Genomic DNA, 46,372 nt, shown 5'->3' on the forward strand with positions numbered 1-46,372 from the left:
AGCGTCACCGTACACCTGAGCGTCACCGGACACCTGAGCGTTACCGGACACCTGAGCGTTACCGTACACCTGAGCGTTACCGTACACCCAAGCGTCACCGTACACCTGAGCGTCACCGGACACCTGAGCGTTACCGGACACCTGAGCGTTACCGTACACCTGAGCGTCACCGGACACCTGAGCGTTACCGTACACCCAAGCGTTACCGGACAATGACTGATCTAAATTTTTTTCTGACTCAACAAACCCACCAAGCTGTCCAGCCATAACAAAACCAAATGCAACAAGCGCTCTAATTCGGTATAGTTTTTTGCCACTCCAGTGTTCTATAAACTCATCGGTTAGCTCATATTTCTTTTGTTGCTCTTTCATTTTTTATCCTTTGTTCATAATTTACCTAAAAGAAAACCGCCTTATTTGGCGGTCTCAATCATTTTTAATATTCGGCTTTTGCTTTCTTTCACGAATAAACTCTTTCCGTCTGTTGTTGATACGAAAGAGTTATCGCCAACTGGCTTAATGTAAAAAATACTATCAGCACAAACCTGTGCCTTTTTAAGCCCCTCGAGAAGGGTAAGTGTTATTTCTTTACCCATAACTCACCCCTAGAACGGAATTCCATCGCTAAATCCATCATCTTGTTCAGCCATTGCACTTAATGGCTCTGGTTTCGATTGTTTAGGCCAATCTTGGCGGCCACCTAACATCTGTAAGTTATCGCCTTGAATTTCTGTTGTGTAACGGTCTTGTCCGTTGTTATCTTGCCATTTACGGGTTTTTAATCGCCCCTCAATGTAAACTTGTGAGCCTTTATGTAGATATTGGCCAGCGATTTCGGCTAATCTTCGGTAGAGTACAATGCGAACGTACTCAACATTTTCTACAACGTTTCCATCTTTCGCTTTGTATCGCTCGTTAAGTGCGATAGAGAAGTTAGCCACTTGCTCACCGTTAGGCATTGTTCTGATTTCAGGGTCTGCGGTTAGGTTGCCGATAAAAAGGCATTTATTCACGCTCATTTTGTTTCCTTATAGTAAATTTCCTAAGAAGTCGTTAAACATCAAGTTATATTCATCAATCAAATCAGGGTTATTTTCTTTCAACCAATTGATTGATTTATCGTAAAGCTGTTCGCTTTCAATTTGTTCTTTTGTCTTGCCAAGAAGTCTCTTTCTTAAATTCTCAACATCATCGTGATAATGCTCACTTGGAGTAGAATTCACATTCTGCTGGGTTGATTTGTTGGAGTTGTTTGGCCGCTCAGACTTGGGGGACGATGGCTGCTCACGCTTTCCCACGCTTGCCGCATCATCATCTTCTTGCGCCATAAATAACATTGCAGTTAAAGCGTAACGCCGTGCATAAGTAATGGCTGCACCAACTTGCTGAGCATCGTTAGCTTGCTTAACTCCAGCCTTAACCAATGGATAACAACTCCGTAAAAACTGCCCACTTTTATGAAATAGCGTTGTCACTAGTGTTGGCTCGTCATTTAGGACAGTAACAAGTTGCGTGATAACTAAATTATGTTCCGCGAGAATTGGGCGACAGGTATCAAGCACTTTGCTTAGTTCTGCGTATTTATAACCATAACCTTGTTTATCTTTGCTTAGATTGCCAAGCTGGCTAATCGCTTGAATAAGTTCAGGCATAAGCTCACTTAAATTTGCACTTTGCAGTTCCATTTCTCTTTCCTTATCTAATTGTCAGAACTTGACTATCAACCAATTTTGCACCAGGAATTTCTTCCCCTGCTTTTAATCGTGCTTTAATTTCGGTTTTATTTGCTGTGATTTTTACATTAACAAGGGTTTCATCGCAGTTGTTGGCGAGAAATAAATCTTCGTCTAATTGCACCGCACTTTGCTTACTTTCACGGTAAGAAATGGTAAACAAGGGACAGTTAATTTTTGCTGTGCCTGTTGCTTCCATATTGTGTTTGAGATAGTTTTTAATCTGCTCAATACCGTTTTGGCGCTGCTTTTTCATTGCCTGTAAGCGTTTAATTTCAGCGTCAATCACTTCAATATCACCCTCTGTATTTTTAATGACATAGACGACATTCTCCGCTTTTTTGTCAAAATCTTGCTGCACCGCATCTAATGCTTTGGCAATATCAGCGTTATCTGCAAATTCAGGATTTTCGAGCAATTCTTTGATGTTTTCGAGTTGTTCGGTGATTTCATAAAGTTTCATAGTAACTCCTTAAAATGGTAGTGGGTTTCGCTGGATATATTCAATTTCAGCTTGTAATTCTTCTGTCGTAATTCGTTCTTGCCATAACCAATCTCGAATGGCATTTAACAATTCCGCCTTACTTTCTAGGCGTTCAGGTGGTGTTTCTTCCATTTTTAACCTCTCCCATAACAATTGGATTGCCAATATTCACAATCAGCATCTTCAGGTTCACGCCAATCTTCTTCGGGTTCGTCTTGCTCATAGTTAGGCTCTTCAAATTGTGCGTAGTAGTCGTGGTCACTATCGCATAGCCAAGGAGATAGCGTTGTGCGTTTCATTGTTTTTCCCCTAAAGTGCGGTTAATTTCTGCTTGTTTTTGTTCTGTATAAGCTAAGGCCTCTTCTTTAGCTGGTTCCGTTAGATTCGGCTGATATTGCCCGTGTTCAGCAATCCATTGCACTCTTGCTTTTTCTCGTTCGAGTGCGGTTGGCTCACTTGCAAAACAATAGGAGATTCCGCCAATTAAAAAAGCGATAAACATCGCACAAGCAATCTTTGCTAAAGGGCGTGTGATTTCTGCGAATACATCAGTAAACTTTTCCATTTTTTTGTTTCCTTTTTAGTCGATTTAGTGAATTTTGGGTGCAAAAATCCGCCACACGATTTTCTAAGGCGAAAAGTGTGGTCGGATTTTGTGGTGTTTTTAGAAGTCGATTTTTACGGACTTAGGATTAAAGCCTCGCAAGTGTTGCAGTACACGCCAGTTTGTCATCTGGTCGATATCAAAATCACTTGTGATGCGGTTTAAGATTTGATTGGTAGAACGTAACACGCTTAAATATTCGTAAGCCTGTCCGTAGATATCTCCGCTCATGCTTGAGCCTAGCGCCTTAAAGGCTTTTTCGATATGTTGGAATGTGCCTACGCCACGCATGAAAGCGAACCACAACCACACAAGCTGTTGAAGTTCGTACTCAGTGAATTCAAAACTGAATTTCTTTTCTGGTTCAGGCAAGGCAAGTTGTTGCGGTTGATTGCGGTGCATTGCTAAAAACGCACGTAATACGATCAAGTGGAATTTTGGACTAATCCACATTGCGTAGGAAAGCACTAATTCTTCGCAAGCCCACGTACCTTGCTTTGAAATATCAGAACCGCCACGAATTGTTTTTAAAGCGAAGATCGTTTTTGTGCTTCGGTCATTTTCAATCTCTTTTATCAGTTCTTTAGTTTGTTCATTACGAGCAAATAAACTTGGACGATGTTTTTCTAATCCGCCACTTGCGATATGAAGGTCATTTAATGAAAAGAGATTTTCGTATGAACGAATTGAAGTTTTGAGAATTGTTAAGTTTGACATTTTATGCTCCGAATGTTTTGTTTGTTATTCGATCACTTTTGTAGGGTGATCGGGCTTCAACAACCGCATTCGGGCGGCGGAACTTATTTCCGTGAGGTATTGTATTAGGTTCTCTCGACCCGATCTTTGATCTATTTTCGTTCCTCAGATGTGAGGATCGGAAATTTAGGCATAAAAAAACCGCTATGCTGTCGGGTGCGGATACCGCCGAATGTTTTGTTGTGCGGTTATCTTATCCGTTGATGGCGGTTTTTGTCAAATTAAATTGTAAAAGTTTTCATTACAAGCTGTTTATAGGCTTCAACAACTTGAGCAAACTTACTTTGCTCATCGTCATCAATATTCACGCCAAAAGAAGGCGTTCCGTCAATGTTAGGAAAAACAAATCTTACGCAATTTTCTGAAATATAGTAAGCCGTGATAACAAGGCGAACCGGTTTTTTAGGGTAGGTTGTTGGGCCATCTTCCAGCGCTAGCGTTAGCCCAAACGTGATATTCGGGTTGTGTAAACAGTCATATTCGGCTTTAAGTTGGTGCGCGTCACTTGGCGCGCCATTGCTGTCAGTTATTTTCACATAAAGTTCTGTCGGGGCAGGGTCATTAAGTTGTTTTTTGTAGGTTCTCTCGAGTAGTCCCAAATCCATTGCCAGCGCTACTCTAAGCTGTCTGATTTGCTCTCTTAATGTTGCTCTGCGTCCAATTAGAATGTCATTGTATTGTTGCTGTTGTTTACATAAGTCTTGGTATGTGAGTGATGCCATTTTGTTCTCCTGTGAATTTTAGGTACAAAAAAAGCCGTTTTTGACGGCTTGGAAGTGCAGTTATCTTAATCCGAAGTGGGGGCGGTGTCAAATGTTCATTCTTTAAAAAAGCCCTCGTTTTACGGAGGGCAAACCTAAGGAACCAATTTTATAGGTTGCATAAGTTTTAAGCCATCATGCTCGGCTAATTGTAAGATGTTAAAATCAAATCCGGGAAAGTGACTATTTCTTCTAACAATTCTTTAATGGTTTTTTCTATTGCAATAGAGCTTGAGTCTTCCTTTACTGGGTATTTTTGGTTTAAATCAACCTGTCCATAAAGGTTATCTCTTAAAATTTCCTCGCGCTCTTTTTCTGAATAAAACGCATGAAGAATTTCCTCAATGGTTCTGCCCGCGTAAATTTCAGTTTCTTCGTAAACCCAAAATGCTTTTTGCATTTCTCTCACGTCCTTAATTGCGTGATCAATGCACTCAATATCCCTGCTGTATCGCAAGGTATCAATGATACCCATAGTATCTACAGAGATTGAGTATTCTCCTGTATCAGCTTCTTTTGCCATGGTTGGTCTGTAATGATTAATGAATTTGATCCTCTTGGCTTGAGTAACCAAGTAATCATATTCGGATTTGGAAATCGTCACATATTCCATTTTTAACCTCGTTTGTTTTATGTTTGCCATTTCAAAGCACACTCAAGAACATTCCCTTCACCGTGCGCACTCATTAGATCGGTCTGTGTAGAATGCGCTTTGAATTGGTGCTGCGGGAGAGATTCGAACTCAACTATCCTCCGGTTATGAGCCGGTCGCTTTTACCTATTAAGCTACCGCGGCAGTTTACCGTCTCTCCGATATGTCACGCCTAAGCCGCGTTTGCTCGTCTTTAAAATTCGCCTAATATTGCGGATTCATTGCCCGCGGCATATTTAAGCTAAACACACTAACCGATTCGGGCTTTCTTCCGTTTTGTTGCAGTGTCGGGTCTATCTGCCGTCCGAGCTTTGACTAACTGCTCACCATTAGGCGATCAATGTGTTTTGGATTTAATTGTTAAAGAGCATTGCCTTTCGGCTTGGTTGTAAAACCTTTATTCAAGCCCTCACCACAAGGGCTTAGTAAAGATTCTTATTGTTTTGTTAGTTGTTCCGCTTTTACTGGGAACCAGTAACTATCGCTGTTTAAGTAAACAAATCTTCCGCCTGAAATATCTTCTTTCTTTTCAAATCCGATAACTTCGAATGGCCCAAATTTGATTCCAAAGTCGTTTTTATAAATAACTCGGTCGCCAACTTTTAAACCGCACTCAATCGGTGCGACTGAGTTAAGCTGTTTTTTAAAATCCTGAAGAGTTATCATTTTGGCTCCTTGTTTTATGTGTATCTCGTTTTGATGGGTTTATTATGTACCTCTAGTTCATAATAGTCAAGAACAAAAAGTACATCATTTTAATAAAATGTACTTATTGTTCATATTTAATTGATTTTCAAGGAAATAAATTTTAAAGAAATGTGTTTAATTGCTTGTTTTTTAAGCTACAACAAAGTAAAGCTTGCGTTTGGAAGTGTATTTTTGTGATTTTTGCGATGCTGATCGCAAATTTTGGTAGCAATAGTTGGTTTAAATTGAAGTTTGTTTATTATGTCCCTGCCGATAAGGAGGGCGAATTATGAAAAAAGAGTTTAAAAAATGGCTAATCTCGCTGAATTGCGAAGGCATCAATAGCCTAGGGATTAATGAGATAGTGTCGCGCGTAGATGATGAATTGAGGATTGTGCGTGCTAATGAGCAGGAGAGGATTGTGCTAGAGGAGTTGATTGCGGAGTTTAAATGTTAATAAAAAACCGCCAGTGAGGCGGTTTCAGGTTATTGTAACTTATATTGGAATGGGTCTATAACTAGTTGATCTCCCATTCTGATATTCGAATGTTCTAATGCATTATCAACAATTTGATTTGCAGCTCTATTCACAAATTTGATGAAGTCATTGATTTCTTTATTAACTAATTTTTGTAACTTATTTTCATCAGTAATATCTTTATTGATTATTTCAAACCCCATAACGAACTCAGTATTTAGTTTTATTTCATCTGTTTCAAGTTCTATTCTAAAAGGGAATACTGCTATGGGGCTATCTTTTTCTAAAACAATTACAGGGGGAGCTATGCCGAAGCCTAGTGACACATTCGTATCTTTCACTCTATACTCTTTAATCTCTCCAGCTGTTAAATCAACGGATAATTTTCTGATAAAGAAATTTCTATAATCTAATGAATCTTTTATTGTCATAGTCATCACCATTAATTTGTTCTAGAAGTTGATTGATATTGAAAATCAATAGTCTGATATTTTTTAGATATATCAATATCAATACTTTTATTATTTTGTTGTATTGTTGTTTCGACTCTCTTCTGCATAAATTCGTAAACAATCGATATTTCTCTCTCTTTAGATAATATCTCATTTTGGATTGCTTGAGATACAAAAGCATTAAGACTCATACCTTGCTTGATAGATTGTATTGCGGCTTTTTTATGTAATTCAGATGGTATTCTTACATTAAATTTGCCATCGTAAGATTTATGCGCATCGATACCATTTTCTTGGCAATATTCAATATAGTCATCGACAGCTAATTTAAATTCCTCTCTTAGCTCGTCTAATGTTGCACCTTCATAGGTAACCAATCCATTGACATGAAGAATCTTCCCAAATAATAAATTATCTTCTAACGAAAATTCTACACTACCAATAAAGTTTTTGTACTCAAGTACTTTTGACATAATCAACTCTTATCTAATCAATATTAAGCTCATCAAGAGCGCTTTTCAGTTGCTCAATAACGTATAATTTTAATTCATTTCCTGGGTGAGGTTTATGTAAGCTTATCGGATAATAGAGGTCTGGGTGAAAAAATTTTACCCGAGAGCCATTCCCTTGTTTTTCAATAAACCCCAAGCTATTTAGTAGAGACCTTAGATCATTCCATGTGAAGTCTTTTGGCGGTGGTTCCTTTCTTAGCTTTTCTAAAAGTTTTTCTGCTTTGCTCATTACTTGCCACTAAGTTTTAGTTACGGAATGTTATCACGAATATTAATATTGTAAACACTCAAGTAGGAATAATTCACAATATTTCTCTTTTCTCCACGGCAACACCAATAATACGGATTTCTTGATTTAGTGAGCTTAACGTCGGAAACATGGGATTAAGTGGCACAAGTTCAAAATGAGCTATCCCATATTCATTGCGTGTGCCAAGCTCTTTGTATTGTTTAAATGTCGCCTCGTTATTGCCATTGATTGCGGCCACAAATTTTCCCGGAGTTGGCGCAATATCAGGGTCGATTAAAACCAGATCGCCCTCATTGAATCGGGGGAGCATTGATTTCCCTTCAATTCGGAGATAAAAGGAATTTTCAGAGGCTATGACTGTGCTTGGGATTATCTCGTAACCGTCAAACCCATCAAGGGATCTAATATCTGTCCATAGCCCTGCTTGGATTGGGCTTAGCAAAGGGTAGGATATTTGCTTTTCGATTTTCTCAATAGAGGCATTCTTATCGCCATAAGTTAGCCATTCTTTTGTTACACCCAAAAAATCAGCTAATACATAAATATTTGCTTGAGTTGGCAATGTCTCCGCATTGAACCATTTACTCACGGCTTTTGGCGTGATTTTCAGTATATCTGCAATGACTTTTCCTCTGCCTTTTTCTGGCAAGTTCTTTCTTTTGCACGCAATGTCTAGCCGTGCAGCAAAGTCCTGTTTAATTTTTTCTTCAGTAATCATTTTTTCACCTTTGAACTAACGGTTCAATTATAAATAAAACTTGAAGTACTTTCAGTTCTGTTTTAAGATGTACTTAAAGTTCATTTAAAGAGATTATATATGGGAAATTTAAAACATATTATTGACTCTTTGGGTGCAGCTAAAGTGGCAGATTTATGTGGGCTTTCTGTTCGAGCTGTTTACAAATGGCGCACATCAAATTCTCTACCAAGAACTGAATATACAGGTGAAACCAGATATTCCGAGATTCTATCTCAAGCCTTGGGCGGTTCTGTCTCTGCGGAAGAAATTCGACACTTTAGCAAACCTATTAAGTCAGGCTCTGCGATTATCGCATGACTGTAATTTACCAACACAAACTGAAAAGAAAACCATAAAAATAAGGCAAAAATTATGGAAATGAAGAAAGTTATTATCGAAATGATTGATCGGATTCCTGGGGGGAGAAGTGCGGTAGCAGGATTCCTAGGTTTTACCGAAAGTGAATTAAAGAATCGCCTTTATCAAATAAAAGGCCAACGATTCAAAAACGAAGAATTGATCGCACTTCAGCTTGAGTATAGATGCACTGATTTTATCGATGAGCTTTGCCGTACCGCTGGTGGTCGTTTTGTACCTGATGTGGCAGAGAATGAATTAGACAAGGTTGAGCTTGCCAATTTACAACTGCACGAGCTTTCGGCTCGAGGCTTGTTATTTGCTGCATTAGAAACAGCGTTAGAAGACGGTGAAATCACCTCGAAAGAAGAAGACAAAATCCGTCAAGCATTGAGTAAGCATTTATCGGCAACTCAGCATTCTGTTGAGTTGGCTATTTCTTTGTATAAGCCGCAATAAAGAAAGCCACGAGGAGATTTCGTGGCTTTAACTAACTCTCTTTAATTGTTATTCACAGAGGTTATCTGCATGGAAAATATTAATCCAAACGAAAAAACAAGTCAAACGCAAAACGGCAAGATTCTCAAGGCTTTGTTGAATGGGGAGCGATTGACTCAGCTTGATGCTTATACCCGATTTAGTTGCACTCGTCTAGGAGCAAGAATTTACGACATAAAAAATATGAACGAGGAATACAAGAACAAGGTTGTTGATAGATGGGTTGTTCTTCCAAGTGGTAAGAGAGTTAAAGAATACCGATTCGAGGCTTGATATGGAAAGACTATTCGACCCCGAATTTGTAGCCAAATTAAGTGATAGAGAAAAATTCATAGCTTATGAAGGCATAAAACAACAATTAATAGAGCAGGGCGTAAGTAAAGAAATATACGACAGTATAACAGAACAAGCGATTGAGGAATTAGAGATATGAACCCATCAACAATGCTTAAAAATACAGGAAGAGCGATTGCTTATCGTCCTAATCTTGCTCGTTTATTTGGTGGTGTTATTGCTGAAATCTTCTTTGAGCAAATTTTCTATTGGCAAGATAAAGCCGATCCTGTTCTTGGTGTTTATAAAACCCAAGAAGAGTTAGAAATTGAAACTGGATTATCGAGAAAAGAGCAAGAAACTGCTCGCAAATTACTGCGTGAAAAAGGCGTGCTAATCGAAACTCATAAACGCCTAGAACATCGTATGTATTACAAAATTGACTGTGACAAATTAGACGAATTATTAGCCACATTAGCGAATGATACAAACGAACATTCCCGAATGCCCGAAAGTGACATTCGGGAGGGTAACAAAGTCGCATTCGTTAATACAAGAGATTACAACACTAGATTACATACAAATACCCCCCTTACCCCCCAAGGGGAGAATTTGCCTGCCGGCAAATCCAAGGCAAAACGCCTTGTTGAAAAAATTGATTATCAGGCGATCGCTGACGCATGGAATCAAGCGAATGAAAATTCAGGCTCGCGCTTGCCGTTTGTTGAAAAGGTCAACGACGGGCGGAAGAGTACGATTAAAAAATTCCTTGGTGAGATCAAAGAACCGACGGTGTCTTGCGCCGAAAATTATTTCAGAGCGTTTTTCAATTCCGCCACTCCTCACCACTTTGGCGAAAACGATCGAGGTTGGCGAGCAAATTTTGATTTTGCTATTCGCCCTGACGTTGTGTTGCGAGTTCGCGAGGGGGCGTTGTGATGACTAACCAAAATTTAAAAATAGTCCCATATAACTTGAGCGCAGAGCAAAGCGTACTCGGAGCCTTGATGTTTGGCAGTCTCACGAAAGACGTATTGGCAGTATTGGATTTTTTAAAGCCTGAAAGTTTTTACCGATTTGAACATCAGCTCATTTACACCGAAATTCAAGCCTTGGCAAAAACCAATCAACCAATCGATCTAATGACCGTTGAGGCTAAATTAAATACAAAAGGCGTGACCGAACAAGTTGGTGGATTCGCTTACTTGGCGGAGTTATCCAACAACACTCCAAGCGTTGCAAACATCAGAGCTTATGCCGAAATCGTGCGGGAAGATGCCATCAAACGATTTACGCTTGGCAAGCTACAAGACTGCGAGGCTTTGATTTTAGGCAAAAGCGATATGAGTGCTGCCGACCGAATTGAATCAATCAGTCGCTTGATGTCGGAAATCTCCGACTACAGCCGCACCGGTAAATCTAAAGGCTTACGCGCTGGGCGTGATGTTGGTTTAGATTGGTTAGATAAATACCAATTACGTCTTGAGCAGCCTGAAAGCGTGCGTGGAATTTTAACCGGCATTAAAGCGCTTGATGAAGTGATCGGACTGAAAGGTTTGGTTAAGCAATCCCTTGTTGCGGTAGGCGCGCGTCCGAAGTGCGGTAAAACGGCGTTTTATTCACTCATGGCGGAGAACTGTTTGCTCAACGAGAAAAAGCCTGTGTTGCTGTTCAGTTTGGAAATGTCAGCCGATCAGATTTTTGAGCGTATGTTGGTTAAGCGCGCAAACATCAACGCAAATGCACTTTACGACACAGGGTTAAATGACGATGAGTTTTATCTCAAATACCACTTACACAAAGACACTGTAATGACGCGTGTAACGCAATCTGTTGGAGAGTTGGTAAATGATGACTTGTTGTATGTTGATGACACTCCGAATGTCTCTATGGCACACATACGCAGCGAATGCCGCCGAATTAAACGTGAGCGAGGAGATATCGGGTTTATTGGCATTGACTACTTAACGCTGATGAAAGCCGAAAAAGCCGAACGGAATGATTTGGCTTACGGGCAGGTAACCAAAGAACTGAAAAATCTTGCTCGTGAAATGGATTGCGTAGTGTTGCTACTGACACAGTTAAATCGTGGCCTCGAAAGTCGATCAGATAAACGCCCAATGCCAAGCGATAGCCGAGATACAGGACAAATTGAACAAGAGTGTGATTACTGGTTGGGGTTGTATAAAGAATCCGTTTACAACGAAAACGCTGATCCAAGTTTAACGGAAATTATCGTGCGATTAAATCGCCATGGTGGAACCGGTAAAGCCTACTGCGATCAGAAATTTGGTGCAATGTTTGAATGCGATCAATTAGACGCAGAAAGACGATCGCAAATCGGCAAAAAAGAAACAAAACAAGAAACAGCAAGATTTTCAAAAGGGAATAAGGGATTTTAAGCATGACAGAGCAACAATTTGACCGCAACGCATGGCAAACGCCGAAGTATTGCAGAAATTATTTAGAGATTCGGTTTGGTTGGTTTGATGTTGACGGAGCGGCAGATAGTAAAAATAAATTATTCCCCAAATGGATCGGAATCGGTCCAGCATGGGGAGACCCTGACAATATCGCTTTAGATTTTCTTGGTGATGATGTGATCGGAAAGATAAACGAATTGGCGGAATGTAACGGATATCCAACGCATATCTATGTAAATCCGCCGTACTCTGATGTAACGCCGTTTTTAGTTCGGGCAAAAGAATTAAGAGATGCCGGACATTTAATCGTGATGTTACTCAATAACGACAAATCTACACAGTGGTATCAAAACCATATTCACAACGTCGCAAATGAGGTAATCGATATTACAGGCGGTCGAATCGCGTTTATTCATCCAGTAACGGGAAAGGAAATCAAGGGAAATAGCAAAGGACAAATGGTCGTAGTGTTTGATCCGGCAATGGATGATTTTATACAACGGTCGGTAAGTTTGGATTTTGTGAAGAAGGTAGGTGGTTATGAGCAATAACAGAAACATTGAGCTAGTTAAGCAATTATTACAGAAAGCGGGCGTGGTCATTCATCCAAAATCAGAAGGGGTTATAGTCTATGCCTACCGAAATGGTAAGCAGTATGAAAGTTTTGTTTGCAGTTGGCTGGGGTCACATTTGACAGTGTCAATCTCGATTGATGGTAAGGCGGATTTAAAGAAAAGTAGCAAGATTACAAAATCAATTTTCGGGAAGAAATTTGCGGTAAGTCATTTGGCGGATTGTCCATTTGATGGCAAACAAGCGAATTATTTTAGCCTCCAGTTTTTACATTAGGGGTAATTATGACCAGTAATTACAAATGCCCTAAATGCGGCGCACCTCTTGAGGATTTAGATATGGAGTATAGCGAATGAGTTTTGAAGAACATAACAATCGAAAGAAAGCCAATCAATTTGCAGAGTACATTACAGGCGAGGCACTTCGCCGTTATTTAGCCGACAAAGTAAAGCATTATTGTGGCGAGAATGTAACCGTTTTTGACGGTGCTGCCGGAAGTGGACAGCTTGAGCAATTTATTCAGCCATTAGAATTTACTGCTGTGGAAATTCAAACAGAATCTTGTCAGGCATTGCAACATAACTACTCGCACGCCAGTGTGATTAATCAAAGTTTTTTTCTCTATCACGGTGGGGAGTTATCGGATTGCGCAGTAATGAACCCACCATTCTCGATGAAATTTAAAGACTTGAGCGAAGCTGAACAATATGCGATTCGATCTGAATTCCCCTGGAAAAAATCAGGTGTGGTTGACGATATTTTTATGCTCAAAGGGTTAAACCACAGCAAGCGTTACGGATTTTTTATTATGTTCCCCGGTATTGCCTACCGGAACACAGAAAAGAAACTGCGTGAGTTAATCGGCAATCAGCTTGTGGAATTAAACCTCATTCAAAACGCCTTTGAAGATACGCCTATTTCAGTGCTTTTTCTGGTGATTGATAAAACCAAAGCGGGTAACACAACATATCGTGAATTATATGACTGCAACACAAAACAAATTATCAATTCGGACGAATGGGTAATTAATCCTGATAAATGGGACACCGTATCGCCACCTGAGCCGCCAAAAGAAAAAGTAGATCCTATGAAATTAGAGTTGATGTCGCAAGCTCAATTAAAAGAGCAAGTGAGAACTCAAATTCAGTTTAGCCGTTTGGTATTTGATTTGGAGCGCTGGCCACGTGAAGAATTTGAAAAATTCTGCGATGAAGTCTGTGTATTGATTCAGGAAGAGAAAAAATCAAATCGCTTTTTATTTGGCTGGGGTGAATGATGTTATGAGCCAATACAAACCTTTCTTTTTACGTAATCAACGCATTAAAAATAATTGCTTGGATTTAATCAAGGAGCTGCCAGCAGACGATAAAAAGCCGTTGGTGGTAAAAATCCAACCAATGACACGCAACCTTGAGCAAAATGCCAAGTTTCACGCCATGTGCCAAGATGTTGCAAATCAGGCTGAATTTATGGGGCGTAAGCTCACAATGGAGCAGTGGAAAGTGTTGTTTATTTCTGGTCACGCAATCGCCACAAATCAAAAAGCAGATGTTGTGCCAGGTCTTGAGGGTGAATTTGTGAATATCCGTGAGAGCTCAGCAAAAATGAGCGTGTCACGAATGGCAAGCCTAATCGAATATGTCACGGCTTACGGCGTGGCTAACGGGGTTAAATTTAACGACAGATGGGGATTTTACGGAAGATGACAAAACCTAGAGCCCTCAAACCCAAAAAATGCAAGTCATGTGGCATGGAGTTTATCCCACAAAACTCCCTCCAAAAAGTCTGCTCACCTAAATGCGCACTTAATTTAACTCGTCAAAACGCACAAAAAGAGCGAGAAAAGGCAGAAAAGAAAAAGCTGAACGAACGTAAAGCCAAATTAAAAAGTCGTTCAGAATGGCTGAAAGAGGCGCAATCGGTATTTAATAAATTCATTCGTTTACGTGATAAAAATGAGCCTTGTATCAGTTGCGGTCGGTATCATCAAGGGCAATACCATGCAGGGCATTATCGGAGTGTAGGAGCGTGCCCTGAATTAAGATTTTGTGAGCTCAACGTACATAAACAATGCGCACCATGTAATGACCATAAGAGCGGAAATATCATTGAATATCGAATCAATCTTATCAATAAAATCGGTGTAGATAAGGTAGTGTGGTTAGAACGGCAAGATCACGAACCTAAGAAATACACCATTGAAGATTGCAAGGCGATTATTAAGTATTACAAGGCAAAAATTAAAGAGTTAGAGGAATAAATGCGTAAATTTAGCGAGTTATCAGAACTAACGATTGAACAAGAAGAATTTGTTGACCGGTATATGTATCAATGGGGTGCTTGGGTGCGCAGCGGTAGGCTTGATAAACCGCAATTAAATATTATTGCAAAACTAATGCAATCAGTCATTCCTGCAGAGCCAAATGAACCAATTTGCGATGACTCAACAGGAATGATGATTAGCGAAGTTATTGAGAGATTTTTCCTTAAAAACGACCGCACTTTACACTATATCGTATTTTCCTATTATGTTAATAAAAGCACTATTAATCATATAGCGGTTAAACTCCGTGAAAACTGCGGAGAGATAAAAATGCAGCCGTGCGCAGGCAAACCAGATATCCGCACTCCAAGCCTTAAAACGATGATACGGAATGTTGAAAAAGAGCTAAAATTAGCGAAGGCAATAATTCACGAACTTCTTATAACTGGGTTCGTTATTTTGCGAACTGGACGACAAAATGCAAGAAGTATCAAAATTACTTATTGACAAACCTTGTCATCTTGTCCTATCATTTAGATGTACGGTGGTCGCAATGTAAGTAGTGAACACCTAAATTGATTTTTACAGCCCTGATCGGAAACGGTCGGGGCTTTTTTATTGGTGGAATATGAACATTACACTAGGCGATACGATTAAGATTGATGGTGAGGAAGTGCCAGAGTATTTGCTCAAGGCACTTTATGAATGTTTGAAAAACAAATATGCATTTTTAGCTAACAATTCTATTTGCTCTGGTGTTACTCAAGCTGAGAGACTGTCAGTAAATGGTTTGAAAATCCCATTAGACGCGATTACTTATCCTTGGAATAAATAGGTTCATACTGTTCAGTATTTTCATTGTAATGAATGCCTTCATACATCCACGCCACCACCTTTTTAACTAAGATCTCATCGCTGATATTCATATAAGTATGTGCTAATTCTTCTAGGAAAGCCGCAATTTGTATTTCACGAGGGTATAAATTGGCTTTGGCGAGATCGTAAAATATGCAGCCGTTATAGTAAACGTGGACTGCTTCTGGGTGAATTTGATATTGGAGAGTTAAGCAATCTGAGGAAACGATACCGTTACTCTTTGATGATGTGAAGAATATATCAACCTTTTTGTTAATTTGTGCGTGCTTGCATAAGATATTAACGGCGTCAGTAAAGTTTTTGAAAAGCGGATATATGTCTTGGGCGATGTCTAAAATAACGATGTTGAAATAATGTCGATATTGTTCAGGAATGTTATTTAGAATTTGCTGACGAGATATTCTTGCTTCATTCATTTTAATTAAACCTCTGTTAAGTTTGGTGTGGTAACCTAGATCTTAACAGAACTTAACGCCCACTGTAACAGGTGGGCTTTTTTATTGCCTAAAATAATTAGGGGGAAATATGCCAATTAAAGAGCCTGATGTATGGGCGTTAATATGGTCTTGGTTACAAATTAATTTGAGTTCTAGCTCTATTCAAAGCGCCCTTTGGGCATTATTTATTTCTATTTTAAGACTTGGATTTATGCGTAAAAAACCAAGTTTCCGATATGTGTTCATTGATGCAGCTATGTGTGCATCTATTGCTGGCGTAGCAGTGCCTATCTGCACTCATATTTTTGGGCATAGTGAATATTCTTCATTTCTTGGCACGATGATTGGTTTTGTTGGTACTGAAAAAATTAGAGAGTTCTTGTTTAAATTCATTAATCGGAGAATTGAAAAAGATGACAATGATGATTTCCGAAGTGACGTTCAATAAAATTTTCCCTCATGCAGTTAAGGGCGTTTATCAAGCCATTTCAGAACAAATAGAAAAAGCAGGTTGTGTGACTAAGATGCAACAAGCTATGTTCTTAGCTCAATGCGGGCATGAAAGTGGAGGATTTACAAGATTTAAAGAAAACTTAAATTATTCTTGGTCTGGGCTTTCTCAAACTTTCCGTAAATATTTCCCCGATCCACTTACAGCCAAGAGATATGAGCGTAAACCTGAGCTCATAGCCAATCGTGTTTATGCTAATCGTTTAGGTAATGGAGATGAGAAAAGCGGAGATGGTTGGAAATATCGTGGTCGTGGACTGATTCAGATCACAGGTAAGGATAATTATGCCGCGTTTAGAAAATGGTTAGGTAGAGATATTGAGCCAGAAGATATAGCAAGTAATTTAGACTTATCAGTTAAAGCTGCTGTTTGGTATTGGAAACTCTGTGAATTAGCTGATCTTAATTCGGTAGAGAAAGTGACTCGAAGAATTAATGGTGGGCTAAATGGCATTGATGAGCGTTGCAAGCTATATCGAGCATTAATGGTAACTGATAATGACTAAGTACATTTACATAGCGTTAGGGGTTGTTGTAGTGGTTTTGTTTGGCGCATTGCGTTACCAATCAAGTGTTATAGATGAGTTGAACATAACCACAAAACAACAAGCCCAAACCATCCAGCAGCAAGAAGATGCGAACAAGGCATTGACCATTGCACTGCAACAAGAGCGTGATGCAGTCATTGAGCAACAGCAACGTAATGATGAAATAGAAAGGATAGCAACAGAAAATGCTGAATCAGTTAAAACAATCATTAAGACACAACCTTGTGCTCACACTCGTTTGCCTCAGTCTGCTCTTGACCGCTTGTACAAATAAGGTCACAACCAAGGCAGAATATATTTACCCGCCTCAAGCCTATACTGCACCTTGTGTTAAAACAGCATTTACCGGTGAGACATACGGTGATGTAGTCATACAGCTTGTTAAGGTAACCGCAGAGCGAGATAAGTGCGCAAGCCAAGTAGATAATCTCAATAAGTGGATTAATCAAGCAAAAGGCAGTAAATAATCACGACTAATGTCTAACATCTTTAAATTGGTAGAAACCAAGCCTTCTCGGTAGTTTTGTTAGGACTAAATAACCCGATCAGAAATGGTCGGGTTTTTTATTATCTAAAATTTAATGGGAGTCCAAAATGAATCTACAAAAAATTGAAAACTTTGAACAATTCTTAAAGGTAAATGACAAGCAACGTATTGTGACAAATTCTCGGCATATTGCCACGGTGTTTGGTAAACGTCACGATAACATCATCCGTGATATCAAAGCATTAGTTATTGAACAAGATTGCGGTGAGTTTGCTCTCCTCAATTTTGAGGAGACCTCATATATCGATGAATGGGGCAGAAAACAACCCATGTATCAGATGACTAAAAATGGATTTTTGCTTTTGGTAATGGGATATAGAACCAAAAAAGCAATGAAATTCAAAGTAGAGTTTATTAAAGCCTTTGATTTTATGCGTGAGAAATTACAGCAAGAAGGTTATAGCTTGATGCATAAATATAACGAATTGTGCATTGAGCATAAAGCGAAAAAAACATTTGCGAGTTTATGTGGTAAAGGATTAAGAGAATGGAAGGGCGATAAGCCTGTGCTAGAAGCAACTTTAAAACTTTTTGAAGATAAGATGCAGATTGAACTGCCGATTAAGTAAGGATTTCCTATGTCAGACGTGAAAGGAAAATCCACGTCTGGTCGTGGATTAACGCCTAAACAAGAAAAATTTTGTCAGCTTTATATTGAGCTGGGGAATGCGAGTGAAGCGTATCGGCAAGCATATGATTGCTCAAAAATGCAAACGAGCACCATCAATACAAAAGCAAAAGAATTATTAAAGAACGGTCCGATCACGGTCCGTATTGAAGAACTGCAACAAGAGCACAGACAACGCCATAATCTTACCGTAGATAACATCATTGCAGATTTGCAAGAGTATCGTGATATTTGTATGGGAAGAAAGCCGCTTACCATTACCACTGTAGTAAAAAACGCTCAAGAAGGAACGGCACAAAGCGTTAATACCGAATGTTTCGTTTTTGAACCGACAGGTGCAAACAAAGCACTTGAGCTACTAGGCAAACATCTTGGTATGTTTAAAGATAGAGTCGATGTTACCTCAGGCGGTAATGCGTTACCTGCAGTCATCAACATTAGTTTTAGCGATGAACCAGAAGAACCTTAAATTTCCTACGAAATTCCGACCGCTATTTGAATCTATTTGGCGTTTTATTATTTTCTATGGCGGACGTGGTTCTGGGAAAAGTTTCAGTATTGCCCGTGCGTTAGTGCTACGTGCTTATACTCAACCGATTCGGGTGTTGTGTTGTCGTGAAATTCAGAAATCGATTTCTGATTCTGTGATTCAGATGTTGGCAGATCAGATTGAAATGCTTGGCTTACAAGCCTTTTTTGATGTACAGAAAACGCAAATTATCGGGCAAAACGGTTCTCGTTTTACGTTTGCTGGTCTGAAAACCAACATCACTTCAATCAAGTCAATGACGGGTATTGATGTGGTTTGGGTGGAAGAAGGCGAGAATGTTTCAAAAGAAAGTTGGGATGTGTTGATTCCGACCATTCGTGAAGATGGCTCGCAGATTATTGTGAGTTTCAATCCGAAAAACATTCTGGACGATACTTATCAACGCTTTGTGATTCATCCGCCTGAACGGTGTAGATCGGTCTTAGTGAATTGGCAAGATAACCCCTATTTCCCTAAAGAGCTGTTAGAAGATTTGGAGCAAATGCGTGAGCGTGATTATGAGCTTTATCGTCACGTTTATGAGGGCGAACCTGTCGCTGATTCTGATTTGGCGATTATTAAGCCTGTTTGGATTGAATGTGCTGTTGATGCTCACAAACGATTGAACTTTACCGCAAGCGGTCGAAAAATTGTGGGCTTTGACGTTGCCGATGATGGGGCTGATGCGAATGCTATCTGTTTTGCACACGGTTCTGTAGTACTTGGTTTAGAGGAGTGGCGGGGCGAAGATGTGATTAAATCAGCATTACGCACCCATTCAAAAGCAGTGGAATGGCAAGCAGATGAGATCGTTTTCGACTCTATCGGTGTGGGGGCAGGTGTAAAAGCAAAATACCGAGAAATTGAGACGAATCAGATCAACTGTATCGGCTTTAATGCAGGTGCTGCAGTGTTTAATCCTGATTCCTTTTACACACAAGGCAAGAAAAACGGCGATATGTTCGCCAATATTAAAGCTCAAGCGTGGTGGCAATTACGAGACCGTTTTTATAAGACCTATCGTGCGATCAAATATGGTGATGTTTATCCCGTTGATGAAATGATTTCACTCAGTAGCGATATACCTGATTTAGACTATTTAAAAGCAGAACTCTCTCGCCCTCGTGTGGGTTACGATAATAACGGCAAAGTACGGGTAGAAAGTAAGAAAGATATGCGTAAGCGTGGCATTCCCTCGCCGAATAAAGCGGATGCACTCGTGATGTGCTTTGCCCCAATTAGACGCGATGTGCTCAAGCAAACCGCCCTCAAACTCTATTAAGGATTCACTATGTCAGTTCATCTTCCCACCGCTGAAATGGTGGAATTAAATAAGAAATCCAAAATCATTGATGATTTACTTGGTGGCACTGCAACAATGCGAAAAGCCGCACAAACCTACCTTTTCCAAATGGAAATGGAAGAGCCCGATAGTTACCGCAAACGCCTTGAGCGTTCGACCCTTTACCCCGCTTTGTCGGAAACGCTTTCCCAGATGACAGGGCGTGTGTTCTTTAATCCCATTGATGTCGCTAATGTAACAGAAACGGTGCAAGCCCTTTTTGATGATGTGGATTTAGCAGGCAATAACCTTGATGTGTTCGCCTCCCGTTGGTTTTATTCCGCCTTGGCGTATGGTTGCTCGTTCGCTCTGATTGATTTTACCCGCGTAGAAGTCGTGAAAAGTCGCGCAGAAGAGAAAGCCTTAAATGCCCGTCCTTATTGGATACATATTAAACCGCATCAAGTACTGGGCATTAAAACCGCACGAGTAAATGGTAAACAAGCGATTACTCAATTCCGCTATGTTGTAAATGAACAGGTTGAGGATGGCGAATTTGGCGTGAAAACTGTGAAACACGTTTATGTGTACGAAATCGGTAAAGTGCGGAAATTTAGCGAAGCGGAAGGCGAGTTTCGTCTTGAATCGGAATTGCTCCTCACTGCCCAAAATCGACCTCTTGATTTTGTACCTGTCGTGCCATTTATCACAAAGCGTAACGAACTCACCAATGCCATTGAGCCGCCTTTAATGGAGTTGGCGTATTTGAATGTAAAACACTGGCAATCTCAATCAGATCAGGACAACATTACTAACATCGCCCGCGTGCCATTGTTAGCGATTTATTCTAATGATGAAGTGAAACAGCTTGCTATTGGTGGTAGCGCGATTCATTTACCTGTTGATAGCTCAATGCAATTTGTCGAACATTCAGGGCAAGCGATTGCTTCAGGTGTTGAAAGCCTGAAAGATTTAGAAGAACAAATGAAAACCGCAGGGGCGAAGTTGCTTACCAAAACCGCCTTAGCAATGACTGACAGCCAAGCCCGTGATGAAGCAGGCAAAGAAATTTCCCAGCTACGTTTACTAGCAAACCGCTTTGAAGATGCTATTGATTTAGCCTTGGAATATACAGGGCATTGGCTTGGCATTGCCAAAGAGCTGGTGGGTAACGTGCAGATTTCGGGTAACATTGAAAACGATCTCGACCCGTCCGCTTCTATGGCAAGTGTGATTCAGTTGCGTAATGCTGGCGTGATTTCGAATCAATCCACCTTTGACGAAGCCAAACGTCGTGGTTTATTAGCCGACGGCTTAGAATGGAACACAGAGCAAGAACGCCTGCAATCTGAGGGAATGAGTTTTGGAAACGAAGAAACATCAGAAACCAACGCTTAGACAACGCATTGCCCACGCCTTAACCGACCGCAAAATCTTGCATTTTCGCTATGATGCTCACTTGCGACAACAGGTGTACAAGCGGTTAAATACATTGCAAAAATCGCTGATTAACCGCATCAGTGCTATCGGTGTAGAAGGCTTGTCCGCAAAGAAACTAGATAAACTGCTTACAGAACTGCAAACGGAAATTGCAAAAACTTACCAAGAAACAACCGCTTACACGCAAGACGAGTTAAGCTGTTTTTTATCGTTTGAAGCCAGCAAAATCAGCCAGCTTTATAACGATGAAATCGGCTTTGATTTGTTTAATGATGTGCCAAAAGAACGTATTAAAGCGATTAAAAACGTTGCTGTGATTGAAGGGCAACCGTTAGAAGCATGGTGGAATAAACAGCGTGCCGATTTAGCCTTTAAGTTTGAAGGAATTATCCGCTCTGGTGTAGCAGAAGGAAAGCAAAACGGACAGCTGACAACAGAAGTGCGAGAATTGATGAACATTAGCCGTCGCAATGCGGAAACATTAGTGATTACGGCGGTGGCAAAAGTGGCGGACACTGCTCACGAAGAACTTCGCGATGCAAATTTAGATATTCTCTCAGGTGAAGAGCACCTTTCTACGTTGGATATGCGGACTTCCGCAGTTTGCCAAGTACGAGATGGCAAACGATGGGATTTGGACAAAAAGCCAATCGGGCATAACATTCCCTACAAGCGCCCACCGCTGCACCCACGTTGTCGCAGCATTCTTCAGCTTGTCACCAAAAGCTGGGAGGAATTAGGCGTGCAAGGAATGGACGAAATGCCAACTAGCACCCGTGCTTCAATGAATGGACAGGTCGATGAGCGAATCAATTATGAATCGTGGTTACACAGCAAAACCCACGAAGAAAGAGAGCAAGTTCTCGGCAAAGGCAAGGCGGATTTATGGGAACGTGGTGTAATTACTTTCTCGGATATGTTAGATCAATCTGGCAGGGCGTTGACGTTGAGGGATTTACAAAAATCCTATACGCAATCTTGGATAGCGGAAGATATTTATCAACGTATTTCAGAAGAAGTAAAAAACAGCCTTAAAATTCAGGCATTTAAAGCCGCTTATAACATTACTCATCACGAGCTTGTTGCAATGAAAGCCTACACGAGTGAGCTTTATTGGGATTTAAATTACAATATGCGTAATGATAATCTTACACTGACCGATAAGCGGTTTATTGCTGTGGTAAATCAAGGGTTGGACAAAGTGCCTGCTTATAACGGTATGACTTATCGCGATACGACTTTGCCAGATGAGGTATTAGAAAAATATCAGATAGGTAAAATAGTCACAGAAAAAGCTTTTATGAGTTCAAGCATTGATAATAGTTTATCAACTTTTAAAGGTAATGTTCGATTTATTATTCAAAGTAAGAATGGTAAAATAATCGAAGATATTAGTGATTATCCTGATGAACGAGAAGTTTTATTTAAAGATAGAACTAAGTTCTTTATAAAAGATCGCTATATGAATGGTAATGTTACCGTAATTGAAGCGAGGGAATTATAAATGTCAGTGCTTGATTTACCTTTAGAGGAGCAAAAACGGATTGCGAAAGAGGTTTTTCAAATGCCTTTTGAAGAATGGATGGAAGATATGAAAACTTCCTTGAAAGAGGCAAAAGAGTTTCAAAAGAAACTTGAAAATTACAAACCGACCGAAGAAGAAAAGACTCGTAAAATAAAAGCACTTCGAGAAAATCCCAATGCTATTCATTTCTACCGTAGAGTAACTGATAATTACAATTTAACGGTGGAAGAAGCGATTGAAGCCATTAGACGTAGTTAATAACACATTATATTGAACCGCTTACAGCAATGTAGGCGGTTTTTTTACGCCTTGGAAAAGGCACAACCTTAACTAACTGGAAGGAAATCCAATATGAAATTAAAACTTGATGAAAATGGGCACGTGGTTGTTGAAAACGGGATGCCTGTGTATGTTCACGAAGACGGGAAGGAAATTCCGTTTGATGCCACAAAAGCCACAGCCAAAATCGCAGAGCTTAACAGTGAGGCGAAAAAACACCGTGAAGCCAAAGAGCATGCGGAAGCAAAACTTTTGGCATTTTCGGGGATTGACGATCCGAAAGCAGCAATCAAAGCCTTGGAAACGGTGAAAAATCTCGATGATAAGAAGTTGATTGATGCGGGCGAAGTGGAAAAGGTGAAAGCAGAAATGCGTAAAACCTTTGATGAACAACTGGCAGAATCCAAATCTCAAGCTGAAAAACTGCAATCGCAATTGCACGCAGAACTAATTGGTGGTTCGTTTGCTCGCTCTAAATATGCCGCAGAACATTTAAATTTACCTTCTGATGTGGTGCAAGCCTTCTTTGGTAAGCATTTCAGTATTTCAGATGAAGGTAAAGTGGTGGCGAAGTTCGCCGATGGCAATGAAATTTACAGCCGTTCACGCCCAGGTGAAAAAGCCGATTTTGAGGAAGCATTAGAGGCGTTAGTCGGTGCGTATCCAAATAAAGATGCGATTTTAAAACCATCAGGTACATCAGGTTCAGGTATTGGCGCGGGAACGGGCGGTAGCAATGCCCCTAAATCCTTAGCCGAATGTAAAACCGACGCAGAAAAAATTGCGTATATGCAACAACATTCATAATCGGGTGCAAGAGATTGCACCTTTTTTATTTACGGTGCAATCGCACCATAACATAGGAGCTTATTATGGCTTTTGACTTACAAGTCTTTAACAAACAAACACATTTAGCGTTAACTGAAACTGTCGATCAGGATATTGAAAAATTCAATCAAGCTTCAGGCGGAGTGATTACATTGCAAAATGCTCCAACACAAGGTGATTTTGATATTCGTGCGAGCTTTAAAGCGATTCAAGGCTTAGTGCGTCGTCGTAATGCTTATGGCAGTGGTACAGTGCAAGCGAAACGCCTAGAACAATTACTCAATGTAGCAGTAAAAGTGGCTGCAGGTACGCACCCGATTGAGTATGAACCGCAACAATATCGTTGGGTATTGCAAAACCCAGAATTGGCAGCCATTGAAATTGGTCAGCAATTAGCAAAAGCGCGCTTAGCGGATATGTTGAACACGGCAATTCTAGGTGCCGTTGCTGCGATTGGCGGGCAAACTACTGCAGTCTTAGACGACAAGAAAAACGCCCCGAATTTCCGCACGCTCAACAAAGCGGCAGCATTATTTGGCGACCGCTCCAGTGCATTAAAAGCGTGGATTGTTCATTCAACCACCTTACACACCTTGTACGACAATGCCTTAACTAATGCAGAACGTTTGTTTACTTACGACAACGTGAGTGTGATGCGCGATCCATTTGGTCGCTTGTTTGTGGTCACGGATAGTCCTGCGTTAGTTGATAGTACCGCTTCAGCCTATAACACTCTAGGCTTGCAAGAAGGGGCGATCGTGGTAAGTGGTAACAACGATTTCAATAGCGAAATGCAACCGAAATTAGGCGGTGAAAATATCGCAGCAGTTTATCAAGCAGAATGGACTTATAACTTAGGTATTCTCGGTTATGAATGGGATATGACTGCAGGCGGTAAATCCCCCGACGACACCAAGTTAGGGGCATCAGCCAACTGGCGTAAAACCGCAACTTCATTGAAAGACACCGCGGGCGTGTTGGTTAAAACCAAGTAGCCATATCGCTAAAAAAGCACCCCTAAGTAACGAATTACTCGGGGGTTCTTATTTCCCTTGCCCATTAATTGCAAAAGGAAATAACTGTGCGAAATTGTACCAAAACAAAATTGAAGATTCTTCTAAATAAGGAGAAAAAATGAGCGCTTATGTTTCTGTAGAAGAAGCTGATGCATATCATAATCTCAGAATGAGTGCAGAAATATGGGGGGCACTAAGTGCAACAGAAAAGGCTCGCCGATTAGTCAATGCATCGGATTATATTGATAGTGGCTATATCTATTTAGGAAAGCCATCCGATAAACATCAATTACGAGCGTTCCCACGTAATGGTGATACAGACGTACCAGTAAAAGTAAAAAATGCAGTCTGCGAATTAGCTTTGGAAGAAAATTTAACTCAAAATCCAACCGCACTTAAAAGTGCAGTGAAAGTTGGTGAACTTTCTGTAACGTATTCTTATCCTTCAGCTGCAAACGGTGTAGAGAATCAGCGATTTAGTTATGTGGCGCAGTTGTTGAGAGAGTTTGTTCGAGAGAAAGGAGCTATGCGTAGAGTATTGCTTGAACGGGGGTAAGAATGGGATTTTATGATGAGTTGGCTGATACTGCAAAGACCTTGTTAACCGAATTTGGGGTGCCATGTAGTATTGAACAAAACATTACCAGTGATTACAACGTTAATACAGGTGAGGCAACTCGACGCAAGCGTCGCTTATTGGGTGTTTGTATATTTAACCAATTGACCTATGACTTTCCTCAATTCCAAAGTTCTGGTGTTTTAAAAGATGAGGCAAGCTTAGTTCAACAAGGCGATGTGTCTATTACGTTAAGCCTATCATCTCCTCTTTCGAGAGAAGAGCTGCTTTTAAGTGTGCTCCTTGTTAATGGAGAGCGTTGGCAAATTGTGAATTGTCAGCCATTAAAACCATCTGGTATGACGATTTATTACAAGCTTCAGGCAAGGTTAGTAAATGGGTAGATTTGTAGCTGAAATTGAGGCTTTTAGAGAACGAACGATGCAACGTGCAGATATGTTGGTACGGAAAATCGCATTGGATACATTTAAAAAAGTGCAATCTAAAACGCCTGTCGATAGCGGGCAGTTGCGTCGGAGTTGGACAGTCTCGGTGGGAGAAGCACCATCTGTATTTAATGGTTCTAATGAAGTGATTAACAATGCAAAATTTGGTAATACGCTTTACATTGCGACGGATAAGCCTTATGCCTTGACGCTGGAATATGGTTTATACCCTAAACCAGGAGGGCGTAAAACAAACAATGGCTTTTCGATTCAGGCTCCAAAAGGCATGGTGAGGATTACTGTGCAAGAAATGGAAGCGTTATTAAAGAAAAGTAGGTGGTGATTTTAGATGAAACAAATTATTCGGTCTGTATTGCAAACACACTTAAACCAATTAGGACAATTTAATACCGCATGGGAAGGCGTTTTAAATACGCCCAAACTACCATATCAAACGCTCCACTTAACTATTTCATCTAGCGATACAGGTGCAATCTCTGATCGGCCACATGCTGAAGAATTAGGTTTTTTACAATTAACGTTATTTTATGAGGCAGGATTAGGCACGAAAGCCATTGAGGAGCGTGCGACAGTTATTCGACGGCATTTTTACGGTCAGTCCTTTATTAAGGATAACGTTCAAATCATCATCCATAAACCGCCACTTATTGGCGGTATTTTTTTAAACGATAATAAACTGGCGTTGCCAGTTACAATCAATTTTACTGCTTACGAATTATAGGAGAAACACTATGGCAAGCGCACAAGGCGTAAAACGTAAGGTCATTATTGCCAAAGAAACAGTATTTGGCACAAAAGCAACAGCAACGGACGGGAAAATCATCCCCCGAACTGAAAGCTCGCTAAATACCAACTTTGACTCATTCTCAAGTGATGAAATCAGAGCCAATATGCAACGCTCACCATCGATTGTTGGCTTTGAAAAAGTCGAAGGTGACTTAAAAGGCGAGCTTGCAGCGGGACAATGGTCGCAATTTTTAGCGTCTGCGTTGCGAGGGAATTGGACTGAGGCAAAAGATCCAATTATCAAAAAGACCGCCGGCACAGGAGAGAAAAAAGGGAAGATACTTATCGTCCCTGAAACTGCGCATACTACCGATTCATACACGATTGAAGATGTGTTTTCAGATATTAACGTTAGCCGAGTTTATACCGGTTGCCGAGTATCAAAAATCAGTATTGATGTTCAGCCAAATGGCATCGCTACGATGACCGTAACATTCCTTGGACAAAAAGGGGAAGAAAGTACGGCGCAATACTTTACCTCTCCTTCTGAAATCACCCAGTCGCCAAAACTTGCCGGTGTAAATGGGCAACTTCTTGTGAATAAACAAAAAGCGGCGTTAGTCACCGGTTGGAAAGTTGATATCGATCTGAATGCATCTAGCGAGCCTGTACTTGGTGCCAAGTATGCGCACGATGTGTTTATTGGGACGGTGGCTGTTAGCGGATCGTTTACGATGTATTTCCAAGATAAAAGCATGATTGAGGCAGTACGCAATGGTGCTAACCTTTCTCTTGCATTGAGAATGGATGCTGGCACAGAGAAAGACGCTGATTATATGACGTTTATTTTGCCAGGCATTAAAGCGACCAGCGTCACTATTGATGACGGTGCTAAAAACCTCATTCAGACATTAAATTTTGATGCGTTCCCAGCGGTTTACGACGCTCAAAGTACTATTGATGATGCTCTGAAAAAATCAACAACAATGATTATTCAGGACACTCTAGCATAATCTACAAACAACAAATGAATAAAGGGCTTACTTCCAAAGTAGGCCCTTTTTTATTCAAAAAAAATCAAAAGGAAATAAAGCATGGACTTTTCAAAATTAAGCATTTCGAAGTCAGAGAACGAAAAATTTAAATTCGAAGTATTGCACCCAATTTCAGGTGACGGCACAGGAACATTCCTTGAAGTGTTAGGCTCAGAAAATAGCGCAGTACGTAAACACCATACAGCCCTATTGCGAAAAGCGCAAAAGCAAGATTTTGAAAACTTGCGCACAAATAAACCTAAATTCGATGACTTGGAAGAGTTACGCGAACAAGCTATCGAAAATGCGTTAGTGCGCCTTGTTGGATGGGAAAATTTAGAATGGGATGGTAAAGAATTAGAATTTACCGTCGAAAACGCCCGTAAGGTACTAACCGCTTGCCCGTGGATGTGCGCTCAAATTGTTAAAGAATCTGACGACTTGGGAAACTTCTTAAAGGCCTAATTGATGAATTGTGCGACTACGCGCAAGCAGAATTTAGGCTTGATGTCACCCCGAAAGATTCAAAATCCACCATCAGGGAACACCTAACCACAATATGGGAACAAACCGGCTTTATGCCGAAAGAGTTGGATTTGACCAAACCATCTCCCACAATCTCTTATTTACTTCAATATTTCTACGAATTATGCCAGTCACGACAAATTGGGATGACTGTCAATCCACTGTCGTTTACTGAGATTGACGCATGGATGAGACTTAGTGAAAGACCGTTGGCGTGGTGGGAAATCGAAGTTATTAAGCGGTTAGATGTTATCTGGTTGAAAGTTCAAAACGAATAGCCCTTGGTTCGCCTTGGGCTTTTTTATTTAGTCTCGTTAAGGAATGGAAATGAAAGAGTTTACATGGCAGCCGGACTGGAAAATGAAACGTAAGAAAAAGCCAAGCGTTAACATGATTAAATTCGGCGATGGTTACGAACAGCGACAACAAAACGGCATAAACAATAACTTGCGAACTTATGATGTGACATTTACCGGCGTAGAGCAACGAGTTAGCGAGATTGAACGTTTTCTTAGCGAGCACCGTGGAGTCCATGCGTTCTTGTGGACGCCTTATGGAGATATTCAAGGTCGCTTTATTTGCCAAGAGTGGGAAGAAACCAAGGAAACCGGCTTTTCAACTTTGGCAACAACGTTTGTAGAAGTGGCGGCATAAATGACAGATTTCGCAACATTAGGCATCCAAATCACCTCAAGCGGTGCTGACAAAGCTAACAACGATATAAAATCTGTTGGCAACAACGCAAAATATACAGAACAGGCTATCCAGTCTTTTATGGGGACAATGGGTAAATTAAGAGCATTGATGGCTGCTGGCTTAGGGGTTCAAGGGTTTAATCAAATCGTGCAGATGGCCGATAAAATGAACACGCTAAACGCACAAGTTAAGCTAGTCAGTAAATCAACCCAAGAATTCACCACAGCACAAAGAAAACTGTTTGAAATTTCACAAAATACCCGAGGAAGCCTTGAAGCAACGACTACGCTTTATGTTAGATCTTCTCGCGCATTAAAAGATTTGGGTTATAGCCAGCAACGCGTGCTGAATTTTACTGAAACCCTAAACAAAGCGATGGCGGTCGGCGGCGTTGGTGCGCAAGAACAAGCAAGCGCACTTTTCCAGTTATCACAGGCTTTAGGATCTGGTCGATTACAAGGTGACGAATTCAGAACGATTGCCGAAGCTGCACCGATTATCCTTGATACGATTGCAGAGTATATGGGGAAATCCCGCGCCGAAGTCAAAGCGTTAGGCTCTGAGGGTAAAATTACCTCTGAAATCATCTTTAAAGCAATGGAAACCGCAAGCGGTAAAATTGCGAAAGAATTTGAGGGAATGCCATTAACTTTCGGGCAAGCGATGCAGCAAATGGAAAACTCAACGATGAAATTTGTCGATGAGTTTGCTAAAACGACTGGTGCATTTTCTGGCGCTGCGGAAATGGTTAGTTTTCTTGCCAAGAATTTCGATACGCTTTCCGTTGTTATTGGTGGTGTACTTGTTGGGCAATTAGCTAAATACACAGTATCTATGTCAACTGCAGCAATAGCCACATCAAGACAGGCGATTGCCAGCCAAGGTTTAGCCGGCGTGCTTAAAAATGGGTTAGGTGGCGCGCTTAGTTTGCTTGGTGGACCAGCTGGGGTGATTACGATTGCTGCCGGTGCGCTGTTCTATTTTCATGAAAAAGCCGAGCAAGCGCGAGCAAAATCCATTGATTTAGAGGGAGCAAACAGATTACTGGAGAAGTCCTACAAAGATCTAACGCTTTCATCGCTCGGTGTTGAGTTTTCTAAACAAATAAAAGAGCTGCAAGAGCAAAGAAAAGAAATTAAGCGATTTAAAGACCAGATTGCAACCAATGAATGGGAGATTGATAATAACTCAGTCAACCCACTTTTCAATTCAGACAAGATTAAAGCTGAAATTGCTGAGCTAAAACTTCAATTAAATGCCGCCTTGGAAGTGGAGGGAGTGCGCTCCTCTGCGCTAAATAATTTGCTTACCGAGTTCGCAAATAAAGCACTTTTATCCGGAAAATCATTGAAAGAATTCCGCGGTGAAATGTTGCTTGCCGGTGTTAGTGCCGATCAACTGAATAATGCTCTCTCTCCACTAAATACTGACCTATTAAGTATTACGGGGGAGTTTCAACGCTTATTCCCAAACATTGATACGTCTAAAATTAGCATGGACGGGTTAAATGTTTCTATTGGTGGGTTCAACGTGATTGCACCAAGTGCAGAAACGGGAGCTATTAATATCGCGAGCGGTATTTCAAAGATCGCAGCGGTTGCCGCGATCGCAAGCGGCAATTTGGATGTGTTGAAAAAAACGCTGCCAAACGCAAACGGAGGAATTAGCGAAAAAGGGCAAAGTATTATTGCCGGATTGAAACTCGACAAGCAAATTCGAGAAACAAAAGACCCGGCTGAGCGAGCAAAGCTGCAAACGCAAAAGAGCTTGGAAAACTACAAAGATAAAGTACCGGAAAGTGATTTATCGGCAATCCAAAGTGCGCTTTATGATGACTACCTTAGCCAAAATACGGTCAAAGGTAGAAAAGGCGGTGGCGTTGACTATGTGAAACAATACACCGAACAACTATCTAGAATGCAGGAGCAATTAGCGCAAATCAAAGCCAATTCGCAGGATTTAGATGTTTTCGGCGGTGTTTCACAATATCAAGAGGTGAACAAACTCACGCAAGATATTGCGGCCAATGCGGACAAGTACGCGCATTATGGCGCAGAGGGTATCGCAAACTTAAAACGCCTTGCCGGTGAAATTGATAGTGCCAACCAGCAATTTAATATTAAGCAGTTCGGCGTTACCAATTCAGACAAAATCAAAGAATTGGAATTCCAGCTTCAATTAATGGGTAAAACGCGCCAAGAGCAGGAGCAATTACAATTTAACCATCAACTAGAGCAAGAGGCCGCCAGACTAAAAATTGGAATGTCCAAGGGAAATATTGCTCTTTTAGATGAAGAAATTGCCAAGATTAAGCAACTTCATGAGGAATACCAAGCTAACGCCGAGAAAATGAAATCCGATCCAATGGCAGGTATAAGAGATGGTTTTAATCGTTTTGGTCAAGATGCCGAAAACATTATGGGGAACGTTTCAAACATCACTTTGAAAGCGTTTGACGGAATGTCTGGCGCGCTCACTGACTTAGTGATGACAGGGAAAGCTGATTTTGGGTCTTTGGCAAAATCTATCATTAAAGATATTATCCAAATGACGATCAAAATGATGATCTTTAAAGCGGTGTCATCTATGTTTGGAGGTAAATCTGACGGCGGCACTGTCGGTTCGATCGATGAGCGCTATGTCGGCGGACTTGTCGGGTTTGATGAGGGTGGGTTTACCGGTATTGGAGGCAAATACCAACCAGCCGGATTGGTACATAAAGGCGAATATGTAATGACAAAAGAGGCTACATCGCTTTTGGGTGTGGACTTTTTGAATTACCTTAACTACCAAACTAAAGCTAAACCAAAAGGATTTTCTGTTGGCGGTGCCGTTGGTGGTGGTTCGTCTTATGCTGCGCCTTTAATGACAAGTAACCAACCGAGCAATATCAAGGTGAACGTAATTAATAATGGTGCGCCTACACAAGCCGAGGTTGAATCAAAACAAACTGGCGATGGTTTAGAAATCACCATTAAATTGATAGATCAAATTGCGGATGAACGTTATAGCAAAAACATTCAACGTGATTTTGGTCGTAATGGCGGCGCCTACTATCGAGGATAATAACAAAAACCGATTAATTTCGGGTTTTGTGATATTGATCAACGATTTTTAAATTTTCTTAAATATAATTGGGCACTCGTTTATTTTATTTGTGAGTGTCATAATGAAGAAATTGTTATTAATCGCAGTTGTTTTGGTTTTGAGCGCTTGTGGAGAGGATGTTGTTCGCATTGATGACAGAGGCGTTTTCTTTTTCGGAAGTTTACAAATTAAAGAATTATCAAAAACTAAACCATTCACCTATGCCGGCATTATGTTATCAGATGCAAAAGGAAGTGGTGATTTTAGTTCAGTCACTTTAACAGTAAATAGAGAAAAAAATGAAAGTAAGTGCTTGCCCGATACAGCAATTTTTCTTAATGGCAATGAATTACGAACAATTTCGGTAAAGTCAGAAATAAATGACGAAAAAACTATCTCTTATAGCGCTAAATATTCGTTTGATGACTACCTTGAATTTTTTGCGAAAAATAACAAAGTTATGATTAGTAGTTGTGGAATTAATCATGTTTTAACCGAGGATGAAAAGGGCGGTCTAGCAAGAATTGCTAAAGCATGGATAAAATTTACAAATAAAGCCTCTTGACTACAAAGGGGCTTTTTCATGCGGTAAGATTTTATTTCTTTTTTAGTCATTGCAAGCAATTTCTTGTCAAGATAAAACTTTTCATCTATCATTCGATACAGTTTGAACTATTTCAATCACTGTTATTTAACCTTTAATAGCACATAAATTTACCCGTCCACTTCATTTTTGGTGAGTGTTTTTATGTTGATTAGAGAAATGTGTTAGATAAAAAGAAGGCTTATAATGTCTAATAAAAAGTGTAATGTATTCACCTCAAATTTTGGCACTCTCCCTTTACGGTTTACCCTTAAAGACGGTGAACTCTTTGTATCAAAATCAGATTTAACAAAGATTTTCTATGAATTTTACCCTTCAGATTATCGCTATATTGTTGAAGAACTGATGAATAAAGGCATTACACAAATTATCGGCGATAAATCCGACGTGGTTTCAGTGGTGATTGGAGAATCTAAAATTGGTGCGGCAATTCATTTTCACGCTGTTGGTAATTTGCTTCATTTTTGTAGTGAATTGATTGATGTCGATGATGAAATCCTGCGTAGTGCTGCATTCCAAGCTAGTACCTTTACAACGTGGTACATTGGAACTTTATCAAAAGCCAATAATTATTTCGACATAACCATTGAGGATACGCTCATGTCAGTGAAGAAACGCTTGGATAAAATCAATCCGCCTTATATCGTGGAAGTGATGTACGATGTAGAAGATAACATCCCCGCGTGGATTGGTACGTGCGATAAGTTGCATCTTGTCACTGAAGGCCGCACTTATGAAGAATTGCAACAACGCGTGTGGGAAATTGCACCTGAAATGCATGAGTTACAAGGTTATGGCAGTGAAAGCGATAATATCCGCCTTGCCTTTATCCAAACTTGATGGGAAAAGAGTAATTACTCAATCACCATACAAATAGAGGTGGTATAATTCTTAATTACTTACGGAAAGATGAGAATGAAAAAACGCTTATTTATTGGCTTAATAAGCCTTACTTTATCTGCATGCCATTCTGGATTTACACATAACAGCAGTAGCGGTTCAAAATGGGAGACAAGAGAAGTTTATTCAACTCCACAAATTGATAATATCACTGCTACAATGCCAGGGCAAAGCCGTATATTCCCTCAGCCAAAAGGAGAGAAATCGGTAGATAAGCAATCAAAAGCAAAAAAGAAAGCTGTTTCATCATATCCTACTAAGAAACGTTATAGACACTTGAGTAGTTGTGACTGCGGTTATGGCTATTGCTACGGACCAAGAGGTGGCAGATATTGCTATACATCTGGTGGTAACAAAAGCTATCGTTAAATTAACAAAGCCCTATTGCAATCAATGGGGCTTTATACTATTATTTGCCCCATAGGCGTCAGAAACCTTAACCAAAAAGCTTCCCAATGGAAGCTGTTTTTTTATGGGGTAAGATATGGGTCGAAAAGATAATATCAAAGCAAATTTAGCTAAGTTAAAAGAACGGTTTCCAAATGTCTTTTTCGATACTAAACCACTAGTTCCTACAATTATCGATGATATGCTTGCCGTACTTGGTGATGATGAATTATCAAAAGTGGTTCGAAGTGCTATGCGATATTATTTAGATTCACCTAGCTATTTAAAACGTTTTGTTCGTAGAAAATGGATCAGAGATGTTAATGGTTCAAAAGTGAGGTTAATTACTGCGGAAGAAAAGCAACTAGCGAGAGAAAGATTAAATCAAATTAACGAACATAATTCCAAAGCCAATGCTGAATATCGTTTTGCTATTGCACTCGCAAGAGAAACGAAGATTGAATATAAGAAAGTTGAATTGCTTGAGCAGAAAAATCCTGAAAAAAGTAAAGTAGTTGTAATCCATAGACGAACGCCCAAAATTAAAAGTGAATAATTACAAAAAGCCCCTTGACACCCAAGGGGCTTTTTCATTATGATTTTTATCAAGCAGATAGTTATCTGCTCAAGGTGTCGTAGCCTTAAATCCAAAGCGGTTAGTCCGCTCCCGATAGCATAGCGGTTTTTTTATGCGCGAAATTTAGTAACCTTGTTTGTTTATTGCCATTAAACATTCATTGCGCATAATCACATCTTATCTATGCCGAGAGGGCGAGGAATAAAAGACCTTCGGGGAATAACTCCAGCCGACTTTGGACGGTTTACGAACCTCTTGGCACCCTATTTAGGGTAAATCTTAATTTCGTAAAAAAATCCAAAGGAGACAGTTATGTCTAATCAAATTTCAACCCAAACAATTTCATTCAACAATCAGTCATTAATTACCATTGAACAAAATGGCGTGCATTATGTTGCTATGAAGCCTATTTGTGAAAATATCGGCATTGACTGGCGCGCGCAACGCCAAAGAATAGTGAGAGATGAAGTATTATGTTCAACTGTGGTTATCATAACCACGGTTGCAGAAGATGGGAAAAATCGTGAAATGCTATGTCTTCCTATTCAATACCTAAACGGTTGGCTATTTGGTATTGATATTAATCGTTGTAACCCAGAAATCCGTGACACATTAATCAAATACAAAAAAGAGTGTTATCAAGCGTTACATGATTATTGGTTTAATGGTAAGGCTGAACGTAAAACTACGGTAGATGATCGCACAGGCTTACGCAATGCCGTGAATATGTTAGTCAGCAAGAAAGGCTTGATTTATTCCGATGCTTATCATTTAGTCCATCAACGCTTTAATGTGGAATCAATCGAAGATTTAACATTAGAACAGTTACCGCAAGCAGTAGAGTATGTTCACAGAATCGTGCTTGAAGGTGAGCTTATCATTGAACAGAAAAAAGATGAGCTATTCATCCGTGAATTTACAGAGCATGACCTACAACAGCTTGTGTGGGCGTGGTTCGCTTTATTGCGTGGCACGGAACTTTGCCAAGTACTTCACCCAGCATTAAAACAAATTGGCTCGCACTATGCTGCTTCCGTTTATGGCGTGGCTTACGAATATCGCAGTACTCTCCGTCAGGCCCATAACGTATTGACACGTATTACAGAACAATTTAAATGCGAGCAAAGCAATAACTGGCGTGTCTTAAAATATCTTCGAGCCTACAACCCTAAAGCAACAGGCTTTCAGCTAGATATTCTATAAAACACCACAAAATCCGACCGAACTTTGGGAAAGAAGAAAAACAAAGGGGAGCCTAATGCTCCCCACTTCACGATTAAACTGGCTTGTTATCGCCTTTGTTTAATCGACCAACTGTTTTTCAAATTGGTTTTACAAGCCCCTCTCGGGTACGGGTAAGATTCTACCTTAGTTTTAAGGCTATTGCAGTACAATTTTTAATCAACTGAAAATCTTCGTCACACACAACAGGAACGATATAGGTTCTTTTATCAACCTTATATCGATCTAATCTAGATAGTGACACTGTGTAAACCATATCGCACTTTGCCCAACATTGAATATTTGCTTTGTCTGGTAGCGGATTTACAGGTAACGCATAATGATAATTTTCTAGGGGATTAGGTTCGGTTGTACTCAATGGGATAACAGTAACAAGCTCCCTGTTTCTCTTATGTCGAGCTATGACAACAACAGGGCGAACCTTTGTCATTTCTGGTGACTTGAATTGAGAAAAGTCACACATTAAAACCGATTTTTCCTTTGGTTGATATTTTAAAGTCATAAGATTTATTGATGTTTTTATTAGATCTTATATGACGCAATGACGGAGATCAACCATTAGATTTTCCTATAGAGTAGGGTTTACCTGCAACATGGAATAAACACAATAATACTAACAAACAACCGCTCTTATGGGCGGTTTTTTTATTGCCTGTAAGATAGCGATGTACACGTGACAAGCGGTGCTTCCTTTCTCCACTCACTGCTTCTTACAGGCCCCTTTTTGTGGAGAAAACAGGAAGAAATATGCAAACATTAACTGCAGAATTTTTAGGTAAAGAAGTTACTTTAGTGGATAACAACGGCGTGGCTTATGTGGCAATGCGTGAGATTGTGGAAGGAATTGGGCTGGATTGGAAGGTTCAACATAGAAAACTCACCTCTCATTACCAAAAATTCAGTTGTGGTCATATCACCACAACTGGTAAAGACGGCAAAAAATACGAAATGCTTTGTATGCCAATCAAAAAATTAAACGGCTGGTTGTTTAGCATTAACCCAAACAAAGTGCGCGCCGATTTAAAAGAACGCTTGGAAAATTACCAAGAGGAATGTTTCTTGGCGTTGTGGGACTATTGGACGGAAGGTGTCGCCCGCCGTGACGAAGTCAAAAACAAGTTGGCATTGTGGCAACAAAAGAAAGCCGAATACACGCAACGAGCTGGTGAACGGGGAAAATTATTGCAGCAATGCAAATCAGAAAAGCAAGCCCTTGAGCGTGAGCTTTTACAAATTAAACAGTTAGATCTTTTCGTGAACTTATAACCGCACAATCTTTTAGAAAGTGCGGTTTTTTATTGGAGTAAATAATGCCAGCCTTAATTAGTAACGCATTTAAACTCGACCTCGCCAAACTTGAACAAAATGCGCTCATTGAGTTGTTTGAGGTGGATTTACGAGGATTGAAAGATAATGACGGCATTAATGGTGAGTTATATCGCTTTTATGCTGGCACTAATGAAAAATCTCAATCTATCGTATGGCAAGGCAAAACATTTGAGCCATTTGCCGTAAAAGCTGATGGCTTTGAAATGTCAGGTAATGGCCCAAGTAATCGACCAACTCTCACGCTGGGAAATATTAACGGATTTATTACCGCGCTTTGTAATCGTTTTGAGCAGTGTTTAGGTGGTGTGGTTAGACGAAGATTAGTCTATATGCACTATCTCGATGCAGTTAATTTCGAGGGTGGAAATAAGCAAGCCGACCCATCGCAAGAAGTATTGAGTTATTTTCTGATTGAACAATTATCATCGCTCAATCGAGACGTAGCTCAATTTACTCTAGCTTTACCGTCAGAGACTGATAACGCACTAATTGGGCGAATGATTACCTCTACTTGTAATTGGCTGTATCGTGGTGTTGAGTGCGGTTATACAGGGCGAGCAGTCGCAGACGAGAAAGACCAGCCGACAAACGACCCTAAAAAAGATAAGTGCAGTGGCTTGTTGACTGGCTGCAAACTAAGAAACAACACGCATAACTATGGCGGGTTTGTTAGCGTTGATAAATTGGGGTAGAAAATGGACGGTAAACTACACAATGAAATAATCCATTACTCAAAATCAAAAGAACCACAGGAAAGCTGTGGTTTTGTTGTTTTAGTGGGCAGTGAAAAAGTCTTTATACCTTGCGAAAACGTAGCAGAAGATAAGGGAAATCATTTTGAAATCACGCCAGAAGATTATATCAACGCATCAGAGAAAGGCGAGATTGTGGCATTGGTCCACTCACACCCACAAGGTGAACCAAAACTCTCTCAATCAGACTTACAAACTCAACTCTACAGCCAATTAGATTTCTGGTTGGTATGCGATGAGCAAATTCATATTTTCCCAAAAATCCCATTTTTAATCGGTCGAGAGTTTGAACACGGTGAAATGGACTGTTACACGATATTCAGAGACTTCTACCGTCTATCAGGCTATGAGATGCCTAATTTCGAACGTCCTGATTATTGGTGGGAAGATGGTGGAAATCTCTATTTAGACAACATTGAGAAACAAGGATTTGAGCAAGTCAAAGAGCCTCAAATTGGTGATGTGATTTTGATTAGTGTGGGGGCAAGCGTGCCTAACCACGCAGCAATCTATGTTGGCGAACAAATGGTATTGCATCACGCACCGAAACGATTATCTAAGCGTGATTTGTACGATGGTTATTGGTTAAAACATACGCACAGCATTTGGAGATACAGAGAATGGTCAACGTTAGATTTTACGGTAGCCTTAAACAGTTTGGATCTGAATTTAGGTTAGATTGCAAAACGCCTGCCGAAGTCGTTCAAGCTCTCACAAGCCAAATTCCAAAACTTAGACAATTCATTCAGCAAGGCTTATTTACCGTAAGGGTAGGGCGAGATTACTTTGATAATCGCTATCTTGAGCAAGGATTAAATCAAAAGCTGAAAGATGATGCAACAGTGCATTTTACCCCAACATTGAAAGGCTCAAAACGTGGCGGATTATTTGGCGTGATTGCGGGTGTCGCAATTATTGCTGGTGCAATCGCTTTAGGCCCACTTGGATTTGGTCTTCTTAGTAGCAATGCGGCTTGGATTGTGGGTTCTGTTGGCGCATCTCTATTATTAGGTGGTGTTGCTCAGATGCTCACTAAAATGCCTGAGATGAAAATAGGCACTGAAAAAGAAAAGAAACAATCTACGGCATTTTCGAACCTGTCGAATATGACAGCGCAGGGAAAACCTATGCCATTGGCGTATGGGAGAATAAGGGTAGGCTCTCTCATTATATCTCAGGGTGTAGAAACAATGGATACTGAAATTTAAGGAGTTTTCAATGGGTAAAGGTGGCGGTGGTGGCGGTCATACGCCATTCGAGGCAAAAGAGAGCGGAAGAAGTAAGCAACTTGTCAAAATTGTTGAAGCAATCTCTGAGGGCGAGGTTTACGGTTTAGCCGATGGAATGAAATCCATCTATTTTGACAAAACACCAGTACAAAACAAAGACGGCTCTTATAATTTCAAAAATGTGCAGGTAGAGGGGCGTATAGGCGGTCAAGTACAGGATTTAATGGCTGGGTTTAACACCTCCGAAAAAGAAGTAGGTGTTGGCACCCTAGTTAAAAAAAATCTACCGCTTACCAGAACCGTGACCGATAGCAAAGTATCTCGATTACGCTTGACCATTGGTGTCCAATCGCTTTTTAAACAAGAAGATAATGGTGACACTAACGGAACATCCGTAAACTTTATCATTACTATTGGCTCAAGAACTTACCCTGTGTCAATTAGCGGCAAATATAGCTCTCAGTATTTGCAACATCATACTTTTGATAATCTGCCTAGCGTGCCATTTATTGTCAAGGTGGAACGGACTACAGACGATAGCACAACACAGAGACTGCAAAATAATACCATTTGGTCTAGCTACACAGAGATTATTGATACCGAGTTTACTTATCCAAACACAGCTTTGATGGGGGTTAAGTTTGATTCGGAGTATTTTAGCAACATCCCTACTCGTACCTATGACCTACTTGGCTTAAAAGTAAAAGTACCAAGCAACTATGACACTCGTACTCGGAAATATACGGGTATGTGGGATGGTACATTTAAAATTGACTGGACGGATAATCCAGCTTGGGTGCTCTATGATGTGGTGACGAATAAACGCTATGGCTTGGGCGGGCGATTAGGCGAGTTTGGCGCGGATAAATGGGCGTTATATCAAGTCGCTCAATATTGTGACCAATTAGTGCCAGATGGATTTGGTGGGCAAGAACCAAGATTTACCTGTAATGTTTGGTTGACAGAACAACGCTCTGCTTACCAAGTTATTAATGACATTTGCTCAATTTTTAGAGCAATGCCAGTTTGGAATGGTCAGCAGCTCACAGTTGTAATGGATAGACCAGCCGACCCAGTTTGGACATACACAAACGCAAACGTGGATGAGAGCGGATTTAATTATACGTTCTCGGCAAAAAAATCTCGCCATAACGCAATTCAGGTTGAATACGCAGACAAAGATAACTCTTATGAAAGAGCGATTGAGTATGTTTCTGACGATGAGTCAATCCGCAAGAATGGATTGAACGTTAAGAAAATCACCGCATTTGGTTGTACATCTAGGGGTCAAGCGCACCGCACTGGATTGTGGTTGTTGCAAACAGAGAAACTCGAGACTAAGACAGTCACCTTTACAGTCGGTGCAGAGGGCTTAATGCACGTGCCAGGCGACATTATCAAAGTCGCTGATACGTATTACGCAGGTACTAATGTTGGCGGTCGAGTTTTAGCCATTAATGGCAAGAAAGTAACGCTAGACCGTGAGATTTCGGTAAATGGCAATAGTTACTTTAGTTATATCAACGCTCAAGCAAAACATCAAGATATTAAGATTATTTCTGCCAATGGTGCAGAAGTTACACTTGAGCAAAATCCAGCGGGGTTAGAGGCTTATGGTGTATGGTCGTTATCTACTCAACAGGTAACAAGCCAATTATTTAAAGCTATATCTGTAAAAGAAGAGACGAAAGGCAAATATACCATTACAGCTTTACAACACGAGCCACAGAAAGAGGCTATCGTTGATAACGGGGCGAAGTTTGAGCCTAAAGCAACGTCAATTCTATCAGCTCCGCAAGTAAGCAATATCGGTGTAACAGTCAATTCAGATGGTAGCGTATCGTTTGCTGGTGATATTACTGGTGGTAACGGTGTTATTAAGTATGATTTTCGTATTTACAAAGACGGTGCATTATTCGATGTCAGACTAGGTCAAACATCACCAAATCTAAACTTAGACAACTTAGAGAATGGCGAGTACTCTGTCTTAATCCAAGTTAAGAATGAGAAAGGTCAAGTTTTAAGCGAAAGAACGCAAACCTTTGTTATTGATAAACCGCCAGCGCCAACTGGTGTAAGGGTTACTGGTGGACTTGGTAATATCACAATCGAGTGGGATTGGGTTAATGATGCAACAGCGACAGAGATTTTCGCCAGTGAAACAGACGACATCAAAACCGCCACACGCTTAACGAAAGTTACCGCAAGAATGTTCACGCACGAGGTCGGAGCTAAGAAAGTCAGATACTATTGGCTAAGACATACTCGAGGCGTGAACATTGGTCCATTTAGTCAGCAAGGTGGCTTGCGTGGTGAAAGCTCGGTTGATATTGATGCAGAGTTAGAGATTTTAAATAAAAAGCTCTCTAAAAATATCATTGACGAAGTCTTTGATACTGCTTTACCAGCTCGCAATCTTGATTTGATTAAAACGGTCAACGGTTTAAATACTGGAGAATATCAAGGACATAAGCAAGTTTACAACACCGCAGACGGTAAGTTATACACCTGGAATGGCAGCAGGTACGAAAGCGGACCAACTGAATTTGTGGCAAGCGCTATTCGAGGAAAAATCAGCCCAGCCCAATTAGCAAACATTCCTAGCACGAAAATCACAGGACAATTGCAGGCTAATCAGATTGCAGGTGCGTTATCCATTGCTCAAATTCCGAATATTCCTACAAGTAAATTGAGCGGCACTATCGGAGCTAACTTGTTGCAAGCTAATAGTATCGGGGCGAATATTATTCAAGCTGGTGCGATTGGTGCAAATCACTTGCAAGCAAATAGCGTAGGTGCGACACAATTACAATCAAATAGCGTTGGAGCAAACGTAATCCAAGCTAATGCTGTAAGCGCTGACAAATTGCAAGCAAACTCGATTACAAGCGCTAAGATTAAAACTGGAGCAATTAGAGCTGAGCATATTGCTACAACTCAAATCACTGGCGAAAAACTAGCCTTGGGGCTTGGTGGTAATTTACTGCGCAATCCGTTGTTTACTGGTAATTCAGAGGGTTGGCATAGTTTTGTTGCCCATAACGAAGAAATCCGAAAATACTGGACTAAGGGTAGTGTAGGTGTGCAGTATGAAAATCTACGGTATAACACAAACCAAGCTTACCGACCAAGAGACAGCCAGTATAAAAATGAAACGTTTAGCTTTGCTAGATGGGCTGTGAATGGATTCGCACAATTAGCTACCGATAGCAGAAATAATCAATATTGGGTGGATAATGCACGAGTTTTCGCTAATGTTATCACTGGCAAAACCTACATATTTTCTGCTTATGTAGGTTGCCATCATTGCGGTGGATATCTGATAGCTGAAGAATATAGTGCTAACCGTGAAAATTATGTTCGCTGGATCGCAAACTCTGGATTATTTGGTGAGCGAGATAGAATATTGCTGAATAATGGCGAGGCTTGCGTTGAGGCTAGTTCGTCTCATTTTGCAAATGGGGTAGATACGAGTAAAGCACATAGAGCTTTTGTTAAGTTTACCGCTCCTAAGTCTGGTGTCGTTTGTCTTATTTTCCGTATCGCACGATTTGGTTATAAGCAAGCCTACCAAGACTGCTATATGGCTAGGGCAATGCTTGAGGAAGTCAATTCAAGCCAAAATGTGCCTAGCCCGTGGCGAGAAACCTCAATAACCTCTATTGATGGCGGCTCGATTGTTACAAACTCAATTACCACTAAACAGCTTGGCGCTGATAGCGTAACAGCTAACAATATTGCAGTCGGTGCGGTAGCAGCTAAACATATTGCAGCAGGCAGTATCGGAGCAGACCATATTGCCACACGCTCTCTAACTGCAGATAAATTAAACGTAACTAGTATATCATCTATTAATGCTAATTTAGGCGCTATCACTGGCGGCTCACTTAAAATTGGTAGCTTAAATGGTAATTTTGGTACTTTGTTTGAGGTGCAGTCTAATGGTGGTTTTAGACTTATTAGCCGAGATGCAAGCGGTGGTATTGAGTTATCTAGCGCGACAAGAGCGTTACACGTTTGGGACGGCGGAACAGAGGTTGTTAAAGTTGGTAAATTATCCTAAGGAGAGTTATGTATTACATCAATGAGCCTGTACCGATTGATAAATCGTTCACAGAAAAACCTATCTGCGCCTGGCATATTGCTGGGCGTTTGACTATTGATTACATCAATAAAAATACCACGATTGAGCTCGTAAGTTGGGTAAATAAACAATCATTTTTAGCACGTGGTGAATCATTAGTAACATTTTTGACAGTCAATGATTGTCCTAGATTTAGTGTTGATCCAAGTTTGTTTGCCTTGCGAGCCTTGACTACCGTTGAGGGCTCGCCTTTTTATCGTAAACAGGTTAAATGTGATTATGACCTAGACCATATTTCGCAAGTGTGGGAATAAGTATGAGTAATTATGGATTGCGGATAAATAATAGCATATTAGACAGTTATTATTTGGAATTAGGCACTGCTCATATCAAAGGCTATAATCATAAAATAAATATTCCGCTTGAATATCAAATCCAATTAAATAAGGATTATATAGACTTAAATGAAAATAAAAGATTGGAGTTTGTTAGAAAGTATGGAAAAAATGCAATTTATTTAAATTATATACCATTTGTAAGAATAGAGCAGTTTAGGTCAGAAGATTTTATATATCATTGTCCTAAAATTGAATGGGCTAGTTCACAAAATAAATATATTTTAGACCATATTCAATTTTCAGCAGATAGTTATTTTGATATTACTATTGGCTATGGTGTTATTATGGCAGATTTTCGGAGACTTTCTCAATGACAAGTTATGGTATGTCAATGAATTATACACATTTTTCATTGCCTAATTTACAGCGCAAAATGGTAGCTTCAGAAATCCCTGTTAAATATTTAAGATATAAAAGGTCGTATAAATGCACATTACATAGTGCAATTTTTAGTAAAAAGCTACCTGTTGATAGAAATTGTTTACTTTTCATAGAACCTCAATCAAAATTTTTCCATAGTAAATCAAATAATGATCAAACAACTAATGGAGTGAGTAATTTAATAATTTATCCTGATGAAACTTTTGCTAGAAGTAGATATAAATCTGCTCAAGGCAGATATATACCAATGTCTCCTGATTGGGATTATGCAATAAATACTAAATGTTATAGCAGTAATAATCCTTTTTATCATATGGATTTTGGTTTTCATTTATTTGAATTTGTAGATAATACCTTAAATACTGCCAACTATGGCATAAAAGTTTTTAAAGAAGTGCTACTAAATAATAAGGTATATAAACCATTAGAAAGTATAAAATGTGGAAATATGTTTGATAATAATTTTGAAAGACATAGCAATATTTATAAAGATAGACGTGTCGCCTGCCTTATGCCACCTACAATGTATTACTATGACGAAAAAACAAGCAGATCTATTATAACACCTTTAATCATTGATAGTCTTTCTGGAACTAAATTTAGAACAATTTTAGCCAATAATTTGGAAAAAAATAAATTATTCTATATGCCATCTAATAGAAAAATACAAAGTGGAGAAATATATTTAGATGTAATAGACGTTTCACACTTACCGTCTTTTGATGAAATTCCTTACAATTAAAATATGGAGAAACAAAATGCAAGTATTTCTATTCGATCAACAACTAATTTCTGTAATTAATCGAAAAGAAGAAATTACAGATGAAACGTGTCTTATCACAGAGCAGGAGCGCGAAAAAATCCAAGAAACACTCGATACTCAAGGTCACTTTTGGCGTATAGATAAATATACCGTTGGATGTAGTGGCGTCAAACCAAGCGAAAATCACAAGTGGAACGACGAAAAACACGATTGGGAAATCGATTCGGATTTAATCCAACAAAACCTCGCCAAGAAACGCGCTGAATTATGGGAAACCATTAAGCAGAAACGTTTAGACGCAACAAGAACAGGTGTTGAAGTTACACTTCCAGACGGTCAAATCCGCCATTTCCATACGGACGCAGTGGCTCGACAAGAGTATGACAGTATGGGTGTTAAAGTTGTATTAGGCTCATTTAAGCCTAGACAATGGAAAACAATCGAAAATGATTGGGTGCAATTTGATTTAGATACATTTAAGGCATTAGCGTCTGCGATTGAAGCAAAAGTCGATCACGATTACCGAAACGCCGAAGTATTAAAAGCGCAAGTTGATAAATCAGATACGCCTGAAAATATCGACCTTAACCAGGGATGGAGTCAATCTTATGTCTAAAGTGGTGATTGCTTTTTATAAGCATAAACGAGAGCGGAATAGTGTTAAAAATACATTATTCCGCTTTTTTGATGATGCTATAAAATTTTTTACGCACGGGCCATACAGTCATTGCGAAATAGCAATATCTAACCCTCAGCCATCTAAGATTTACACTTGTTTTAGTGCAAGTAATCGAGATGGGGGAGTGCGTAAAAAAATAATGGAGCTACCGCAAGAACGATGGGATTTAGTTGAACTAGAAATCTCACCAAAGGAAGTAAATGTATTTTTTGAAAAAACAAAAGGCTTGAAATATGACCTTATCGGCGCACTCGGTGTTGTCTTAAGAATTAGAGACAGCAAGACAAAGTATTTTTGTTCAGAATGGTGTGCAGAATGCCTTGGAATAGACAAGCCTTACAGGTTTAGCCCAAATTCACTTTACAAACATTTAACCAATAGCCATGGATAACACCATGGCTTTTTTATTAATAAATAGGAGTTTTTTATGACAACATTTAACAAAATCTTAAACACAATGTATTCAGTAATTGCCGCATACTCAAAACAAGAGGACGGCTCAATCAATGCCAAGTATGTATTAGGTACTGGTGAGGATAGTGACGGCTCCGTGACTAACTTCACGCCAATCATCTCTGATTACAAGTGGATTGATGCAGTAGCGGCTAAAGAGCTAATGAGTAAACCATTAACCAAAGACGATATTGGCAAAACCACAGAGCAAATCGAATTAGCTCGAATCTATGCTTATCTGAAAGAAAACGGTCAAATTGTAATCTAATCAACATTAAACTAAGCAAACCGCACTTTGAGCAATCTTGGTGCGGTTTTTATTGGGGCAAGCGATGCTTAACTAATCTAGAAGTTCAGCAACTTCTTCCATATTGGCATGATAGGTATTTTGAAACATCCTGATGTCTTTATTCATATTTTATGGCATTATTACAACCCTGTAACTTTTGTCGTTTCGGAAAAATATATATAATTTCGGAAATAAACAATATCACAGATGCGTAATAAACTGATTTTATTATTTAAAATTTGGTGTTTTTAAATTTGTACATTTTGACTTCAAA

Annotated in this window: 68 protein-coding genes and 1 pseudogene; 51 read left to right on the plus strand and 18 right to left on the minus strand. The window is 40.0% G+C overall.

The window, feature by feature from the left end; all coding sequences use genetic code 11:
- From ACXVWB_RS10255 to ACXVWB_RS10310, 12 genes and pseudogenes are all read right to left on the minus strand, one after another.
- Nucleotides 1-372, minus strand: a pseudogene (locus ACXVWB_RS10255) (polymer-forming cytoskeletal protein); the annotation flags it as partial.
- 41 nt (nucleotides 373-413) lie between these two features.
- Nucleotides 414-596: a hypothetical protein gene (locus ACXVWB_RS10260; RefSeq protein WP_049364058.1), complete on the minus strand. Its 183-nt coding sequence runs from the start codon at nucleotides 594-596 to the stop codon at nucleotides 414-416.
- Between the two features lie 9 nt (nucleotides 597-605).
- Nucleotides 606-1,019, minus strand: a complete 414-nt coding sequence (gene ssb / locus ACXVWB_RS10265; RefSeq protein ID WP_458485353.1) for a single-stranded DNA-binding protein — start codon at nucleotides 1,017-1,019, stop codon at nucleotides 606-608.
- Nucleotides 1,020-1,028: 9 nt separating this feature from the next.
- Nucleotides 1,029-1,685: an ERF family protein gene (locus ACXVWB_RS10270; RefSeq protein WP_049364060.1), complete on the minus strand. Its 657-nt coding sequence runs from the start codon at nucleotides 1,683-1,685 to the stop codon at nucleotides 1,029-1,031.
- Nucleotides 1,686-1,695: 10 nt separating this feature from the next.
- On the minus strand, nucleotides 1,696-2,196 hold the full coding sequence (locus ACXVWB_RS10275) for a siphovirus Gp157 family protein (protein WP_038440657.1): 501 nt from the start codon (nucleotides 2,194-2,196) through the stop codon (nucleotides 1,696-1,698).
- Between the two features lie 9 nt (nucleotides 2,197-2,205).
- Nucleotides 2,206-2,349: a hypothetical protein gene (locus ACXVWB_RS10280; RefSeq protein ID WP_458485354.1), complete on the minus strand. Its 144-nt coding sequence runs from the start codon at nucleotides 2,347-2,349 to the stop codon at nucleotides 2,206-2,208.
- Nucleotides 2,350-2,351: 2 nt separating this feature from the next.
- Entirely contained in the window at nucleotides 2,352-2,516 is a 165-nt protein-coding gene (locus ACXVWB_RS10285) for a hypothetical protein (RefSeq protein WP_458485355.1), read from the minus strand.
- On the minus strand, nucleotides 2,513-2,782 hold the full coding sequence (locus ACXVWB_RS10290; RefSeq protein WP_458485356.1) for a hypothetical protein: 270 nt from the start codon (nucleotides 2,780-2,782) through the stop codon (nucleotides 2,513-2,515). Before ACXVWB_RS10290 ends, ACXVWB_RS10285 begins: the two co-directional genes overlap by 4 nt.
- Before the next feature lie 99 nt (nucleotides 2,783-2,881).
- Entirely contained in the window at nucleotides 2,882-3,538 is a 657-nt protein-coding gene (locus ACXVWB_RS10295) for a P22AR C-terminal domain-containing protein (RefSeq protein WP_458485357.1), read from the minus strand.
- 260 nt (nucleotides 3,539-3,798) lie between these two features.
- Nucleotides 3,799-4,299 (minus strand): hypothetical protein, encoded by a 501-nt coding sequence (locus ACXVWB_RS10300; protein ID WP_297570268.1) that lies wholly within the window; start codon nucleotides 4,297-4,299, stop codon nucleotides 3,799-3,801.
- Nucleotides 4,300-4,483: 184 nt separating this feature from the next.
- Entirely contained in the window at nucleotides 4,484-4,951 is a 468-nt protein-coding gene (locus ACXVWB_RS10305) for a hypothetical protein (protein ID WP_458485358.1), read from the minus strand.
- 474 nt (nucleotides 4,952-5,425) lie between these two features.
- Nucleotides 5,426-5,656, minus strand: a complete 231-nt coding sequence (locus tag ACXVWB_RS10310; protein WP_458485359.1) for a hypothetical protein — start codon at nucleotides 5,654-5,656, stop codon at nucleotides 5,426-5,428.
- Nucleotides 5,657-5,966: 310 nt separating this feature from the next.
- On the opposite strand from ACXVWB_RS10310, the gene ACXVWB_RS10315 reads away from it, so the two are divergent.
- Nucleotides 5,967-6,134 (plus strand): hypothetical protein, encoded by a 168-nt coding sequence (locus ACXVWB_RS10315; protein WP_181153809.1) that lies wholly within the window; start codon nucleotides 5,967-5,969, stop codon nucleotides 6,132-6,134.
- 29 nt (nucleotides 6,135-6,163) lie between these two features.
- Here the strand turns inward: ACXVWB_RS10315 and ACXVWB_RS10320 are convergent, their stop codons facing one another.
- The 4 genes from ACXVWB_RS10320 to ACXVWB_RS10335 all read right to left on the minus strand — a co-directional run bounded on the left by ACXVWB_RS10320 (nucleotide 6,164) and on the right by ACXVWB_RS10335 (nucleotide 8,087).
- Nucleotides 6,164-6,586: a hypothetical protein gene (locus ACXVWB_RS10320; protein ID WP_111696815.1), complete on the minus strand. Its 423-nt coding sequence runs from the start codon at nucleotides 6,584-6,586 to the stop codon at nucleotides 6,164-6,166.
- Between the two features lie 11 nt (nucleotides 6,587-6,597).
- Complete coding sequence (locus ACXVWB_RS10325; RefSeq protein ID WP_111696816.1) at nucleotides 6,598-7,080, minus strand: type II toxin-antitoxin system HicB family antitoxin; 483 nt, start codon at nucleotides 7,078-7,080, stop codon at nucleotides 6,598-6,600.
- 13 nt (nucleotides 7,081-7,093) lie between these two features.
- Nucleotides 7,094-7,348 carry a type II toxin-antitoxin system HicA family toxin gene (locus tag ACXVWB_RS10330; protein WP_458485360.1) on the minus strand — a complete coding sequence of 85 codons (255 nt, stop codon included), beginning with the start codon at nucleotides 7,346-7,348 and terminating at the stop codon, nucleotides 7,094-7,096.
- Between the two features lie 73 nt (nucleotides 7,349-7,421).
- Complete coding sequence (locus tag ACXVWB_RS10335; protein ID WP_458485361.1) at nucleotides 7,422-8,087, minus strand: S24 family peptidase; 666 nt, start codon at nucleotides 8,085-8,087, stop codon at nucleotides 7,422-7,424.
- A gap of 99 nt (nucleotides 8,088-8,186) precedes the next feature.
- Here ACXVWB_RS10335 and ACXVWB_RS10340 point away from each other — a divergent pair, with 99 nt between their 5' ends.
- The 13 genes from ACXVWB_RS10340 to ACXVWB_RS10400 all read left to right on the plus strand — a co-directional run bounded on the left by ACXVWB_RS10340 (nucleotide 8,187) and on the right by ACXVWB_RS10400 (nucleotide 15,330).
- Nucleotides 8,187-8,426 (plus strand): helix-turn-helix domain-containing protein, encoded by a 240-nt coding sequence (locus tag ACXVWB_RS10340; protein WP_005688828.1) that lies wholly within the window; start codon nucleotides 8,187-8,189, stop codon nucleotides 8,424-8,426.
- Nucleotides 8,427-8,480: 54 nt separating this feature from the next.
- On the plus strand, nucleotides 8,481-8,924 hold the full coding sequence (locus tag ACXVWB_RS10345) for a YmfL family putative regulatory protein (protein WP_458485362.1): 444 nt from the start codon (nucleotides 8,481-8,483) through the stop codon (nucleotides 8,922-8,924).
- A gap of 69 nt (nucleotides 8,925-8,993) precedes the next feature.
- Nucleotides 8,994-9,236: a helix-turn-helix domain-containing protein gene (locus tag ACXVWB_RS10350; RefSeq protein ID WP_458473213.1), complete on the plus strand. Its 243-nt coding sequence runs from the start codon at nucleotides 8,994-8,996 to the stop codon at nucleotides 9,234-9,236.
- A gap of 1 nt (nucleotide 9,237) precedes the next feature.
- Complete coding sequence (locus ACXVWB_RS10355; RefSeq protein WP_285268192.1) at nucleotides 9,238-9,396, plus strand: hypothetical protein; 159 nt, start codon at nucleotides 9,238-9,240, stop codon at nucleotides 9,394-9,396.
- A complete protein-coding gene (locus ACXVWB_RS10360; protein ID WP_458485363.1) occupies nucleotides 9,393-10,175 on the plus strand; it encodes a DNA replication protein in 783 nt (260 codons plus the stop codon). Before ACXVWB_RS10355 ends, ACXVWB_RS10360 begins: the two co-directional genes overlap by 4 nt.
- Nucleotides 10,175-11,638: a replicative DNA helicase gene (locus ACXVWB_RS10365; protein ID WP_458485364.1), complete on the plus strand. Its 1,464-nt coding sequence runs from the start codon at nucleotides 10,175-10,177 to the stop codon at nucleotides 11,636-11,638. The genes ACXVWB_RS10360 and ACXVWB_RS10365 overlap by 1 nt, the downstream gene beginning before the upstream one ends.
- 2 nt (nucleotides 11,639-11,640) lie before the next feature.
- Nucleotides 11,641-12,210 carry a DNA N-6-adenine-methyltransferase gene (locus ACXVWB_RS10370; RefSeq protein WP_458485365.1) on the plus strand — a complete coding sequence of 190 codons (570 nt, stop codon included), beginning with the start codon at nucleotides 11,641-11,643 and terminating at the stop codon, nucleotides 12,208-12,210.
- Complete coding sequence (locus ACXVWB_RS10375) at nucleotides 12,200-12,508, plus strand: hypothetical protein (RefSeq protein WP_289901896.1); 309 nt, start codon at nucleotides 12,200-12,202, stop codon at nucleotides 12,506-12,508. The genes ACXVWB_RS10370 and ACXVWB_RS10375 overlap by 11 nt, the downstream gene beginning before the upstream one ends.
- A 76-nt stretch (nucleotides 12,509-12,584) precedes the next feature.
- Nucleotides 12,585-13,508, plus strand: coding sequence for an N-6 DNA methylase (locus ACXVWB_RS10380; protein ID WP_289901895.1), 924 nt, complete (start codon nucleotides 12,585-12,587; stop codon nucleotides 13,506-13,508).
- Nucleotides 13,509-13,512: 4 nt separating this feature from the next.
- Nucleotides 13,513-13,938: a recombination protein NinB gene (locus ACXVWB_RS10385; protein WP_289901894.1), complete on the plus strand. Its 426-nt coding sequence runs from the start codon at nucleotides 13,513-13,515 to the stop codon at nucleotides 13,936-13,938.
- The gene (locus ACXVWB_RS10390) at nucleotides 13,935-14,492 is read left to right on the plus strand and encodes a recombination protein NinG (RefSeq protein ID WP_289901893.1); all 558 of its coding nucleotides are present in this window, start codon (nucleotides 13,935-13,937) and stop codon (nucleotides 14,490-14,492) included. Before ACXVWB_RS10385 ends, ACXVWB_RS10390 begins: the two co-directional genes overlap by 4 nt.
- On the plus strand, nucleotides 14,493-15,002 hold the full coding sequence (locus ACXVWB_RS10395; protein WP_289901892.1) for an antiterminator Q family protein: 510 nt from the start codon (nucleotides 14,493-14,495) through the stop codon (nucleotides 15,000-15,002).
- A gap of 121 nt (nucleotides 15,003-15,123) precedes the next feature.
- Entirely contained in the window at nucleotides 15,124-15,330 is a 207-nt protein-coding gene (locus tag ACXVWB_RS10400; protein ID WP_048953003.1) for a hypothetical protein, read from the plus strand.
- Here ACXVWB_RS10400 and ACXVWB_RS10405 read toward each other — a convergent pair.
- Nucleotides 15,308-15,787 carry a hypothetical protein gene (locus ACXVWB_RS10405; protein WP_289901891.1) on the minus strand — a complete coding sequence of 160 codons (480 nt, stop codon included), beginning with the start codon at nucleotides 15,785-15,787 and terminating at the stop codon, nucleotides 15,308-15,310. The genes ACXVWB_RS10400 and ACXVWB_RS10405 overlap by 23 nt on opposite strands.
- A 109-nt stretch (nucleotides 15,788-15,896) precedes the next feature.
- Between ACXVWB_RS10405 and ACXVWB_RS10410 the strand changes: the two genes are divergently transcribed.
- The 26 genes from ACXVWB_RS10410 (at nucleotide 15,897) to ACXVWB_RS10535 (ending at nucleotide 35,702) form a co-directional block, all read left to right on the plus strand.
- Nucleotides 15,897-16,256 carry a phage holin, lambda family gene (locus ACXVWB_RS10410; protein ID WP_032827954.1) on the plus strand — a complete coding sequence of 120 codons (360 nt, stop codon included), beginning with the start codon at nucleotides 15,897-15,899 and terminating at the stop codon, nucleotides 16,254-16,256.
- On the plus strand, nucleotides 16,222-16,824 hold the full coding sequence (locus ACXVWB_RS10415; RefSeq protein WP_112072224.1) for a glycoside hydrolase family 19 protein: 603 nt from the start codon (nucleotides 16,222-16,224) through the stop codon (nucleotides 16,822-16,824). Before ACXVWB_RS10410 ends, ACXVWB_RS10415 begins: the two co-directional genes overlap by 35 nt.
- Nucleotides 16,817-17,140: a DUF2570 family protein gene (locus tag ACXVWB_RS10420; protein ID WP_289901890.1), complete on the plus strand. Its 324-nt coding sequence runs from the start codon at nucleotides 16,817-16,819 to the stop codon at nucleotides 17,138-17,140. The genes ACXVWB_RS10415 and ACXVWB_RS10420 overlap by 8 nt, the downstream gene beginning before the upstream one ends.
- Nucleotides 17,052-17,333: an Rz1-like lysis system protein LysC gene (lysC, locus tag ACXVWB_RS10425; RefSeq protein ID WP_065265091.1), complete on the plus strand. Its 282-nt coding sequence runs from the start codon at nucleotides 17,052-17,054 to the stop codon at nucleotides 17,331-17,333. Before ACXVWB_RS10420 ends, lysC begins: the two co-directional genes overlap by 89 nt.
- 127 nt (nucleotides 17,334-17,460) lie before the next feature.
- A complete protein-coding gene (locus tag ACXVWB_RS10430; RefSeq protein ID WP_288532864.1) occupies nucleotides 17,461-17,982 on the plus strand; it encodes a Rha family transcriptional regulator in 522 nt (173 codons plus the stop codon).
- Between the two features lie 9 nt (nucleotides 17,983-17,991).
- Nucleotides 17,992-18,510: a terminase small subunit gene (locus ACXVWB_RS10435; RefSeq protein ID WP_289901889.1), complete on the plus strand. Its 519-nt coding sequence runs from the start codon at nucleotides 17,992-17,994 to the stop codon at nucleotides 18,508-18,510.
- On the plus strand, nucleotides 18,491-19,852 hold the full coding sequence (locus ACXVWB_RS10440; protein WP_289901975.1) for a PBSX family phage terminase large subunit: 1,362 nt from the start codon (nucleotides 18,491-18,493) through the stop codon (nucleotides 19,850-19,852). Before ACXVWB_RS10435 ends, ACXVWB_RS10440 begins: the two co-directional genes overlap by 20 nt.
- Nucleotides 19,853-19,861: 9 nt before the next feature.
- Complete coding sequence (locus tag ACXVWB_RS10445) at nucleotides 19,862-21,250, plus strand: DUF4055 domain-containing protein (RefSeq protein ID WP_289901888.1); 1,389 nt, start codon at nucleotides 19,862-19,864, stop codon at nucleotides 21,248-21,250.
- Nucleotides 21,216-22,796, plus strand: a complete 1,581-nt coding sequence (locus ACXVWB_RS10450; protein WP_458485366.1) for a minor capsid protein — start codon at nucleotides 21,216-21,218, stop codon at nucleotides 22,794-22,796. The genes ACXVWB_RS10445 and ACXVWB_RS10450 overlap by 35 nt, the downstream gene beginning before the upstream one ends.
- The gene (locus tag ACXVWB_RS10455) at nucleotides 22,797-23,075 is read left to right on the plus strand and encodes a hypothetical protein (protein WP_289901887.1); all 279 of its coding nucleotides are present in this window, start codon (nucleotides 22,797-22,799) and stop codon (nucleotides 23,073-23,075) included.
- A gap of 93 nt (nucleotides 23,076-23,168) precedes the next feature.
- Entirely contained in the window at nucleotides 23,169-23,903 is a 735-nt protein-coding gene (locus tag ACXVWB_RS10460) for a DUF6651 domain-containing protein (protein WP_289901886.1), read from the plus strand.
- 65 nt (nucleotides 23,904-23,968) lie between these two features.
- Nucleotides 23,969-24,919 (plus strand): major capsid protein, encoded by a 951-nt coding sequence (locus ACXVWB_RS10465; RefSeq protein ID WP_118856332.1) that lies wholly within the window; start codon nucleotides 23,969-23,971, stop codon nucleotides 24,917-24,919.
- 139 nt (nucleotides 24,920-25,058) lie between these two features.
- Complete coding sequence (locus tag ACXVWB_RS10470; protein ID WP_065265040.1) at nucleotides 25,059-25,496, plus strand: DnaT-like ssDNA-binding protein; 438 nt, start codon at nucleotides 25,059-25,061, stop codon at nucleotides 25,494-25,496.
- Between the two features lie 2 nt (nucleotides 25,497-25,498).
- A complete protein-coding gene (locus tag ACXVWB_RS10475) occupies nucleotides 25,499-25,900 on the plus strand; it encodes a hypothetical protein (RefSeq protein WP_458485367.1) in 402 nt (133 codons plus the stop codon).
- Complete coding sequence (locus ACXVWB_RS10480; protein WP_118856328.1) at nucleotides 25,893-26,285, plus strand: HK97 gp10 family phage protein; 393 nt, start codon at nucleotides 25,893-25,895, stop codon at nucleotides 26,283-26,285. Before ACXVWB_RS10475 ends, ACXVWB_RS10480 begins: the two co-directional genes overlap by 8 nt.
- Nucleotides 26,286-26,291: 6 nt before the next feature.
- Nucleotides 26,292-26,684, plus strand: a complete 393-nt coding sequence (locus ACXVWB_RS10485) for a phage tail terminator-like protein (RefSeq protein WP_289901884.1) — start codon at nucleotides 26,292-26,294, stop codon at nucleotides 26,682-26,684.
- Between the two features lie 10 nt (nucleotides 26,685-26,694).
- Complete coding sequence (locus tag ACXVWB_RS10490; RefSeq protein WP_458485368.1) at nucleotides 26,695-27,702, plus strand: phage tail tube protein; 1,008 nt, start codon at nucleotides 26,695-26,697, stop codon at nucleotides 27,700-27,702.
- A gap of 81 nt (nucleotides 27,703-27,783) precedes the next feature.
- Nucleotides 27,784-28,188, plus strand: coding sequence for a hypothetical protein (locus ACXVWB_RS10495; protein ID WP_297567870.1), 405 nt, complete (start codon nucleotides 27,784-27,786; stop codon nucleotides 28,186-28,188).
- A gap of 8 nt (nucleotides 28,189-28,196) precedes the next feature.
- Nucleotides 28,197-28,526 (plus strand): phage tail assembly chaperone, encoded by a 330-nt coding sequence (locus ACXVWB_RS10500; RefSeq protein ID WP_458485369.1) that lies wholly within the window; start codon nucleotides 28,197-28,199, stop codon nucleotides 28,524-28,526.
- A gap of 49 nt (nucleotides 28,527-28,575) precedes the next feature.
- On the plus strand, nucleotides 28,576-28,902 hold the full coding sequence (locus tag ACXVWB_RS10505) for a phage tail protein (RefSeq protein ID WP_458485370.1): 327 nt from the start codon (nucleotides 28,576-28,578) through the stop codon (nucleotides 28,900-28,902).
- Nucleotides 28,903-32,010, plus strand: coding sequence for a phage tail tape measure protein (locus ACXVWB_RS10510; protein ID WP_458485371.1), 3,108 nt, complete (start codon nucleotides 28,903-28,905; stop codon nucleotides 32,008-32,010). It abuts the gene before it with no gap.
- A 103-nt stretch (nucleotides 32,011-32,113) separates the two neighbouring features.
- Nucleotides 32,114-32,596 (plus strand): hypothetical protein, encoded by a 483-nt coding sequence (locus tag ACXVWB_RS10515; RefSeq protein WP_458485372.1) that lies wholly within the window; start codon nucleotides 32,114-32,116, stop codon nucleotides 32,594-32,596.
- Between the two features lie 225 nt (nucleotides 32,597-32,821).
- Complete coding sequence (locus tag ACXVWB_RS10520; RefSeq protein ID WP_458485373.1) at nucleotides 32,822-33,475, plus strand: DUF1902 domain-containing protein; 654 nt, start codon at nucleotides 32,822-32,824, stop codon at nucleotides 33,473-33,475.
- Between the two features lie 75 nt (nucleotides 33,476-33,550).
- Nucleotides 33,551-33,904, plus strand: a complete 354-nt coding sequence (locus ACXVWB_RS10525; protein WP_458485374.1) for a hypothetical protein — start codon at nucleotides 33,551-33,553, stop codon at nucleotides 33,902-33,904.
- A 115-nt stretch (nucleotides 33,905-34,019) separates the two neighbouring features.
- Complete coding sequence (locus ACXVWB_RS10530; RefSeq protein ID WP_048953023.1) at nucleotides 34,020-34,478, plus strand: ProQ/FINO family protein; 459 nt, start codon at nucleotides 34,020-34,022, stop codon at nucleotides 34,476-34,478.
- A gap of 333 nt (nucleotides 34,479-34,811) precedes the next feature.
- Complete coding sequence (locus tag ACXVWB_RS10535) at nucleotides 34,812-35,702, plus strand: phage antirepressor N-terminal domain-containing protein (RefSeq protein WP_458485375.1); 891 nt, start codon at nucleotides 34,812-34,814, stop codon at nucleotides 35,700-35,702.
- 160 nt (nucleotides 35,703-35,862) lie between these two features.
- Here the strand turns inward: ACXVWB_RS10535 and ACXVWB_RS10540 are convergent, their stop codons facing one another.
- Nucleotides 35,863-36,243, minus strand: coding sequence for a type II toxin-antitoxin system PemK/MazF family toxin (locus ACXVWB_RS10540; RefSeq protein WP_458485376.1), 381 nt, complete (start codon nucleotides 36,241-36,243; stop codon nucleotides 35,863-35,865).
- 245 nt (nucleotides 36,244-36,488) lie between these two features.
- Here ACXVWB_RS10540 and ACXVWB_RS10545 point away from each other — a divergent pair, with 245 nt between their 5' ends.
- The 11 genes from ACXVWB_RS10545 to ACXVWB_RS10595 are packed head-to-tail and all read left to right on the plus strand — an operon-like array spanning nucleotide 36,489 to nucleotide 46,077.
- Nucleotides 36,489-37,007, plus strand: coding sequence for a phage antirepressor N-terminal domain-containing protein (locus ACXVWB_RS10545; RefSeq protein WP_289901878.1), 519 nt, complete (start codon nucleotides 36,489-36,491; stop codon nucleotides 37,005-37,007).
- Between the two features lie 44 nt (nucleotides 37,008-37,051).
- Nucleotides 37,052-37,762 (plus strand): phage minor tail protein L, encoded by a 711-nt coding sequence (locus ACXVWB_RS10550; protein WP_289901877.1) that lies wholly within the window; start codon nucleotides 37,052-37,054, stop codon nucleotides 37,760-37,762.
- A 3-nt stretch (nucleotides 37,763-37,765) separates the two neighbouring features.
- Nucleotides 37,766-38,500 carry a C40 family peptidase gene (locus tag ACXVWB_RS10555; RefSeq protein ID WP_458485377.1) on the plus strand — a complete coding sequence of 245 codons (735 nt, stop codon included), beginning with the start codon at nucleotides 37,766-37,768 and terminating at the stop codon, nucleotides 38,498-38,500.
- Nucleotides 38,443-39,030, plus strand: a complete 588-nt coding sequence (locus ACXVWB_RS10560) for a tail assembly protein (RefSeq protein WP_289901875.1) — start codon at nucleotides 38,443-38,445, stop codon at nucleotides 39,028-39,030. The genes ACXVWB_RS10555 and ACXVWB_RS10560 overlap by 58 nt, the downstream gene beginning before the upstream one ends.
- A 10-nt stretch (nucleotides 39,031-39,040) precedes the next feature.
- On the plus strand, nucleotides 39,041-43,114 hold the full coding sequence (locus ACXVWB_RS10565) for a host specificity protein J (RefSeq protein WP_458485378.1): 4,074 nt from the start codon (nucleotides 39,041-39,043) through the stop codon (nucleotides 43,112-43,114).
- Nucleotides 43,115-43,122: 8 nt separating this feature from the next.
- Entirely contained in the window at nucleotides 43,123-43,449 is a 327-nt protein-coding gene (locus tag ACXVWB_RS10570) for a hypothetical protein (protein WP_289901873.1), read from the plus strand.
- A gap of 2 nt (nucleotides 43,450-43,451) precedes the next feature.
- Complete coding sequence (locus ACXVWB_RS10575) at nucleotides 43,452-43,847, plus strand: hypothetical protein (RefSeq protein WP_289901872.1); 396 nt, start codon at nucleotides 43,452-43,454, stop codon at nucleotides 43,845-43,847.
- Nucleotides 43,844-44,656: a hypothetical protein gene (locus ACXVWB_RS10580; RefSeq protein WP_289901871.1), complete on the plus strand. Its 813-nt coding sequence runs from the start codon at nucleotides 43,844-43,846 to the stop codon at nucleotides 44,654-44,656. The genes ACXVWB_RS10575 and ACXVWB_RS10580 overlap by 4 nt, the downstream gene beginning before the upstream one ends.
- A 16-nt stretch (nucleotides 44,657-44,672) precedes the next feature.
- Complete coding sequence (locus tag ACXVWB_RS10585; protein WP_458485379.1) at nucleotides 44,673-45,293, plus strand: DUF4376 domain-containing protein; 621 nt, start codon at nucleotides 44,673-44,675, stop codon at nucleotides 45,291-45,293.
- On the plus strand, nucleotides 45,286-45,747 hold the full coding sequence (locus tag ACXVWB_RS10590) for a hypothetical protein (RefSeq protein WP_289901869.1): 462 nt from the start codon (nucleotides 45,286-45,288) through the stop codon (nucleotides 45,745-45,747). Before ACXVWB_RS10585 ends, ACXVWB_RS10590 begins: the two co-directional genes overlap by 8 nt.
- Before the next feature lie 36 nt (nucleotides 45,748-45,783).
- Nucleotides 45,784-46,077 (plus strand): hypothetical protein, encoded by a 294-nt coding sequence (locus ACXVWB_RS10595; RefSeq protein ID WP_289901868.1) that lies wholly within the window; start codon nucleotides 45,784-45,786, stop codon nucleotides 46,075-46,077.
- Nucleotides 46,078-46,372: the final 295 nt, after the last annotated feature.

The sequence above is a fragment of the Haemophilus sp. SZY H53 genome (assembly GCF_054332375.1).

What these genes read in the sequence shown, in the direction of transcription:
- ACXVWB_RS10260 (WP_049364058.1), bottom strand. Translation starts at nt 596, where the DNA reads ATGGGTAAAGAAATAACACTTACCCTTCTCGAGGGGCTTAAAAAGGCA.
- ssb (WP_458485353.1), bottom strand. Translation starts at nt 1,019, where the DNA reads ATGAGCGTGAATAAATGCCTTTTTATCGGCAACCTAACCGCAGACCCT.
- ACXVWB_RS10270 (WP_049364060.1), bottom strand. Translation starts at nt 1,685, where the DNA reads ATGGAACTGCAAAGTGCAAATTTAAGTGAGCTTATGCCTGAACTTATT.
- ACXVWB_RS10275 (WP_038440657.1), bottom strand. Translation starts at nt 2,196, where the DNA reads ATGAAACTTTATGAAATCACCGAACAACTCGAAAACATCAAAGAATTG.
- ACXVWB_RS10280 (WP_458485354.1), bottom strand. Translation starts at nt 2,349, where the DNA reads ATGGAAGAAACACCACCTGAACGCCTAGAAAGTAAGGCGGAATTGTTA.
- ACXVWB_RS10285 (WP_458485355.1), bottom strand. Translation starts at nt 2,516, where the DNA reads ATGAAACGCACAACGCTATCTCCTTGGCTATGCGATAGTGACCACGAC.
- ACXVWB_RS10290 (WP_458485356.1), bottom strand. Translation starts at nt 2,782, where the DNA reads ATGGAAAAGTTTACTGATGTATTCGCAGAAATCACACGCCCTTTAGCA.
- ACXVWB_RS10295 (WP_458485357.1), bottom strand. Translation starts at nt 3,538, where the DNA reads ATGTCAAACTTAACAATTCTCAAAACTTCAATTCGTTCATACGAAAAT.
- ACXVWB_RS10300 (WP_297570268.1), bottom strand. Translation starts at nt 4,299, where the DNA reads ATGGCATCACTCACATACCAAGACTTATGTAAACAACAGCAACAATAC.
- ACXVWB_RS10305 (WP_458485358.1), bottom strand. Translation starts at nt 4,951, where the DNA reads ATGGAATATGTGACGATTTCCAAATCCGAATATGATTACTTGGTTACT.
- ACXVWB_RS10310 (WP_458485359.1), bottom strand. Translation starts at nt 5,656, where the DNA reads ATGATAACTCTTCAGGATTTTAAAAAACAGCTTAACTCAGTCGCACCG.
- ACXVWB_RS10315 (WP_181153809.1), top strand. Translation starts at nt 5,967, where the DNA reads ATGAAAAAAGAGTTTAAAAAATGGCTAATCTCGCTGAATTGCGAAGGC.
- ACXVWB_RS10320 (WP_111696815.1), bottom strand. Translation starts at nt 6,586, where the DNA reads ATGACAATAAAAGATTCATTAGATTATAGAAATTTCTTTATCAGAAAA.
- ACXVWB_RS10325 (WP_111696816.1), bottom strand. Translation starts at nt 7,080, where the DNA reads ATGTCAAAAGTACTTGAGTACAAAAACTTTATTGGTAGTGTAGAATTT.
- ACXVWB_RS10330 (WP_458485360.1), bottom strand. Translation starts at nt 7,348, where the DNA reads ATGAGCAAAGCAGAAAAACTTTTAGAAAAGCTAAGAAAGGAACCACCG.
- ACXVWB_RS10335 (WP_458485361.1), bottom strand. Translation starts at nt 8,087, where the DNA reads ATGATTACTGAAGAAAAAATTAAACAGGACTTTGCTGCACGGCTAGAC.
- ACXVWB_RS10340 (WP_005688828.1), top strand. Translation starts at nt 8,187, where the DNA reads ATGGGAAATTTAAAACATATTATTGACTCTTTGGGTGCAGCTAAAGTG.
- ACXVWB_RS10345 (WP_458485362.1), top strand. Translation starts at nt 8,481, where the DNA reads ATGGAAATGAAGAAAGTTATTATCGAAATGATTGATCGGATTCCTGGG.
- ACXVWB_RS10350 (WP_458473213.1), top strand. Translation starts at nt 8,994, where the DNA reads ATGGAAAATATTAATCCAAACGAAAAAACAAGTCAAACGCAAAACGGC.
- ACXVWB_RS10355 (WP_285268192.1), top strand. Translation starts at nt 9,238, where the DNA reads ATGGAAAGACTATTCGACCCCGAATTTGTAGCCAAATTAAGTGATAGA.
- ACXVWB_RS10360 (WP_458485363.1), top strand. Translation starts at nt 9,393, where the DNA reads ATGAACCCATCAACAATGCTTAAAAATACAGGAAGAGCGATTGCTTAT.
- ACXVWB_RS10365 (WP_458485364.1), top strand. Translation starts at nt 10,175, where the DNA reads ATGACTAACCAAAATTTAAAAATAGTCCCATATAACTTGAGCGCAGAG.
- ACXVWB_RS10370 (WP_458485365.1), top strand. Translation starts at nt 11,641, where the DNA reads ATGACAGAGCAACAATTTGACCGCAACGCATGGCAAACGCCGAAGTAT.
- ACXVWB_RS10375 (WP_289901896.1), top strand. Translation starts at nt 12,200, where the DNA reads ATGAGCAATAACAGAAACATTGAGCTAGTTAAGCAATTATTACAGAAA.
- ACXVWB_RS10380 (WP_289901895.1), top strand. Translation starts at nt 12,585, where the DNA reads ATGAGTTTTGAAGAACATAACAATCGAAAGAAAGCCAATCAATTTGCA.
- ACXVWB_RS10385 (WP_289901894.1), top strand. Translation starts at nt 13,513, where the DNA reads ATGAGCCAATACAAACCTTTCTTTTTACGTAATCAACGCATTAAAAAT.
- ACXVWB_RS10390 (WP_289901893.1), top strand. Translation starts at nt 13,935, where the DNA reads ATGACAAAACCTAGAGCCCTCAAACCCAAAAAATGCAAGTCATGTGGC.
- ACXVWB_RS10395 (WP_289901892.1), top strand. Translation starts at nt 14,493, where the DNA reads ATGCGTAAATTTAGCGAGTTATCAGAACTAACGATTGAACAAGAAGAA.
- ACXVWB_RS10400 (WP_048953003.1), top strand. Translation starts at nt 15,124, where the DNA reads ATGAACATTACACTAGGCGATACGATTAAGATTGATGGTGAGGAAGTG.
- ACXVWB_RS10405 (WP_289901891.1), bottom strand. Translation starts at nt 15,787, where the DNA reads ATGAATGAAGCAAGAATATCTCGTCAGCAAATTCTAAATAACATTCCT.
- ACXVWB_RS10410 (WP_032827954.1), top strand. Translation starts at nt 15,897, where the DNA reads ATGCCAATTAAAGAGCCTGATGTATGGGCGTTAATATGGTCTTGGTTA.
- ACXVWB_RS10415 (WP_112072224.1), top strand. Translation starts at nt 16,222, where the DNA reads ATGACAATGATGATTTCCGAAGTGACGTTCAATAAAATTTTCCCTCAT.
- ACXVWB_RS10420 (WP_289901890.1), top strand. Translation starts at nt 16,817, where the DNA reads ATGACTAAGTACATTTACATAGCGTTAGGGGTTGTTGTAGTGGTTTTG.
- lysC (WP_065265091.1), top strand. Translation starts at nt 17,052, where the DNA reads ATGCTGAATCAGTTAAAACAATCATTAAGACACAACCTTGTGCTCACA.
- ACXVWB_RS10430 (WP_288532864.1), top strand. Translation starts at nt 17,461, where the DNA reads ATGAATCTACAAAAAATTGAAAACTTTGAACAATTCTTAAAGGTAAAT.
- ACXVWB_RS10435 (WP_289901889.1), top strand. Translation starts at nt 17,992, where the DNA reads ATGTCAGACGTGAAAGGAAAATCCACGTCTGGTCGTGGATTAACGCCT.
- ACXVWB_RS10440 (WP_289901975.1), top strand. Translation starts at nt 18,491, where the DNA reads ATGAACCAGAAGAACCTTAAATTTCCTACGAAATTCCGACCGCTATTT.
- ACXVWB_RS10445 (WP_289901888.1), top strand. Translation starts at nt 19,862, where the DNA reads ATGTCAGTTCATCTTCCCACCGCTGAAATGGTGGAATTAAATAAGAAA.
- ACXVWB_RS10455 (WP_289901887.1), top strand. Translation starts at nt 22,797, where the DNA reads ATGTCAGTGCTTGATTTACCTTTAGAGGAGCAAAAACGGATTGCGAAA.
- ACXVWB_RS10460 (WP_289901886.1), top strand. Translation starts at nt 23,169, where the DNA reads ATGAAATTAAAACTTGATGAAAATGGGCACGTGGTTGTTGAAAACGGG.
- ACXVWB_RS10465 (WP_118856332.1), top strand. Translation starts at nt 23,969, where the DNA reads ATGGCTTTTGACTTACAAGTCTTTAACAAACAAACACATTTAGCGTTA.
- ACXVWB_RS10470 (WP_065265040.1), top strand. Translation starts at nt 25,059, where the DNA reads ATGAGCGCTTATGTTTCTGTAGAAGAAGCTGATGCATATCATAATCTC.
- ACXVWB_RS10475 (WP_458485367.1), top strand. Translation starts at nt 25,499, where the DNA reads ATGGGATTTTATGATGAGTTGGCTGATACTGCAAAGACCTTGTTAACC.
- ACXVWB_RS10480 (WP_118856328.1), top strand. Translation starts at nt 25,893, where the DNA reads ATGGGTAGATTTGTAGCTGAAATTGAGGCTTTTAGAGAACGAACGATG.
- ACXVWB_RS10485 (WP_289901884.1), top strand. Translation starts at nt 26,292, where the DNA reads ATGAAACAAATTATTCGGTCTGTATTGCAAACACACTTAAACCAATTA.
- ACXVWB_RS10490 (WP_458485368.1), top strand. Translation starts at nt 26,695, where the DNA reads ATGGCAAGCGCACAAGGCGTAAAACGTAAGGTCATTATTGCCAAAGAA.
- ACXVWB_RS10495 (WP_297567870.1), top strand. Translation starts at nt 27,784, where the DNA reads ATGGACTTTTCAAAATTAAGCATTTCGAAGTCAGAGAACGAAAAATTT.
- ACXVWB_RS10505 (WP_458485370.1), top strand. Translation starts at nt 28,576, where the DNA reads ATGAAAGAGTTTACATGGCAGCCGGACTGGAAAATGAAACGTAAGAAA.
- ACXVWB_RS10510 (WP_458485371.1), top strand. Translation starts at nt 28,903, where the DNA reads ATGACAGATTTCGCAACATTAGGCATCCAAATCACCTCAAGCGGTGCT.
- ACXVWB_RS10515 (WP_458485372.1), top strand. Translation starts at nt 32,114, where the DNA reads ATGAAGAAATTGTTATTAATCGCAGTTGTTTTGGTTTTGAGCGCTTGT.
- ACXVWB_RS10520 (WP_458485373.1), top strand. Translation starts at nt 32,822, where the DNA reads ATGTCTAATAAAAAGTGTAATGTATTCACCTCAAATTTTGGCACTCTC.
- ACXVWB_RS10525 (WP_458485374.1), top strand. Translation starts at nt 33,551, where the DNA reads ATGAAAAAACGCTTATTTATTGGCTTAATAAGCCTTACTTTATCTGCA.
- ACXVWB_RS10530 (WP_048953023.1), top strand. Translation starts at nt 34,020, where the DNA reads ATGGGTCGAAAAGATAATATCAAAGCAAATTTAGCTAAGTTAAAAGAA.
- ACXVWB_RS10535 (WP_458485375.1), top strand. Translation starts at nt 34,812, where the DNA reads ATGTCTAATCAAATTTCAACCCAAACAATTTCATTCAACAATCAGTCA.
- ACXVWB_RS10540 (WP_458485376.1), bottom strand. Translation starts at nt 36,243, where the DNA reads ATGACTTTAAAATATCAACCAAAGGAAAAATCGGTTTTAATGTGTGAC.
- ACXVWB_RS10545 (WP_289901878.1), top strand. Translation starts at nt 36,489, where the DNA reads ATGCAAACATTAACTGCAGAATTTTTAGGTAAAGAAGTTACTTTAGTG.
- ACXVWB_RS10550 (WP_289901877.1), top strand. Translation starts at nt 37,052, where the DNA reads ATGCCAGCCTTAATTAGTAACGCATTTAAACTCGACCTCGCCAAACTT.
- ACXVWB_RS10555 (WP_458485377.1), top strand. Translation starts at nt 37,766, where the DNA reads ATGGACGGTAAACTACACAATGAAATAATCCATTACTCAAAATCAAAA.
- ACXVWB_RS10560 (WP_289901875.1), top strand. Translation starts at nt 38,443, where the DNA reads ATGGTCAACGTTAGATTTTACGGTAGCCTTAAACAGTTTGGATCTGAA.
- ACXVWB_RS10565 (WP_458485378.1), top strand. Translation starts at nt 39,041, where the DNA reads ATGGGTAAAGGTGGCGGTGGTGGCGGTCATACGCCATTCGAGGCAAAA.
- ACXVWB_RS10570 (WP_289901873.1), top strand. Translation starts at nt 43,123, where the DNA reads ATGTATTACATCAATGAGCCTGTACCGATTGATAAATCGTTCACAGAA.
- ACXVWB_RS10575 (WP_289901872.1), top strand. Translation starts at nt 43,452, where the DNA reads ATGAGTAATTATGGATTGCGGATAAATAATAGCATATTAGACAGTTAT.
- ACXVWB_RS10580 (WP_289901871.1), top strand. Translation starts at nt 43,844, where the DNA reads ATGACAAGTTATGGTATGTCAATGAATTATACACATTTTTCATTGCCT.
- ACXVWB_RS10585 (WP_458485379.1), top strand. Translation starts at nt 44,673, where the DNA reads ATGCAAGTATTTCTATTCGATCAACAACTAATTTCTGTAATTAATCGA.
- ACXVWB_RS10590 (WP_289901869.1), top strand. Translation starts at nt 45,286, where the DNA reads ATGTCTAAAGTGGTGATTGCTTTTTATAAGCATAAACGAGAGCGGAAT.
- ACXVWB_RS10595 (WP_289901868.1), top strand. Translation starts at nt 45,784, where the DNA reads ATGACAACATTTAACAAAATCTTAAACACAATGTATTCAGTAATTGCC.